Raw genomic sequence first — 40,787 nt, forward strand, 5'->3', positions numbered from 1 at the left:
TGGTGGTATTTCTTCTTCAGCTACAGGAGTTTCGCTGACTTCAACAGGCGCAGCAGCAGCACCTTGCTGTTTAGCTAATAATTGTTCACGATATTTAGCAGCCATTTCTTCTGCTTTATCGTAAACTAAATCGCGGTTCTTAATCATATCACCTGGTTCGGGTTCCAGTTGCTTTGTAGATAAAGATATCCGGCCTCGTTCTGCATCCAAGTCAATGATCATCACTTTCACTTCATCATTGACATTGAAGACACTGTGAGGTGTATCAATATGTTCGTGGGAAATTTCAGAAATGTGCAACAGGCCGCTGACGCCACCAATATCAATAAAGGCACCATAAGGCTTAATACCGCGCACAGTACCGATTACTACCTCACCGACTTCGAGGCGGTTCATCTTACGCTCAACCAAAGCGCGACGATGAGATAGAACCAAGCGGTTGCGTTCTTCGTCTACCTCTAAAAACTTCAGTGGTAGTTCTTCGCCGACTAAATCTTCTTTCGGTTTGCGAGTGCTGATGTGAGAACCAGGAATAAATCCCCTTAATCCTTCGATTCTAACTAAAGCTCCACCCCGGTTAGTAGCAAATACACCAGAACGAACAGTAGCATCTTCTGCTTGCAACTGCCGTACTCGCTCCCAGGCTCGCATATACTCTATACGACGAATAGAAAGAGTTAATTGTCCCTCTTCATTTTCATCGCTAAGTATATAAAATTCCCGTGTTTCGTTTGATTGTAAAACTTCCTCCGGGCTATCTACCCGGTTAATAGACATTTCTTGTATAGGTATGTATGCTGCGGTTTTAGCACCTATGTCAATCAGAGCGCCGCGTGGCTCTATACTGAAAACCGTACCGGGTACAATATCACCAGGGCTAAAATGATAATCGTATTTGTCCAGTAAAGCAGCGAATTCTTCGTGAGTAAACCCAATCTCGGTAATAGCGGTTGTTTTCTGATTGACCATGCTGATTGTTTCCTGGTTGTTCGTCTCCGTAAATGGTTTTGCCACAAGCGCGATGTATGTGCAAGCGTGACACAGGATGTCTACACCTACATCCCTAAATCATGCTAGCGCAGAAAAGCTGACTTAGCGCACATTATTTCACAGATAGTAAATTATATCAAAAATCAAATCTTTTTTATCTAAAAAGTTAATTGTCAATAGCACGCTAGTACAGCTAGCTGACCATGCGCTCTACCATTACGAGAATAAATAGCCGCAGTTACTGAATAAGCAAACTGCGGCTATTTATTTCTAAGGAACAATATCAAAAATTTGGCAACACAAAATTAATCTTCTTTCTTTTCAATGCGAGGAGGTTCGCGGAATGCGATCGCAAAGAAAAGAGTTCCAATTGCCAAAGTCAAAATCAAGATATATGCCACGCTTTCCATATCACAAGCCCCTGCATATCTGGAATTTTGACATTCTCAATGGGCATAATGCCAAATGAGATTCTTGCTTCACTGGGAGTCAATTGACTTTACCCTCTGCAAGCAGCCACCGTGTGTCTCACGGCAGTAACTGTATTATACCAATTTCAGGAATTAGGGATTAGGAAATAACATAGTCCCTAATCCCTAATCTATTAAGCTTTAGACAGCTTCCTTCTTACGAGTGGACAAGTCACCCACTTTCGCAAATACACCAAACTCAACTTGTTCTTCCAAATCTGGGTCAACACCAGCAAACACATCTCGGTAAATTGTCCGAGAACCATGCCAAATGTGACCGAAAAAGAACAACAACGCAAAGCAGGCGTGTCCAAAGGTAAACCAACCTCTAGGACTGGTGCGGAATACACCATCAGAGTTTAAAGTTTCCCTATCGAAGTCAAATACTTCGCCACCTTGAGCTTTACGCGCCCACTTCTTCACTTCTCCAGGGTCTGTAAAGCTTTGACCATTTAAGTCACCACCATAGAAGGCAACTTTGATCCCACTTTGTTCAAAGCTGTTCTGAGATTCTGCTCGACGGAAGGGAATGTCAGCACGGACAATACCATCTTTATCGGTCAGAATTACAGGGAAGGTTTCAAAGAAGTTGGGTAAACGACGTACTTGTAATTCCCTTCCTTCGGCATCCGTGAATACAGGATGACCAACCCAAGATTGGGCTATGCCATCACCTTTGACCATAGGGCCTGTACGGAATAGACCGCCCTTAGCGGGGCTATTGCCGACATAATCGTAGAATGCCAATTTTTCAGGAATTTGTGACCAAGCTTCTGAAGCAGTTTCGCCAGAAGCAATACTTGTCTGTACGCGACGCTGAATTTCTTGCTTAAAGTAGTTTTGATCCCACTGGTAGCGGGTAGGCCCAAACAGTTCAATTGGAGTGGTGGCGCTACCGTACCACATAGTACCAGCAACTACAAAAGCAGCAAAGAATACAGCAGCAATACTGCTAGAAAGTACGGTTTCAATATTACCCATCCGTAGGGCTTTGTAGAGCCTTTCGGGTGGTCTTACAGTTAGGTGGAATAAACCAGCAATAATGCCGACAACGCCTGCGGCGATGTGGTGAGCTACGACACCACCAGGGTTAAATGGGTTAAAGCCATCTGGTCCCCATTCTGGGGCTACTGGTGCTATGTGACCAGTTAAGCCGTAGGCGTCGGAAACCCACATTCCTGGTCCCCAAAGTCCGGTAAGGTGAAAAGCACCAAAGCCGAAGCACAGAAGACCAGATAAGAACAAGTGAATGCCAAACATTTTTGGCAAGTCAAGAGCAGGTTCACCAGTGCGGGGATCTTGAAATAGTTCCAAGTCCCAAAAAACCCAGTGCCAAACAGCAGCTAGGAATAATAGACCAGATAGAACAATATGAGCGGCGGCTACACCTTCAAATGACCAAAAACCGGGGTCGTAGTTGGTTTCGCCAGTAACGTTCCAACCGCCCCAAGAGCCTACAACACCCAAGCGTGCCATAAAGGGCAGCACAAACAGACCTTGACGCCACATGGGGTTGAGAACTGGATCACTGGGATCATAGATAGCCAGTTCGTATAAAGCCATTGAACCAGCCCAGCCGGCCACCAACGCTGTGTGCATCAAGTGTACAGAAATAAGTCGTCCTGGATCATTCAGAACGACTGTGTGTACTCGGTACCAAGGTAGTCCCATCGACTACGCTCCTCCTCGATGAGTTTGTTTACAAAACAATTTTTCTGTGTTTTTTTATTGCCAGAGCTTGAATTTTCCACAGCTTGGTCTTAAAAGTCAGACAGCGTGGCTACTTAAGCGACACACAGAACCTTCTGGGTGTTTTACCCCAAGGTCGCGATCGCTAAGTAAAAATGAGAATGTTTAAAAAAGTGTAACTATTGATGGAGCTGTTTGCAAGAGTATTAAGGCACTTAAGCTTAGTTACTAATCGTTAGATACTGGTTATTTGTTGGTTGTTGATTGTTAATTGTGATTTGTAACAAAAAATTAACAACCAACAGACTATAGAGATCAAAATATAAAGGGCAAAAGAGAAAATTCAATCTCTTTACCCTTTGAGCTTTTTTCCTGAAATGATTACTGCACGATAGATGCTATATTTTGTAGCTGACACCTAGCTGAGGCAGTCTCCAAGCGCTCTATAACTTGTTCCGCACTCATTAACCGTCTCAGTATGACTTGACCGATAACTTGAGTAGATCTATCTATTTGTGGTAATATAGCTGGCTTCACTTCTACGGTGATAATGGCATCTTCTACTCGGTAAAGCCACATTACTTCGCCTTGTTCTAATAAACAAATATTCATACGTTGAATATCTGGTTGGCGTCGCCATGCGGTTATTTGCCAAAGTCCTTCAGATGCCCAAACTCTGCCAACTGTCCATCCTTCAGATAAAAAGAAGTACTTCACACTTTTAGTCTCGCTGTTAGATTCTCTAGAATTAATTGCTAGCAATACCGTGAAAACCTCATTTATCTATGTATCAAATGAGATTTGTACATTATAGCTATGGGATCATAAACAGAGTGGGAACTACAAACAGAGACGGAGATTATGAATAGAGGTGAATTGAGTATAGAGCATCGAAAAAAGTTAACTCCCCGTCCCCATTTCCTCTCTACTTCTTAGTATCTTGCTTCCTCCTCAATGTTTTATATCTGGAAAATGCACGCTCAAGCTGTTTACTAAGACCTAACAAACCTCTTCTTCTATCAAATCCGAATTTACGACTAGTTTCTGTTATTTTGTAATCTTAATTAAACTAAACATTTTCGCATGTTAAAAAAATATTAAATTATGTATATTTTTGATAGTTTTAAAAACAAATGAACTGAATTCAAAAGTAGGTTAGCCGGAGTACTTCACGTAATACCAATTTGAAAAAAGAATGCGACAGATGAATTCTGTACCAGACGCGATAAATCGCGTCTCATATTCTGAATGTGTCGCAAACATTTTTTGAATCGGTATAACAAGCGAACCTGATATCAGTCCACTTGAGTGGACTTGAACTGTTAGCCCGGAAATTTATTTCTGGGCGGGATAACAGTCAATAAACTTTCCCAAAAAAAAGCTTGACAATTTCAAAGGTGTTAGGGATAATTAGAAAGTTGCAAATCAAGGGACTGTAGTTCAATTGGTTAGAGCACCGCCCTGTCACGGCGGAAGTTGCGGGTTCGAGCCCCGTCAGTCCCGTAGGAATTAAAGTTTACATACAAGAATAGATGAAGTGTTATCGACTTTATATATAAATGATATGAAGTCTTGAGAAACATAACACTATCTCCAGAATAACCTACAATGATCATGCTTTGCCATAATCAATAATTTGCAAATTTGCTGTGACTGTTAGAGTACGTATTGCCCCTAGTCCAACTGGAAATTTACATATTGGTACAGCAAGAACGGCTGTATTCAACTGGTTGTTTGCCCGTCACCACGACGGCAAGTTTATTTTACGAATTGAAGACACTGATTTAGAGCGATCGCGTCCCGAATATACAGAAAGTATTCTCCAAGGAATGCGCTGGCTGGGATTAAATTGGGATGAAGGGCCTTTCTTCCAAACCCAACGCCTAAATATTTATAAGCAAGCAGTACAAAGTCTCCTAGATCAAGGATTAGCTTATCGCTGCTACACCACCTCTGAGGAACTAGAAGCACTACGAGAAGCCCAAAAAGCTAGAAATGAGGCTCCTCGTTATGATAATCGTCATCGAAATTTGACACCAGAACAAGAAGCCGCATACAAAGCCGAAGGGCGTAGCTTTGTGATTCGTTTCCAAATAGATGATGACCGAGAAATTGTTTGGAATGACTTAGTAAGAGATCAGATGGTTTGGCGCGGTAGTGATTTGGGTGGTGATATGGTCATTGCTCGCGCCGCAGCTGATGGTATTGGTCAACCTCTGTATAACTTTGCAGTTGTAGTAGATGACATAGATATGCAAATTACCCATGTCATCCGGGGAGAAGACCACATTGCCAACACAGCCAAGCAAATTCTACTTTATGAAGCCTTCGCAGCAAAAGTACCAGAGTTTGCCCATACACCCTTGATCCTCAATCAAGAAGGACGCAAGCTTTCTAAACGAGATGGCGTCACCTCTATTTCTGACTTTCAACAAATGGGCTTTACTGCTGAAGCTTTAGTCAACTACATGACATTGTTGGGTTGGTCAGCTCCCGACTCGACAAAAGAAATTTTTACTCTACCAGAAGCAGCCCAACAGTTTAGCTTTGAGCGTGTGAATAAAGCAGGTGCAAAGTTTGACTGGGCAAAGTTAGATTGGATCAACAGTCAGTATATCCACGCCATGCCAGTAGATAAACTGACAGATTTACTCATTCCTTTCTGGAAAGAAGCTGGTTATAAATTGACTGGAGGACGAGAAGAACGTGCTTGGTTAGAACAACTAGTAGTTTTAATTCAACCTAGTTTGACTCGGCTTGTGGATGCTGTCGCCATGAGCAAACTGTTTTTTACCGATGCAGTGGAATTTAGTGAGGAAGCTGCTGTACAACTCAAACAAGAAGGTGTTGCTGCTGCGATTGAGGCGGTGAACACTGCATTACAGAACCAGCAAGAATTCAACGAAGCTAGCGCCCAAGACATTATCAAGCAAGTAGTCAAACAGCAAAATGTTAAGAAAGGTTTGATTATGCGTAGTCTGCGAGCAGCATTAACTGGAGACATGCATGGCCCGGATTTGATTCAATCATGGTTGCTACTACATCAGATTGGTTTAGATCAGCCTCGGTTAATTAAAGCAATAGCAGAATCTCAGTAAACCGACACAATTTGTCATTTGTGACAGCAGATTTCAACAAGCGTGAGGTACGGAAGAACCCCACCCGCGCTACGCGCACCCTAAGCGCAGGCCTACGGTGTACACACAAATCTAGGTTGAGCGCATCTGTACCGCCTCGGAATAAATTCCGAGTACAGATGCGCAAGTCCTCTGAAGAGGACTCAAAAAAAAGTTTGTTCCAGTCCACTTGAGTGGACTTTCGCTATGAGCCTGGAACTTTAGTTCTGGGCGGGATACAGTTTCAACATGAAAAATTTTGACTTGTGTGTACACCGTAGCCCTGCAAGCGGGGAGGGTGGGAAGGGTAGGGGTTTTTTATTTGGTCATTTTTTGACTCCAAGCGTATTGATCTAAAATTCGACAATTACTGGTGCATGGTCGCTGGGTTGGGTTAACTTTCTAGGAGTAATATCAATGGTGCAACTTTTTGCACGCTCGTACAAATTGGGTGTTAAATAATGATGGTCAATTCGCCAACCCAAATTGCGGCGAAATGATGCGGCGCGATAATCCCACCAACTGTAGTGTCCGCCTTCGGATGTGAATTTACGAAAAGCATCGGCAAACCCCAGTGTTAAGATATCCCGCAGTGCTTGGCGTTCGCCTTCAGATGCCATAATGTGATTTTCTGGATTCTCTTTTTCGTGGATATCTTTATTTTCCAAGGCGATATTAAAGTCACCACACATACAAATGTCTGGGTTTGATATTAGCAGAGTTTGCAAATACTCTTGTAGCATTGCCAACCAACGCAGTTTATATTCGTACTTTTCGCTACCAACTGCCGAGCCATTGGGTACGTAAAGATTAATAATTCTAATGTTGTTTAGTACACCTGTAAGTACCCGTTTTTGTTCGTCAAATTCTGGTGATATTTCTGGCAATATTGCTGCAAAACTGGCGCTGACATTTTGTAGAGGTTGCCGGCTGATAATAGCAACACCATTGTAAGATTTTTGACCAGAAAAATAGAGATGATAGCCTAATTCTTCAAATGGCGATCGCGGAAAATTATCATCAATAACTTTAGTTTCTTGGACACACAACACATCAATTGGATTTTGAATTAACCAATCAACAACATGCTGTAAACGAGTGCGAATAGAGTTAACATTCCAAGTAGCAATTTTCATCATTTCAAAGTTAATACTCAATAGTTAGACTTAAGGACGATTGATTAATAATTAGTTGTTGATGCTTGGTTGATTCCCTTCTATTGTTCTTTATTTCTCATTTTTTCTTCTGTTGTCTTAACTTTTCAAAATTGATCTTCTAACAGAATTCAGTATTTTTCCTTACAAAACTTTTTATTATCTATGATCCCCAAGATAGATGCAACCAAAATATTGCTGGTTTTAAATTGATTCAGTATAGTTACCTGATTGCTTGTGCTGATGATCTGCAATACCTACTAGATTGTGGCAAACATCATCAGAATATTAAGAATATATAAAAAGTTTCTTGTTTGAGCTTTTGATTTTCTTTCTTCTGTCTTGCTGCACTAGAGGCAATTGCAAAGTTAGGTTAACCAATATTGCACTATTGGGAGTCATTTAGGTTAATGTTAAAGTCAAATAGTTAGGTAAAAATGCTTTATCTACTTGTATGTAAGTCCTGTGAAATCAATAAGTACTAGCCAGTTATTAACTTAATAAATACCAGCTACTCCTAACACCAAATCTGGAGGATAATTATCCAAGCTGTAAAATCAATAACTGATAACTGATAACTAATAATTATTGATAGAGGACTATATCATCACCTGCTGAACCAAAACAATATATGAAGATCGCTCAAGTAGCCCCTTTATGGGAACGAGTTCCACCTCCAACCTACGGAGGAATTGAACTGGTAGTGAGTCGCTTGACCGATGAACTAGTTCGTCGTGGTCATGAGGTAACACTATTTGCTTCTGGAGATTCGCAAACTTTGGCTAAGTTAAAAGCAGTCTATCCGCGTGCATTGCGTTTAGACCCCAATGTCAAAGAGTATACAGCACACGAGATGTTGGAACTCAGCCAAGTTTATCAACAGGCGGCGGAATTCGATTTGATCCATTCTCATCTGGGGGTTTCGGCTTTACCTTTGGCCAGTTTGGTGTCAACACCTACAGTGCATACTTTGCATGGCAATTTTACACAAGATAATTGCAACGTCTACAGCCATCATCAAAAGCAACCATATATTAGTATTAGCGACGCGCAGAGACAGATAAACTTGAATTACGTTGGTACAGTTTACAACGGAATTAACCCAAGCGATTATCCTTTTGTAGAAAAACCCCAAGAACCACCATATTTGGCATTTGTAGGACGCTTTTCACCAGAAAAAGGGCCACATTATGCGATCGCTATTGCCAAAAAAACAGGTTGGTGCTTGAAAATGGCTGGAAAAGTAGATGTAGTAGATTCAGAATTTTTTGAAAAAGAAATTGCTCCCCAAATTGATGGTAAGCAAATTCAGTTTCTTGGAGAAATAAATCACGCCGAAAAAGCAGCACTTTTTGGTAATGCTGCAATTACTTTATTTCCCATAACTTGGCCAGAACCTTTTGGTTTGGTAATGATTGAATCCATGGCAACTGGTACGCCACTTATTGCGATGAATTTGGGTTCTGTACCTGAAGTTATTAATCACGGTGTCACAGGTTTTGTCTGTCAAAATGTTGACGAAATGGCGGCGATGATTCCTCAAACCTTAGAACTCAATCGTCGTAAGTGCAGAGAATACGTAGAAAACAAATTTAGCGTTATCCAAATGGTGAATGGATACGAGGCGGTTTATGAACAAGTTGTCAAAAACTGTGCAAGCTTAAATGGGCGCATTCATTCTGCAAAAATCATTTTTTAAATAACTTTTTCTGAGCGGATTCTAATCAATAATTTTTTTCAAAGAGGACATTAATATGAGTATGAGAAGCAACATATGTCCGTGTTGTGGAGATTCCCTTTTACGTCATGTCCGTCATGGTGAATTCTACTGGTTTTGTCAGACATGTCGGCAAGAAGTACCACTGTTAAGTACAAGTATCCATCTTCTTTCAAGTACTGAGAAATCAGTGTTGGAAACGCGTATCTAGGTTAAGTAATGGCTTTAGTCCTTATTCTGAGGACTAAAGTTCTCACTACTAATATTGACAAGCTTTTTATTTAAATTTTAATTATCAAGCTGCGATTTATAGAGCGATCGCTCACTTCATCAAATTATCATGTTGAGAAAGTAATCTTTCTACCTTTGCTTCATCTATCCTAGCTGTCAGCCTTCTAGATTCATGTAAATCCCTCATAGTTTTTGCTAAAGAGAAAGTAGAACCAATTGAAAAAGCCATACCCATACCCATAAAACCTTTCACCCAGTTATCCACGGGTAAGTTGGCAATACCAACAGTAGTCATAGAAAGAGAAAGTAGAAAAGCAGCCCATGTTTGAAAAATCCAAGCTGCACTCTCTTTTTGCTGTGGTGTTTGTGTTTGCATATTCCCAATCTCAGACAATACGAATTGATAGTTATTGTATTGATAGATATTGTGATGAGAATATATTCAAAAGACAGTTTGATAACTGGACTCAAATGATGTTAATAGTATAAGGTGAAAGGGCAAAGAGAAAGGACATTATCTTCATCCTTTAACCTTTTTTCTTTACCCTTTAGCCTTCATTTTGTTTGTCACACTTTGGCAACTGTCACAAAAAGCAACAAGATCAATTAATCCTTCTCTGCAAAAGTTTGTACTTTGCCATCAGGACTGTAAACGGCTCTAATGATCACAGACTGTCCATTGCGATTGGGAGAAATAAAACGTTCACCAATTAAAGGCATACCTGTGCGATCAATATATATTCTTGAAGCTTTCCCTAAAGGAAGGATACGTTCAATAGTGCCATCAACACCCACCATCAAACTATACTCTAGTGTTTGGTTCAAGCCAGAAGGTGGCTGCCAGCGCTTTGTTAAAAATTGTTTAGCTTCTGATAATTGAGTCGTTGCGTCCAATACAGCGTTGCTGTTTCCAGTAGCAACTTTGTTAGAATTACGGTCTTGGCGCAATCTCTCGATTAATTTGGAAGTATCTTCTGCCTCAATCGAGGAGGTAGTTGTTGATGATTGACTTTGTTGAGTACTACCACGGCTATTAGGTGCGGTAGCAATAGGTGGTGGAACAGTAGGAAGAGTAGAAGGAAGAGTAGAAGGTAGATTAGAAGGTAGACTAGTTGGTGTAGTGGGTGAATTTAATGAAATTTCCCCATTTTGGGCAACAACTCCATTTTTCTGAGTCACGGCGGTGCTGTTGTTTTGTGAGGGTTTGGGTTGAATCAGAACTTGCCGTTGCGAATTGGTTGATGTTAGGGGTGCGGTGAATACGTTTTTTCCTGGAGAAGGCGGGACGAAGGTGGCTGTAGGAGATGTTGTAGAAGCTGAAGGAGAACCACCTTGAGAAGGTGCATTAGCTATTAAGGGCGCATTTGGAAACCCCTGAGTTTGAGGAGAAGTTTGGTTAGGTGGTAGCGTTCCTGAACCAGGTACAGACAAATTATTAGAACCAAAAGGTAGTGCTGGTAGTTGATCGGTAGGGGTGAGTGCAGGTAGAGGTGTTGCCAAATCCGATGGAGGTGATGGTTCTAAGGCAAGTTTCTCTTTGGTGGTACTAGGTTTTTGCTTAGTCTGAATTGCATATTGGTAAGTAAAGGGTACTAAACCAATGGCTAACACCAGTACTGCTACCGCAGGAACCCAACCAGGAATAGCAAAACGCGATCTGTTTTGATAGAGACTGGGTAGGGCGAGCAAATCATCAGAGTATTGATCTAAGGCAGTTGCCAAATCAAATAACTGTAGCAAATTAAGTTGAACAACAGGCTGAGATGCTTGGTATCCTAAAGAACCGAGAAACAAATTATGAGTTAAACGGCTATTTGGTTTGATGTGTATTTCGGTTTCTGGTAGCTGATTATTAAAAGAATTTAATGTTTGAGTAGAAACAGAAGGTTGTAATTGTTCTTGTGATTCTAATTGATCTGGATCTGATGTTTTAGTTGAGTTCTCTAAATCTGAAAAGTTTGCCCAAAAAGTTTCAGGAGAGATTTGCAGGAATTCCTGCACATAGTTTGTTACTGCTGCACACAAAGCTTCTAGTTGGTCGCGATCGCCCCGAATAACGATCTTCTGTTCTTCGCTTAGTCGTGGATCGTCAATGCTTAACTCAAAGCGTAGATCCTTCAGAACAGATTTTCCCACCCAACGAGATAGAGATGAGCTTTGTGCCAAAACTTCTAGTGTGCAAGTGGGTGGTGTGTACCGACGGATGACAGAATTTGTTAGAGGCATGGCAGGAACTGCAAGCAGGATATTTTCAAAATTTAGTTGAACGGTCTATTAGTGCTAGCCAGAGGCGGCGATGTCCACCGGGTCCGCTATAAAAAAGTAAATCTATCAGCAGTTTTAAAGCCAGGTGGGTAAGTTCATCCGTGGAGATTGTCGAGTCTTCCTCCATCCGTTCTTGATAAGTGTTGCAGAAAGCATCAATATAATCTCCTAACAAAGCAGCTTGATGAGGTTCGCGGTTGTTTTCCGCCATCTGTTCTAACAAGCCAACAGCACGCCGAATTAGTTCTTGATGCTGCTTGGCAAGATAACAAATAATGAGAACAAGCGCTCGCGCTTCTTCAACATCGAGCTTTTTTCGCCCTCCTTGACCTTTGCGTAGCGGGTTTGACTGGCGTAGTCGCCATAGCGCTACACGGTCTGGCACTCTTGACTCTAAATTCAGATTAATAGCCGCTGAAAGCATGGCCTCGGAGCCAATGCCAGTCAATGTTTCTAATGCCAACAGCACCAAATCTAATTGGGTTTTAATGTTTTCCCATTGAGTTGTATTCGGGGCTGGAAGCTTAATTAAATCCTCCCACTGGGGGGTAGGAGTGGGTAAATTGGCGGCAGAGTGCATAACTTTTAGCATAGATGATCGGGCTGGTAGGGGCTGTTGCTGTTACCCATTTTGAAACCAGACTTTTACGAAAGAAGATTAGTTTCCTAAAGCTATGAACAGAAATTAGCCTACAGCAAGCTGCTGGGCGTTTTTCATCACTGAGATGGTTGGGTAAACAGCTGCGGTCTTTGTCTTACTCTATGACGAAAACCGATTTTATAAAAACTACAAGCACTATTTATTACGTCTTGTCTGCTAATTGCACCAACCTTGGATTTAACTATACTTTTTGCTTAAAATGATGCTTTCTACAAAATAAAGAAATCTTCCTTTAGATAGATATTTAGTCTTGGTTAATGGTTAATTGTTTATCCGGCTACTTCACTTACAACCAAAGAATACATAATCACCCATATTTCAACAAGCTGTTTCTCAGAAAAATTATTGTTTTGTTTACAAAACAATAAGAATTTTTGATGGTTATTGGAAATTGTTTGGTTAAAAAATTAGCATACTTTTGTTTTTGCTGTTACCTGTTTAATTTTTCATCAAACTTTACAGCAATATGTCATGGGGTATAGATAACAGACGTTGCTATTTTCGTTTCCCATCAGAAAATCTCGCTTCTGTCTAGGTAAAATTCCTGTCAAAGTAGTGATCCTAATTATATGTGTAATCGTAAATAGCGTGTAAAATAACCAAATTTACAATAATTTTGCCAATTGAATAAGAATCTCATGTCTAAAAGAAGACTTCTGGGCTTTAAGTATAACAGAAGCCAATTTTTGAGGTTTTTCTACCTCAACATACCTTTAGCGATAATCATAGTGTTGGTTTGGATGAAAGTTGCAATGGCGCAAGCTCCCAGCACACAACAAGAATTAAGCTCTCTGTGGTTATTAATTGCAGGTGCTTTAGTCTTTTTTATGAATGCTGGGTTTGCTCTTTTAGAAACTGGCTTCTGTAGACACAACAACGCCACTAATGTCTTAGCAAAAAACCTTGTTGTTTTTTGTTCAGCTACATTAGCTTATTGGCTCTTTGGTTTTGGATTGATGTATGGGGATGGATATTATGAATGTCCTGGAGAAGCTAATCCAAACTTATTTAGTTTTTTTGGTCGCATAGATTTTCCCTTTGAACTACAATTTCCCCAAACTTCTAATGATTTGGCTTTTCCTGAAGGATTTAGCTGTTTACAAACTGATTGGCCAAATCACTCCTTTGCAGCTTTATTTTTCTTTCAGTTAGTTTTTGCTGGAACTGCTGCCACAATTGTCTCTGGAGCAGTTGCTGAACGTGTTAAATTTTGGGCATTTTTTCTGTTCAGCTTTTTCTTGGTTGGACTTTTGTATCCTTTCACTGGTCATTGGATTTGGGGACATTATGGCTGGTTGAAAGAAGTTTTCAAGTTTAGAGATTTTGCTGGTTCAACGGTTGTTCACAGCGTGGGTGGAACAGCTGCTTTGGTGGGAGCTTGGTTACTTAAACCACGCTGGGGTCGTTTCAACTACGATCCGCGCCAAGATATTGAACTCAATCAAAATTCTCAAGAAAAAGCTCCACCAAATATTTCCCAAGAAGCTTTTACTCGCCCTAGTAACCTTGGTTATGCAACTCTGGCTTGTCTAATTTTGTGGATGGGATGGCTAGGTTTTAATGGTGGTTCAACAACCAATTTAGAATATGTACCTCACATTGTCGCCACAACTACAATTGCAGGTGCAACAGGTGGAACTATGGCGATTATCTGTAGTCCAGCTATTATTGGAAAACCAAGTCTGTCTTCCATCATCAATGGTATTCTAGGAGGTTTAGTAGGAGTTACAGCCTCTTCTGCTTATGTAGATATGACAAGAGGAGCTTTCATCGGTTTTATTAGTGGATTTGTTGTTGTTATAGGAGGAAAATTTTTAGAAAAACTGAAAATTGATGATCCAGCAGGTGCAATTCCTGTTCATCTTTTTTGTGGCGCTTGGGGAACTATTGCTGTTGGTCTTTTTAGTCAACCAGAATCTCTTGTATATAATACCCACCCTTTCTTTCACAATAATCCTTTTGTCCAGACAGGCTATCAATTACTCGGTTGGTTAATTGTTTGCAGCGTAACATTGATTTTAAGTTTAGCGATTTGGATAGCTATTGGTTTATTTTTATATGGTTGGGAAAATGCAGCTACACGCAACCAACCAGTCATAATTCGAGGAAATTGGTGGATAAAAATAATTACGTTAGCAAGAAAAGGAATTAGAGTATCAGCAAGGGAAGAAAAAGTAGGTAGCGATGGTTTTTTCTACAAACTGTAGAAGAGATTATATTGGGAAACAAGGGGGCAAGAAAGGGAGTATGCCCATTTTTTCAATATACCGCTAATACCAATTCTCTGTAAAGCTGCACATTATTTTAACCCCTCCCAACCTCCCACACCCCTTGGCAAGGGGGGATGAAAGGGGGGTTCTTTCTATGCATCTTCATATGGAATTTGATAATTTTAGGACTTAGGCAAGTGTCACAAAAAATGAAATTTTTTGCTTGTAGTAAGGGCTGAAGCCCTTATTTTGAGGACTAAAGTCCTCACTACGAACTTAAAATAATATGCCAGTTGCGTAAGTCCTAAATTTATTTTTTTGATTTCTCTTAATATTGAGCAGCAGGACAAGAAGATTTTACTTGATTGATTTTGTTTTGAATTCTACCTCCTCTTGTTGATTCCCAACGTTGAAATATACTTTTTAAATCATCCATATATTCATACTCATCGGTAATCTTACATAAAATATCTACTGCTTCTTCTAATTGATTAGCATCGATTTTGGTTTGTGCTTCTTGGCGTAAGACTTGATTCAATTTATTCTCTAGATCAGATGGAGTAATTCCTGCTTTTTCTAAGTTTTTCCTAAAGTCTTCACATTGTTCATTTAAACTAATACCTTGTTCTTGTCTCCACAATAAACCTTTTTTGATGATATTTAGTCTGTTTTGAGGTTTTTTCAAAGCTTCATCAAGTTCATAGGAAAATTTTTGACATGCATTTATAGTTCTAGCCGAGTTGGATAATGGTGAAGATTGGGAAGATTTCAAAATCAAAAACAATAATAAACTAATAAAGCTAATACCAAGTATGATAATAAACAAATATGCAAACACTCGTGCTACTTCTGAAGGTCTTCGATCATTATCTTGTATTGCATTATTTTGTGACGGTAATTCATCACCTCTATGAGGATTTGACAATTCCTGTTGATTTGTATGCAAATTTTTGTCAATCCAATTTTGATTAAATATTTGCTTATAAATGCGGTTAGCTACTCTCAGTTTTCCTGCTTCTATTGTTACCATCCCAGAGGCTAATAATTTCTGTTGTAGTGAATTATCATTAATAGAAACGTATTCTTCATGTAGAATTTTCTGATATAATTCCAATAAAATTCTAGGTTGTTTACTATTGAAAATTTCATTTTGAATCTGTCTGAAATGCGCTGATGCTTCTTGAAATTCCCAATCTTTAATTAATCGGTTATAAATGAGGTTGCTAATTATTTCGCTTTCTTTTCCATTAGAAATAAAAAATTCCGATGATTCGATAAGAAATTCAAAAATAATTTTAGTTAGATATTTCTGAAAATAAGTCCAAGCTAAAACTTCTTCAATCACAACATTTGGTCTATCCGCTTTTTCATCGAGTTCTGAAATAATACTTTTAATATAGTTATAAACATCTTCTTTATCTTGCTCATTTACCATAATTAATCCTTAAAAATTTGCTATAATACTCCAAGTAATAAAATCTCGTTCTTGTTCTGTTAATAATTGTTTATTTAAATCTGCCCAAATTTTAGTTTTTTCCAGTTCTTCTCCCACAAGCAATTGTGATTTTTCTTTGTGCCGAGAATCTAGCCAATCAATAAATTTTTGTGTATGATAGGGCCGTGAGATATTTGTTATGGATTGATCAACCCAGATAAGATTAAAAATCGCCTCATATGTCAAATTTGCAACTCTTAAACTACCATTAATTTTGCTTACTAGCTTGATTTTTAGCAGTTCTTCATCTTCTAGATGAATATCTTCTAGTACTACTTCGTTCTTTAGAATTTGCCGATACCGGATTAGTAGCCGAAATGGTTCGCAATTGGGGTTTTTAAGTAGGCGATCGCGTGTTTCTCTAATCGGTTGCGTATCTACTTGAGTTTCCCATTGACTAATCCACTGGTTTTGCACGAGTTGCTGGATGTATTCTGCTTCATGATTGAGGGGGATAGGACTTTGATCTTCACATATGAGCTGACAAAGTGTTTCCACAAGAACAGGATGAGGTTTTGTCCATAAAAGTATGACTTCGATGAGATGACTATAAAGACAGCTAGTTTTTTTCTCTAATTCTGGTATCCATTCTCTGAAAACTTCAGCAATATCTGAGTGATCGTTGACTGCAAGCATCTTTAATTTGCCTATGTAAACTAATAACAGCTGATTGTGGAATTCTGCAATAGAGTGATTTTTTACGTGGATTGGCCATTTATCTAAAATCTGCGATCGCACTAAGTTATCAACCCAGACTACTTCACTCCCCACAGATGGAAGCTGATTAAACTTAGCTAGATCAAAAATTAAGTCATTTAGCTTTTTTTGTCCTCTAGTCCATACAAAAACTGCTTTCACGACAGATTCATAATTATCAATACTGCATAGTCGTACTTTTGTGGTAGCGTCAAATAATTGACTTTTTAACAAAAAATCATGCTCTTGTTTATTTAAGTTTTTATATTTTGCCCATTTCCAAACTTTTTCTAATTCCTGTCCATATAAAAGTTGAGATTGATCTTGTTCTTGAGAAACTAACCAATTTGAAAATTTTTCTCTATAAAGTAGAGATACGTCTGCTAAATTCTTGATAACGAAATCTTCGTCAAAAATATATTGATAAATTCGATTTCCTATTCTCAAATTTTCTTGAGTTTTCACTATTAATCCCGCCATTGTTAATTCTATTAGTTCAGAAATCTGGTCTAAGTTATTGGTTTCTAAATCTTCCTGTTGTAAAACTTTTTGATACAAAGATAGCCGTCGAAATTTAGTTGAATTATTTTGAAGTAAATAAATTAGAATATTGTCTAAATGTCTACATGTATCTTTTGTTTTCCAATCTTCTATTACACGTGTTTTCACTAAATACTTAACTTTATCTACTTCTTCGCCTCTTTGAATATAGGATTTAGATTTAACAACCAGATCGCAAATTCTTTGGGTAAGATAGGGTTGACCATTAGTCCAATTTAAAATTTCTTTCAGAACATTTTTTGTGCGTTTAGCTTTTTTAGCTAACCATAAACCATAGGCTAAAGGTTTCGTCTCCGAAAGCTGAAAAGCAGTTAAATCAATTGTCCTAGCAATTATATTTAAGTTAGTCTTGAGTAGAGATAATTGTGCTACTCCAAATAAAGCAAAATTAAGATAGTTGTAAGCTGAATTTTCTGCACGACCTTGATAACAATATTGAATAAAAGCAAAAAAATCATCAACTATAAAATTTAATCTAAAAATAGCATCGATTTCATCAAACAAAATCACTATTCTAGTGTGATTTACATCAACTAATAAAAATTTTTCCACAAAAGCCAGTAGCTTAGTCAAAGGTGAAGTGTGTTGTTGTTTCCACCACTTTACACTGTTAAGCTTTTCCGAAAAATAGAAATTTTTTACTAAATCGTCAAATAATGCTTGATACCAATCATCAGGATGACTACAATCTTGACTCAGACTTTTTAGACTAATAGCAGCGCAAGCAAATCCCTCTTGTTCTAGCTTCTTTTTTGTGCGAATCATTAAGCTAGATTTACCCATCTCAATAGCATTCAACACATAACAATATTCTCCTAGTTTCAATCTATCTAAGAGTTCTTTATCTGCTGTTCGCTCAACATAGCTAGGTGCATCAACCTTCAGACAACCTCCCCATTGATAATAGTTGTTTAGATCTATTTTCATTCTGCTACCTACAGGCGATCGCGCAAATAATTTGATACCAAATTCAACATTAGTGCCAAAAATATATTATCAGTATTCATTATTGCTGCAAATCTATTAATTTTAAGTTTGAAGAAAAAAGAGTATATTTATGACACTCAAATATCAAGCCGCTAATAAATAATGTAAAGATACGCTTAATAATTAACTTAATATCCTTAGTATTCTTCCTTGCAAACAAAACAAAATTAAGCCTTGTTATATAGAAAAATCGTATATTTTATAACTTTTTTGATAGTTTTTCTCTTAGGTTATTCAGTAGTATTATTAATATCTAGATACTTAGACTTTACATATAAGAAATAAATTGTGTTGAAGCGATCGCATTTTCGGAGATTTAAATATATAAAACTACACAAAATTTTGTGTTTTGCTTCAATAAGTTAGATTTTTTGAAGTTCATTAGACATCTGGTGAAAAAGAATGTAGAGACGCGTAGCAAGATCCCCCAGGGTAATTTCGCGTCTCTACAAGGATTTCAGGTAACGCATAATTAATTTCTGGAGATGTCTATTTAACATCAACCTTATTTTTCAACTTAGAACCCCATCGATTCTCTCGCACACAACGAGAGAATCAAAAATCAACAACTCATACATAACACATGGATCACGCCTTTGCTGCTAAATTAATCCCCAATCCCCTACTACTTCAGATTCCAAGCAGCAAAAGCCAAAGCACACCAACCAGCGATAAAAGCTGCTCCTCCTAGCGGTGTGATTGCTCCTAAATACTTAACACCTGTTAAACTCAGGGCATATAAACTGCCGGAAAAAATTGCAATGCCAATAACAAACAACCACCCACTTGCTATTAAACTAGGTGGAGGAGATTTGATATTAAGTAATAATATTGCTACAGCTAATAATGCCAAAGCATGATACATTTGGTAGCGAGCGCCTGTTTCAAAAATTAAAAGCGATCGCTCACTAAGTCTTTCTCGTAGAGCATGAGAAGCAAAAGCCCCCGCAGCTACAGATAAACCACCTAAAATAGCTGCCAAACTTAAAAATATTTGCGTCATGTAGTTTCCCAATCAATTCTCTAAAGGTCAAAATGATAGGAAATTCCCCCCTCTTCACTAATTTTATAATTAGCATTAAAAACTTTGGCTTGTTCATCAAGATATTGTCTTGCGACTGGTGCAGGTAGCTGAGATTGCATCGCAAATTTTAAAAGAGTTATCTGTCCATTATTTTGTTGTAACATCTGATAAAAAGTTGATTGCAAATGTTCACTAACCTGTTGTTCCAAAGCTTTTTTATCTCGCCGACTTTGACGAAATAATCCTATTGCTAACCATCCACCTAAAGCAAGCGTAGGAACACCAAATATTAAACCTTGTTTCGCAGTCACATCAAGTGCAGCCAAAGCTTCTCTATTCCTAATATCTATTGCTTGATCATCAGAAGCTGGAGATATAGGTTTGAGCATATTATATTTATCTATTGCTGCTGATACTGATAAAGTTAAAAACATAAATCCCAGAGTTAGCAACCAGCCCGCAGCCAATTTTTCACCAGTTTTCATAATTACTCCTAAGCAAAATAACAGCAATTTTTAAGTAGTCGTACAAAATAAATTATCTAGTTAGAAATATTTCACCACTAAGACACTAAAACACCAAGAAAAATACATTACACTTTGAAAGAGCTAGTCCTAAAGATAATAGGAAAATTGTACTGCCATTTTCTTCGAGCAGATGATAAAAGGTAGATTGGAGGCGATCGCTTAATAACTTTTGGTGTTGTTTACGCAAACTCCATACCAGTCATTTCCCATATGCTACAGCTGGTAAGCTAAAAACTAAACTGCCAATAATCACGCGACAAGATATGACTACATCTTGTCGCGATCTTAGCGTTACTTACGATTAGCTTCCAGTAGGCGGGAGAAATAAAAACGAGTACGTGTCATTGACTCTCGTTGCACAACAAAGCCGTTTTTCTCAAGGATCTTTAGAACGTCAGCTTCGCGGTGTAAATAAGCACGAGTCGCTTTACTTGGCCCCGGAAAGAAACTCCCAATTTTCTTGAGGATAGTCAAAGCACAGGTTTTGGGAGCAAAACTGAGAATTACTCGCGACTGTGCTAAAGAACAAAGATGAGAAATCATTGCATCTGCTTTTTCTTGGGGATAGTGGATCAGAACATCCAAGCAAATCACCGTATGGTAGTTACCACTGAGAGTTTCTAGATCTTGAACTGCAAAAGTCAGATTTTCTGGATTTGCTAAGGTTTGAGAAGCTCTTTGTTTGCCTTCTTCTACCATTTTCTCAGAAATGTCACTGGCATATATTTTTGCGCCTGCTTCTGCTAAAGGAATGCTGAGACTACCCACACCGCACCCAGCATCACAGATAGATAATCCTGCTAAATTATCATCTGCTTTTAGCCAGCCGATTACCTTATCTACGGTTTGCTGATGTCCATTGCGGATATCTAGCTGGACTTTGTTGACTTCGCCATCGCCATATATACGTCTCCAGCGATCAAAGCCTGTGGAATTGAAATATTCTTTAACAATGGTTTTATCGTCGGCTGCGTTCATGAAATTCAGTTATCGAAGAGTACCCAATCGTTAAAAGTAACATCTATCAGTTATCAGTTATTCAGTTATCTGTTATCATTTGACGAACTAATTGCTGAGTAATCTTTTCCAAGTTAGTTTTTTAGTTGCTTGATCAAATTGCCAGCGCAATAATTGGGTAGCAGAAGCACCAATTATACTTGCTGATAGACCGATCGCTTTTCTGGGTGCATCCGTAGCAAGGGCGATCGCCACTTCCATATCACATATTCCCCACTTCACCAAGTTTTGCACTCCGAGCAGCAAAGGTAAAGTTGTCCCTGATAAAGTCCCATCTGGTAGTCGTGCTGTACCGTCTTTCACTTCTATTTGTCGAGTATCCCAAGGATAAATCCCATCGGGTAAGCCCAAAGGTGACAAAGCATCGCTGACTAGAAAAAGTCCTTGATCATAATGACTAGCACGCAGTAATATATCGAGCATTGTAGGTGTAACATGTTGTCCATCAGCAATAAAACCACACATCACTTCAGGATGAGTAATTGCTGCACCTAATAATCCTGGTTCACGATGGTGTAATGGTGGCATAGCATTAAAAGCATGAGTCACCATCGTTGCACCCAATTTAAAAGCTTGTTGTGCTTTTGTTGCTGTCGCTTGTGAATGTCCTAAACTGACAGTGATGCCATTTGAACATAAATAAGGAATTACTTCACCCGTTGTATCTAACTCTGGCGCCAGAGTAATAACTTTGACAATATCAGCATAATCTCCTAACACCCGTTTGACTTCATCGATTGTCAAAGACAACAAGTACTCAGCTGGGTGTGCGCCGCGCTTGTTAAAATTTAAAAATGGCCCCTCTAGATGGACTCCGAAAATTGGAGATACGGGGAAAGTTGCCATAAACTCAGCAATAACCGCTAGCGATCGCTGAATATTTTCTACTGAAGTAGTCACCAAAGTTGGCAAAAAAGCATCTACTCCTGCATTCCACAAAAATTCGCATATTTTTGGCAATAAATCAGAATTTTCTGTTTTTAACTCCGGAAATGCTAAACCTAACGCCCCGTTAATTTGTAAATCAACACCACCGAGCGAAACCCAATCACCTGCAATATCCAACACTTGCAAATCGGGTGGTGGAAGTCTTTTAAAGACTATACCCATTGGCAAGATTTGTACAATTACGCCTTGGTAATTTACAACAATCATCTGCAAATCTTTGTAACCAGGCACTCGTGCGTTAATAATATCTATAGGACGGGGATCGGGAATCGGAGATTGAGGATTGGGCATCGGAATTTACAATTATTTCTGAGTTAGATTTTAGGGTGAATCACAAATTACGTAGATCAATGAGATGATAATCTCTACCAAAGAAAGCAGAGACTAAAGGCTAAAGGTTAGAGAAGATAAAAGTCAAAACAAAAATCCCCAATCCCCAATCCCATGACTCAATCTCTTGTCGGTATTATTATGGGCAGTGATTCCGATTTGCCTACCATGCAAGGTGCGATCGCTGTTTGTGAAGATTTTGGTGTTGCGGTTGAAGTTGCGATCGTCAGCGCTCATCGTACCCCAGAACGAATGGTGGAATATGCCCAGTCTGCTCATGAACGGGGTATTAAGGTAATTATTGCTGGTGCAGGTGGTGCGGCTCATCTCCCTGGTATGGTTGCATCTTTAACTGTGCTACCTGTGATTGGTGTTCCTGTACCTAGCCGTCATTTACAAGGAGTCGATTCTTTGTATTCTATTGTACAAATGCCTGCGGGAATTCCTGTCGCGACAGTAGCAATTGGTAATGCTACAAATGCTGGACTTTTAGCAGTACAAATTCTTGCTACTCAACAGCCGAAATTGCAAGAAAAAATCCAAAAATATCGTCAAAATTTGTCCGATTCGGTAATGACAAAGCAAGCTAAACTTGAGCAAATTGGATATCAGCAGTATTTAAAACAGATGTAATTATTTTTTATACTAAGTTTGAATTGATACGTTGCGTCAAAAAATAAAATCGGAAGCTCTTATCTTGCATCAGCTTTTCATCCCGCCAATCAATAAATTTATTGGCTAATAGCTAAAGTCAGATAAATCTGACTAAGAAAGTCTTTGAGCCTCAGAATTGATTCTGAGGCGGGATACGGGGTTGGTGCAAGATATCAGTTAAGAAAAATATTCATTTTCATAAACAGGTTAAAATTTTTTTATATTTCTTCAAGCTTTTGGTCTAGCTTAAGATCAAGATTGATACAGCTAAATAATCCAAGCTCTAAGACGGAAATTGACATATGTAGCGGTGGAGCAATCAAAATAAATTGTATTTAATGTTACAGATTTTTAGAAACTTAAGTTTAAAAATACACTATCTAACGAAATAATTGATTTCGTAATATCCACACAAATGTTTTATAGCTTTGATTTTATGCCATCTGTAAATATACTGTGTAGCTATAGTTCATAGCATTTTTTTTACAAGTTATAAGTGTAAGTTCTGTTAAAAAAATGACAAAAATGACAGGTATCAGAATCAGTCTCTTGATTTTATTTGGGTTAATTGTTGAGGCAAATATTTAAACTTCTTTAAAGTTTGGTGAGCTAAAGTTTACGGTAGATTGAGTAAATTTAACAAAAATATTGTTCATTGTTACTGTCATTTTAAATGAAATTTTTTGACAAAATTATGCTTATATAAACAAATTCTATTTTCTTTGAACACAAAAAATAAAGAGTCAGTGAAGGATACTTGACTATTGATGAAACTACATAATAATACTTTCTTAAGAATGTTCGTAGTATGACCAAAGTTTAGTTGCTACCTCTTGAATATAAATTCGGTTATTTGATTCTCATATTTATCAAAGACAGCTGGTAAAGCATTGAGAATCTGCAAGTTTTAAGAGAAACTTGTGTAATAACCAAAATATAAAAAAGCACTTGTTTAGCTTTGGGAGAGCGCTCTTTCTGCTTAACGTATTTTTCTCAGTTAACGACGGTTTAGAGCATGATGTTGAAGAACAAAAAAAAATCGACAGCAAAACATAGGCGACAGTCAACAAACTGGAACGTCAACAAAGCACAATCAAACTCAATTTTCAGTCAATTTTTATGGGTAATCAAGCGCTTGTCTCCCAGTTGGCAAGCTTGTATTCCCTTAGCTTGTTTAATTGTATTGGGTTGGGGTTATGTAGCAGTTGCCCAAGAAACACCTGCTGCTGCTGGCCCTACCACAGCCGAATTAAAGGTTGCAATTGACACTTTATGGGTAGCGATCGCAGCTTTTTTAGTGTTTTTCATGAACGCTGGTTTCGGTATGTTAGAAACTGGCTTTTGCCGTCAGAAAAACGCTGTGAATGTTCTCGCCAAAAATCTCATTGTATTTGCTCTTGCCACCGTTGCTTTTTGGGCAATTGGTTTTGGTTTGATGTTTGGCAATGGGAATGACTTTATTGGCTTGAATGGATTTTTCTTGCAAGGGGCTGATAACAGTCCTGCAACAGGAGACGCTTACAAAGGAGTATTTAACGCTCTCAGTTGGACTGGTGTTCCCCTAGCTGCTAAATTTTTATTCCAGCTAGTCTTTGCCGGAACCGCAGCAACAATTGTGTCTGGTGCTGTAGCTGAACGCATTAAGTTTGTTGACTTTCTCATTTTCAGCCTCTTACTTGTCGGTGTTTCCTACGCGATCACCGGACACTGGATTTGGGGTGCTGGCTGGTTAGCAGACAGAGGTTTTTGGGATTTTGCTGGTTCGACAGTGGTTCACTCCGTTGGTGGTTGGGCTGCTTTAATGGGAGCCGCATTGCTTGGGCCTCGTCTTGGTAAATATCAAGATGGACAAACTGTAGCCATTCCTGGTCACAACATGAGTATAGCCACCTTGGGCTGTTTGATTTTGTGGTTGGGCTGGTTTGGATTTAACCCTGGTTCCGTAATGGCTGCTGATCCCGGTGCGATCACCCACATTGCCTTGACTACTAACATGGCAGGTGCTGTCGGTGGTATTGCTGCTACAATCACAGCTTGGCTATACCTGGGTAAGCCAGACTTGTCAATGATTATCAATGGTGTTTTGGCTGGCTTGGTTGCTGTTACTGCACCTTGTGCTTACGTCACCATAGGCTACTCTTTCTTCATTGGTTTAATTGCTGGAGTGATCGTTGTTTTCGCTGTCACCTTTTTTGACAAAATCAAAATCGATGACCCTGTGGGAGCTATATCGGTACACCTAGTCTGCGGTATTTGGGGAACTCTAGCAGTTGGTCTGTTTGCTGTTGGTCCTGGTGTTTATTCCTGGTATGGTGAGGGACTTGGCCCAGCTAAAGGTCTATTTGCAGGTGGTGGCTTAGGTCAGTTCTTCACCCAGCTACTTGGTGTTGTTTCCGTAGGCGGTATGACCGTTCTTCTTAGTACAATCTTCTTCTTGGTACTTAAGGCTACTTTAGGTATCAGAGTCACTCGTGAAGAAGAGATAGAAGGTCTAGACATCGGCGAACACGGAATGGAAGCCTACAGTGGATTTGTGAAAGAGGCAGATGCTGGCAGATTTGGTGAGCCAAGTAGCCACAGAGGAGTTTCGCCATCAGGAGATTTACCTACAACCTTGTAGTTGTAAATTTAGGTGAGTTTGACGAAATTTCAACCCAACCCCCAGTAAATTTGCTGTTCACAAAGGGGTTGGTTTTTTATTTGGGTGATGTAGAGACACGAAATTTCGCGTCTCTACAAATTTATATGTATCGTAATTAACGTGAAATGGTATTAGCGGTAGAAAAATTTGGTAGATTACTGCTGATCCAAACGCAGCACCGCCATAAAAGCTTCTTGCGGAACATCAACTGTACCCACAGCTTTCATCCGTTTTTTACCTTTAGCTTGCTTCTGTAACAGTTTTTTCTTCCGACTGATGTCACCACCATAGCACTTAGCAAGTACGTCTTTTCGTAAGGCGGGAATGTGTTCGCTGGCGATAACTTTACTACCAATAGAAGCTTGAATTGGTACTTTGAATTGATGACGAGGGATGAGTTCTTTTAACTTCTCAGCCATCGATCGCCCAACACCATAAGCTTTATCACGGTGGACAATCATTGCTAAAGAATCAACTGGCTCGCCGTTGATCATGATATCCAACTTCACCAAAGGATTTTCACGGTAGCCAATCAGGTTATATTCCATACTCGCATAACCACGCGATCGCGATTTCATCTGATCAAAAAAGTCAGTGACGACTTCTGCTAAAGGTAATTCGTAAGTCAGCGTTGTACGTCCTTGGGTGAGATACTTCATATCTTTAAATACACCACGTCGGTTTTGTGATAACTCCATCAGAGTACCGACATAAATTTCTGGTGTAATCATTTCTACTTTGACGTAGGGTTCTTCTATTTTTTCCCGTTCGTTGGGAGAGGGTAAATGACTAGGGTTATCGATGTAGAGTACTTCGCCTTTAATGGTGGTAACTCGGTAAACTACTGAGGGGGCAGTAATAATTAAGTCTAGATTGTATTCTCGTTCTAGGCGTTCTTGCACAATTTCCATGTGCAGCAATCCCAGAAAACCGCAACGGAAACCAAAACCCATGGCGCTGGAAGTTTCTGGTTCGTAGTGCAGCGCTGCGTCATTGAGTTTCAGCTTCTCTAATGCTTCCCGCAAATCTTCAAATTGATCTGCATCAATGGGAAACATGCCACAGAATACCATCGGATTTGCTTCTTTGTACCCAGATAAAGGATCAACAGCCTTAGCGTTTGTTAGGGTAATAGTATCACCGACACGGGCATCAGCCACAGCTTTAATCGCAGCTGCCAAGTAACCTACCTCTCCGGCGTGTAAGTCAGCAACTTGCTTTTGGGTGGGAGAAAGTACACCTAACTCATCAATTTCGTATTCCTTACCAGACGCCATTAAGTAGATGCGATCGCCTTTCTTCAAATTTCCATCCATCACCCGGAAATATACAATCACACCCCGGTAGCTATCATAGTAGCTATCAAAAATCAATGCCCTTAAAGATTCATTTACTGTATTTCGTGGTGGTGGAACACGCTCTACGATCGCTTCTAAAATTTCATCAACACCAATTCCCTCTTTGGCAGAAGCCAGAATCGCACCACTACAATCCAAGCCGATAATTTCTTCGATTTCTCCAATTACTCTATCTGGTTCTGCTCCCGGTAAGTCAATTTTATTCAACACCGGGATAATTTCTAGGTTATGTTCTAGTGCCAAATAAACATTTGCCAAGGTTTGTGCTTCTACACCTTGGGAAGCATCTACTACCAACAATGCGCCTTCGCAAGCTGCTAGACTTCGAGACACTTCATAAGAAAAATCCACATGGCCGGGGGTATCAATTAAATTCAATACGTACTGCTCACCATCTTTGGCCGTGTAGTTCATCCGAGCTGCTTGCAGCTTGATGGTAATGCCGCGCTCCCGTTCCAGATCCATATTGTCGAGGAACTGTTCTTTCATGAGTCGGTTGTCCACCGTGCCAGTGACTTGCAGCAAGCGGTCAGCAAGCGTAGATTTGCCGTGATCAATGTGAGCAATAATACAAAAATTCCGAATACGAGCTGCGGGAACGTCAGTCATAATACTTTTTTGCTTTAGCAGCAACCAAGGTTAAACAGCAATATACTTAACGTATTTTAATGGTTTCTTCGCTCAGACGGTGCGAGACAAAACAATTCAAAATTCAAAATACCCTTCGGGAACGCCAAGGGCGTACAAAATTCACGCATTGGGAAGACAGACAAGGGGGAATCTCTGTTTCCTGTTCCCCAATCCCCAACCACTAACATTGACAAAATATGAAGGTCTATCTATAGCATCTGGTATTGATCGGTTGGGAGCGTACAATAAACATCTAGAACTGCAAAATGCAGACAACAAAAGCTAGATTGTAAATCACAATCGTCCGGAGCCGAAAAAAGCTTTTCACAAAGCCTTTGACAAACGAATTGAGAGTATATTAACTATGAATATGAAAGATAAAATTACCGATGCGGAAGAATCTCCAACCGATAAGGTAGAAATAGCAGTTCGTCTAGACTCCGAGTTGGTGGAGCAAATTCGCCATTTAACCAACGACCCCAGTAAAGTAATTGAAGTGGCAATTCGTCAGTGGTTGCGAGGTGAAGTTCCCAGAGATGATGAACTCACACGCACTCCCCGGCGGATGCCAGTACCACCACGAGGCGAATGGAATGATTAGTAGAATTAGGCAGTCCCAATGAAGTGATATTCACCGCCAACTACGAAAAAAATTTTTCTTACACCCTTACACCCTTTTTCAAGCTAAAAGGCTAGAAAGCTGAATACGTGAGCTTTTTAACCTTTTAAATTAGATAATTATTTATACCTAACAAAATTAGGTAATGAAAATAACTGTTTAGCGAGGATTAAAAGGTGTAGATTTTCTTAAATTGTCTGTTCTCAGCCAAAAAATTACTAATCAAAAGTGCTAAAGCTGTAAAAATTTATGCCAAGCTATAAGCAGCTTCAGCAAAAAAAATTTTTGGGTTGCCATTTGTCTATCCAACTCGAGTCATGAGTATTGCTGCTAATTCCCAACAGCCGAATTCTGTGTCTGAGCATCTGGAAACGATTACCAGTAACACTAATGGCTCATCAGCCAATTTAAGAGCAGAGTTAGTGTACACGCAAGATGGCACAGGGCGGTATCTTTCCTTTGATTGGCAATATTGCCAAAGGTTCGGTATTGATCCTCAGCAAATAGTTGTTGATGCCAAAGTCGATGTGGTTTTTGTTCCAGTAGATAGAGTTGCTTACTTAGAACAGTTGCAGCGCATACTCACAACTTTGGTGCCAGAAAAATGTCAATGCTGGTTTCGCTATCAAGAGCATTTGATTGAGTTGGAGTTAATCATTAGTCCAATTTTGCCGACATTGGGTAATCCCGCGATCGCTGTTTTGGTCATGGGACGACTACTACAAGCCACAGTCAGCGAAACAGCAATTGACGTGAGAAAACAAAGCGCCACAGAATTAGAATTAGTCTTACGTTCGCGACAACATCAACAATTAGTCACCCAAATTACCAGAAATATTCGCCGCACTCTTAACTTAGATGTGATTTGGCAACAAACTGTTGACAGTTTAGGTGAACTGCTACAACTAAAGCGTTCGATTATCTGTCCATATAAACCATCAAATAACAAGCTCAAGGTCATAGCAGAGTATCACCAGCCAGCATTAAACTCTGTATTGGGATTAGAAGTGGATATCGCTTGCGAGCCAGCATTTGCTAGAGCTTTGACAACCTTAGAACCAATTTTAGAACAGAATCCGAAACATCCACTCTTTGAGCAGGAAACAATGTTGGTAGTAGCAACCTGCTATCAAAATCAGCCGAACGGATTGATTGCTGTGACTGTGTGTGATAAATGTTACGGTATGACAGCCACAGAATTTGAACTAGCAAAAGAAGTGGCAGATCAGTTAGGTACAGCGATCGCTCATGCAACTTTGTATCAAGAATTAGCAGCCGCAAGCCAAGAAGCAGAAGAAGCTTCTCGCCTCAAAAGTGAGTTTCTCGCTAATGTTTCCCATGAAATTAGAACGCCACTCAATGGTATAATTGGCTTTTTGAAATTGATTTTGGACGGAATGGCTGACGATCCAGAGGAACAAAAGCAATTTATTCTGGAGGCTCATAAATCATCACTACACCTGCTTGATGTTATCAGTGACATCTTAGACTTTGCCAAAATCGAAGCAGGCAGAATGGAACTGGAATTAGTACCAGTAAGTCTTGCAGAACTCTTCAGTGACGTAGGTAACTTTATGCGCCTGCAAGCAGAACAAAGAAAGTTGAGCTTCCAGATGTATTTGCCAGATACATCAGATGATATTCTTGTTCATGGTGACTATCAACGCCTCAAACAAGTAATGCTGAACTTAGTTGGCAATGCCATTAAATTTACCCAAGAAGGTGGTGTCACCGTCAACGCCGATGTAGTTCGTAAAAAAGTCATATTTCAAGACCAAGAATTCCCCGGCATGGTAAAAGTGCGAGTGGCAGATACTGGTATTGGCGTTTCTCTAGATCAACAAGACAAACTGTTTCAACTATTTTCACAAGTAGATGGTTCTCGTACTCGTCAATATGGTGGTACAGGTCTAGGACTAGTTATCTCTCAAAAACTTGTAGAGGCTATGGGTGGAGAAGTCCATTTTTATAGTTTGGGTGAAGGACTTGGCTCCACAGTAACTTTCAATGTGCCACTATATCAACAACCTGTCATGGTTTCCTCAAGTGAAAGTAGTTCACAAGAATAGTTATTTAGTCACTGGTCACTGGTCACTGGTCATTAGTAAAAAACTTTTCACAAATGACAAATGACAAATGACAAATGACAAATGACTAATCACACTAGATTAAACTGAGAAAAGTGAAGTCAATGTGGTGGTATGACAGCTCCAAACAAAGCCCGCGAGTTATTCCAGACTGCTTACGAAAGCCGTTACACTTGGGACACAAATTTTCCTGGTTATAGTGCAGATGTAAAAGTAGTGCAGGGTGCGGAGATTTATACAGGTCAGATTCACATTAACCACGACATGAGTATAGAGGTTACGGGAGTCACTGATCAGCAAGTGGCAGAAGGTATTTACACCCAATTACAGGATATGGTCACTCACCGCCAACGTAATCCTTTTGAAGAATCTCACGGCAATAACGAGTTTGTTTTAGGTGAAACAGACAATACCAATGCAGTAGAAATTCTGGTCAAAGGTGAGTCGATGGATTCTATTTATAAAATCCAGAACAAGCAAGTTTGTCAAGTCAACCGGGTCATGGGTCGTATGGCTTTTGTAATTGATACTTATAAAAGTTTGGATACAGGTGAAGGCTATATTCCCACTTGCTATGATGCCACTTTCCGCAACACCCAAACCAACACAGTCACCAGCATTTTGAAGTTTGAAGATACCTATGAGAAAATAGGCAACTACTACATCATGACCAAGCAAGTTGTGCAAGAGTATATAGATAACAAAAATACTACCAACACTGAATTTAATTACTCAAATATTGTTCTTGGTTAGTAGTTGGTCAATGGGGATTGGGGATTGGGGAAGGTAGGGGTCCCCTGGAGGGGATAAGGGGTAATGGGGATTGGGGATTAGTTATTATTCTCCGCGCGTCCTCCCTGCTCCTTTGTTCCCCGTTCCCTTGTCCCCGATCCCTGATCCCCAATCCCTCTTCTGACTTCCCACACCCTCCTTGTACTAGGATGTAGTTAACAAATATAGAAAATAAATATTTTCTGTTCATAAAAGAGGTCTGAAAAAATGGAACTGACTCCTGACAACGTAGAAACTGTATTGGATGAAATGCGTCCTTATCTGATATCTGATGGTGGTAACGTAGAACTTGTAGAACTCGACGGTCCCATTGTGAAACTGCGTTTACAAGGCGCTTGTGGTTCTTGCCCAAGTTCCACAATGACCTTGAGAATGGGTATTGAACGTCGTCTCAAAGAAATGATTCCCGAAATTGCAGAAGTAGAACAAATTATTTAGGAATGGGTAATGGGTAATGGGTAATTGAGATACTGATAATTTTCCCATGCCCAATCCCCATTACCCCTTATCCCCTCCAGGGGACCCCTACCTTCCCCAATCCCCGATGTCCGATGCCTGATCCCTGATCCCTGATCCCCGATCCCCGATCCCCAACTAAGCCTATGTCTCATCCCCTGTACATCGCTTTTATCTGGCATCAACATCAGCCACTGTATAAATCTCGCAGCAGTGTTTCGCTTTCTTTCTCCCAGCATTACCGCTTGCCTTGGGTGCGTCTGCACGGTACAAAAGATTATCTGGATTTAGTACTGTTGTTAGAAAAGTATCCTAAATTACATCAAGCGGTGAATTTAGTACCATCGCTGATCTTGCAGTTAGAAGATTATATCTCAGGTACAGCTTTTGATCCTTACCTAGAAGCTAGTCTGACACCCACAGAACAACTAACTCAGCAACAACAAGAATTTATCATCCAGCACTTTTTTGACGCCAATCATCATACGATGATTGATCCTCATCCCCGCTACAGTGAGTTGTATAGCCAAAAGCAAGAAAAAGGAGAAGCTTGGTGTTTAGCAAATTGGCAAACACAAGATTATAGTGATTTATTAGCTTGGCACAATCTGGCTTGGATTGATCCTTTGTTTTGGGAAGATCCAGAAATTGATGCTTGGTTAAAACAAGGTCGAAATTTTACTTTAAGCGATCGCCAGCGCATTTATTCCAAACAACGAGATATTATTGCTCGCATTATCCCACAGCACCGGAAAATGCAAGAAACAGGGCAAATTGAAGTATTAACTTCGCCCTATACTCATCCGATTTTACCCTTACTTGCCGATACAGATTCCGGAAGAGTTGCTGTACCAAATATGACTCTGCCCCACTATAGATTTCAGTGGGCAGAAGATATTCCCCGACATTTACAAAAAGCTTGGGATTTATATATAGATAGGTTTGGACAAGAACCTCGTGGTTTATGGCCATCGGAACAATCAGTTAGTCCCGAAGTTTTACCGTATATTAGCAAACAAGGTTTTAAGTGGATTTGCTCAGATGAAGCTGTCTTGGGATGGACACTGCGGCACTTTTTCCACCGTGACGGCGCGGGAAATGTCCAACAACCAGATTTATTGTATCGACCATATCGCCTAGAAACTCCTGCGGGTGATTTGGCGATCGTCTTTCGTGACCACAGATTATCAGATTTAATTGGCTTTACCTATGGTTCCATGACACCTAAGCAAGCAGCAGCTGACTTGGTGGGACACCTGCAAGCGATCGCCAGAATGCAAAGAGAACACCAAAGTGAACAACCTTGGTTAGTCACCATTGCTTTGGACGGTGAAAACTGCTGGGAATTTTATTCCCAAGATGGTAAACCTTTCTTAGAATCTTTGTATGCAAACTTAGAACGAGAACCACATCTCAAACTCGTCACTGTCTCAGAATTTCTCGAACAGTATCCACCAACAGCAACTATTCCCGCAAACAAACTACACAGTGGTTCTTGGGTAGATGGTAGTTTTACTACTTGGATCGGCGATCCTGCCAAAAATCGTGCTTGGGACTACTTGACTCACGCACGGGCTACTTTAGCAAATCATCCAGAAGCAACCGAAGAAAATAACCCAGTAGCTTGGGAAGCATTGTACGCAGCAGAAGGTTCTGATTGGTTTTGGTGGTTTGGTGAAGGCCATTCTTCTAACCAAGATGCCATTTTCGATCAATTATTTCGAGAACATCTGTGCAGCATTTACCAAGCTTTAAATGAACCCATACCTGCTTACTTACGTCACCCCGTAGAAGTCCACGCCGCACGCATGGATCATCGCCCAGAAAGCTTTATTCATCCCAGCATCGATGGTAAGGGAGATGAACAAGACTGGGATAAAGCTGGACGTATCGAAATCGGTGGTTCACGCGGAACTATGCACAACAGCAGCGTTGTTCAACGCCTGTGGTATGGAGTGGATCACTTGAATTTTTATCTGAGGCTAGACTTAAAAACAGGAACTCAACCAGGACAGGATTTACCACCAGAATTGAATTTGCTGTGGTTTTATCCTGACAGAACAATGCACAATAGCCCTGTTCCCTTAGCGGAAGTTCCAGATGTCGCGCCAGTTAATTATCTTTTTCATCATCATTTAGAAATCAATTTGTTGACCCAATCGCTTCAATTTCAAGAAGCAGGGGAAGATTATCAATGGTATTCTCGTACTAGCCGGGGTCAAGTTGCTTTAGACCGTTGTTTAGAAATTGCAGTACCTTGGGCTGATTTGCAAGTCCCACCAGATTATACACTGCACCTAATTTTAGCGTTTGCAGATGAAGGTCGTTTTTGCAATTATCTACCGGAGAATACTTTGATTTCGATTGAAGTACCTTAATCAGTTATCAGTTACTCAGTTATCAGTGATCAAATGAAACTGGTCACTGTTAACATATAAATTGAAATTTGATAAAGATACTATTATTTGAATGTTGTTTTTTCTGGCTTCTCTTTTATAGATAAAAGTTTTATTGATTTTTGATTAAACTTTGTATCGAATTTTTCAATCAATCTTATCACTGATTCTTGTCGATTAACTGTTAATCGAGATATTTCATAGTAATTTTTCAAAAGATTGCGATTCAAAAGTTGATTATTATACAAATAACCAGATAAATAATATTTGGCTACATATTTTTTTACTCTTGGATTATAAGCACCAAAAGGATAGGCAAAATGCGAAGCTACTTTTTGCTCTGGGTCTAAATCATGGGTGCATTTTCTCAGTTCATTCTGAGATTGCAATAATTCCTGAATCAATTTTTTATCGCTCAGTTTTGTTAAGTCTTTATGATTTAACCCATGAGATTGAATATCGTAGAAACCTTGTTGTAAGCCTTCTCTTAATTCTTCACATCCTAAATTAGGAGAATTAATACTATTTTTATTCGCTAAAGTCCCTGGATTTATAAATAAAACTACTTTTACTTTCTTACTATATTTTTTTTCTAGTCGTTTTAAGATAGGCAGCAAATTTGTATATACTGTTTTATATCCATCATCAAAAGAAAGCATGATGGGCTTTCTTTTTTTTAATATCTGAGAAATATTTGGATTTTGACTTGATAAAATATTATATAAATCTTGTGAACTTAAAAACCAGTAATCATTAATAATTAAATATTCTAAAATTTTTTCTAAGTCTTTTCGTGAATAATGTATTCTATCTTGAACAATGTGAGTAACAGAGTTTTGATTAGTAATTACTCCATGAAATCCTAATATCGGAATCAGACTCGCAGTATCCTGAGAAATAAAAATTAATATTATAAGTATAAATATTATAGATAAACTGAGAGGGAAATTTCTATTTTTGGGAGGATTAAACACTTGATAATTTTTGCCGTCACTCATGTTGTCTATTATATTTTTATATCTGTATTACCTTACTAATATCAAGGCTCAAATTCTATCGATCATTTCTAATTTGACCAATAATTCTTCCCAGGCTACAATCTCGCAGATGACATAAATGGAGTCAATCCCATTTTTCATAGAGGCGATCGCGACTTCAAGGAAAAGTAATCTAAAATCTCAAATTGTCTGATCAAGCATCAGGGACTTGGAAACAAAGATGTTCTATAACATTTGTCAAAAGTAATCAATTAACCTTATCTTTTTGTAACTAAACAAATTAATATAGTTTATTGACTTCCATACTGAAGTCGTATTCGGTTTATTCTATACCAAAATAAATTAAAATTTATTAGTATGTCCCTATTACAATCTCCTCTAGCAAGCAATCATAAACAATCACGTACCGTTGGACGAGGTATCCAGTCTATATTTTTGATTGTGTTTACCTTGTTGTTGACAAAAGGTATTCTGGCGCGGTTAGTGTATTTGCAAATTGTTCAAGGCCCTTCTCTGCGAGAACGAGCCGAGTCTAATCGAATTCGGCTTTTACACAAACAACCAGAAAGAGGTAATATTTTTGACCGAAATGGCAAGCTTTTAGCTACTACGCGCTATCCTCATTCTGTATATTTGTGGCCGATGGCTCACAAGAAAAATGATTCTTGGTCAAAAATAGGAACGCGTTTATCTGAGATTCTTAACATTCCGCTAAATGAAATAGAAAAGAAACTCGAAGAAGCAGAGAAAGACCCTAATTATTCAGGACTAGTACGGATTAAACGCGATTTAAGCTTAGATGAAATTACTGCCTTAAAAGAGTATGAAAGCGAACTAAGTAAAGTAGAAATACATACGGATGCAGTTCGTTATTATCCACATGGCAAAGAATTTGCTCATGTATTGGGTTATACTCGTGAACTGACTCGTGAACAATTAGAACAAAAGAGAGACGAAGGCTACCGTCTCAGAGATGTAATTGGTCAAATGGGAGTAGAAAAAGCTTATGAGAACTTGCTTCGGGGTGAATGGGGTGGTCAGCAATTGGAAGTAGATGGTAGTGGTCGTCCATTGCGGATTATAGGACAAAAACAGGTAAAAGCTGGTGAGGATCTGCGTTTGACCTTAGATGCGGATTTGCAAATAGCAGCAGAAAAAGCTTTAGGCGATCGCAATGGTACTATCATCGCCATGAATCCTCACAACGGCGCTGTCTTAGCAATGGTGTCTCATCCCACCTTTGACCCCAATGTTTTCTCTAAACCAAAAGCTTCTCAAAAAGAATTACAACAAATCTTGTTAGGTGCAGACCATCCCTTACTCAATCGCGCTTTGAGAGCCTACCCTCCAGCAAGTACATTTAAAATTGTCACCACTACTGCGGGATTAGAGTCGGGTGAATTTTCTCCAGGTACGGTGCTAGCAACCTATGGTTCTCTCAACTTTGGCGGTACTCGCTTTAATGAGTGGAATCATGCGGGATTTGGATCAGTAGGATTTGCACGAGCGATCGCCATGAGTAGCGATACCTTTTTCTACCAAATTGGTGCGAGACTTGGTGGCCCTACTTTAATTGAATGGACACGTAAATATGGTTTTGGCAAAAAAACCGGATTTGAATTCACCTCAGAGGAATCAAAAGGTTTTGTTCCAGATGAAACGTGGAAACAGAAAACCTGGAAAATGCCTTGGACTGTAGGCGATTCTGTAAATATGTCAATTGGTCAAGGAGCGCTACTCGCCACACCTCTGCAAGTCGGTGTCATGTTTGCTGTACCTGCTAATGGTGGTTATAGAGTTCAACCGCATTTACTTGAAGACAACAAGCAAGCAAAAAGTTGGCGTGAACCAGTCAATATAAAACCCTCCACAGTCCAAGTTCTTCAAGATGGACTACGTCAGGTAGTAAGTGAAGGTACAGGGAAAGCGCTAAATGTTCCAACTCTTCCTCCTGTCGCTGGTAAAACAGGAACTGCTGAAGCTTGGTTACGTCATGGTGTCAAAGCCAATCATGCATGGTTTGGTGGTTATGCTCCAGCAGATAAACCAGAAATTTTGGTTGTCACATTTGCAGAACATTCCGGTGGTGGTGGTGGTAGTGTGGCAGGGCCGATGGCATTACAAGTGATGGAAAATTATTTTCACAAGAAATATCCAGGTAAATACAATAAGTCTGAGGTCAAGAAATTAGAAAATAATTAAAAAGTCGAATCCTAAAACTTTGTAACTTCCGAATTCCGAATTGATTTAAGAATATCTCTCTGAGCCACTAGAATTAGCGTATAATATCTCATGCAGGAGGTAAACTATGGCGAGATTAAAATTAGAAGACGGCAAAGTATATACTGACCTCAAAAATATTTCTCGCGAATTAGCATCCCTTAATATTCAACTCGATTATTGGTCTGTAGGAGAAGATCCCCAATTACACGAACTATTAACAAAAGATAGTCTTAACGAAGACGAAAAAGAACAAGTATTAGTCGCTTTAGATCAATATTTTGACGAGTTGCAACAAACAGCAGGCTATCAATCCCGTGACTTAATTGTTCTTCATCCAGAAACTCCCAACTTGAATGAACTGCTAGCAACGTTTGACAAGATTCATACTCATGCAGATGATGAAGTGCGTTACGTAGTGGCGGGAGAAGGTATTTTTGGCTTTGTCCGTCCCGATGGTAGTCAGGTAGAATTGACGGTACAACCACAAGAATATATCAATGTGCCTGCTGGGACAGAACACTGGTTTTATCTCACATCAGAGCGGCGAGTGAAAGCAGTACGTTATTTCACCAACACAGAAGGTTGGGTTCCTCAGTATACAGGTACACCAATTCACAAGCGTCAGGTCGTTGCTTAGAAAATGAAACGTATCGTTTTTTGCGACTTTGACGGTACTATTACGGTATCAGAAACCTTTGTGGCAGTGCTGAAGCATTTTTCGCCTCAGCTTTCTGCCCAATTGATACCAGAAATGTACGCACAGCGATTAACATTACGGGAAGGAGTCAAGCGGATTTTAGAATCAATTCCTGCTTCCCGTTACCCCGAAATTTTGGAATTTACTCGTAAACAACCTATTCGTTCGGGGTTTACAGAATTACTAGATTTTTTGGATACACAGGAAGTACCTTTGGTCGTAGTTTCTGGCGGACTGCGGGGTATGGTGGAAGTTGTTTTAGAAGAACTATTACCACGAATTCATGCGATCCACGCGGTTGATATTGATATAACTAGTGAGTACTTGCAGGTAAATTCTGAGTTTGAAGGCGGGACAGAATTAGTTGCAAAAGTGCAAGTGATGGAAAAGTATCCAGCAGATGAGAAAATAGCTATTGGTGATTCGATTACTGATTTAAATATGGCGTTAGCAACACCGATAATTTTTGCTCGCGATCGCCTAGCCTATTATTTAGAAAAAAATCAAAAACCCTACATTCTCTGGCAAGACTTTATAGAAGTGCGCGACAAACTAGCACAATTATGGAATTCTGTCTAGGACAATGAACAGCCCAACCCTAAATGATGCTCGTCTGGAGTTAATTAACGCCGCCCGTCACTTTTACCAACAGGGTTGGATGCTGGGAACAGCAGGTAATCTCTCAGCACGTCTATCTGATAGTAGCTTCTGGATTACCGCTAGCGGCAAGTCGAAAGGAGAATTAGTCATCGATGACTTTGTACGGATTTATCCAGATGGGAGGGTAGAACAACCCACAGAAGACTCTAAACCTAGTGCTGAGACTGCTATTCACCAGGTTATTTATGATCTTTTTCCGGAATCCAAAAGTTGCTATCATATCCACTCGATAGAAGCAAATCTGGTTTCTCGGTTTGTAAAGACAGATTCTTTACCTTTACCACCACTAGAAATGCTCAAAGGACTTGGGGTATGGAAAGAAAACCCTGATTGCGTTATACCTATATTTGCTAATCATTTACACGTACAACAGATTGCGAATGAAATCAAAGCAAGATTTAGCAAGACAACCCCACAATTACCAACCCTACTTATCCGTGATCACGGTGTCACAGTCTGGGGTTCTTCCTCAGTAGAAGCTCGTAACTATATTGAGTTGGTAGAATACATCTTCCGTTATATGGTTGCAGTGCGGCAGGTTTTTGATTGAGAGTTAGCCATTGACTTGACAAAGCACAAAAAACTAGAGTGAATGTGATATCGGCAGTCTCAAATCAGGTGTAACTCAACGCGTGAAGCTATTCATTTACCATACTCCGGAATCGACTCCAGTGGATAAAGTGCCAGAATGTGCGATCGCAGTTGACGTACTGCGAGCCACTACTACAATGGCAACAGTTTTGGCTGCTGGTGGTGAAGCAGTCCAGGTGTTCAGCGATTTAGATCAACTTATACAAGTTAGTGAATCTTGGCCAATCGAAAAACGACTACGAGCTGGAGAACGTGGCGGAGCCAAAGTTCCTGACTTCGATTTGGGTAATTCTCCTCTTGATTGTACTCCACACACAGTAGAAGGAAAGCGCTTATTTATCAGTACTACTAATGGTACTAGGACTTTACAACGAATCCAAGACGCTAAAACTGTGATTGCAGCAGCATTTATCAACCGTGGTGCAGTGGTGAAATTTGTTTTAGAAAAGCAACCAGAAACAGTTTGGATTGTTGGTTCTGGTTGGGAAGGTAGTTTTTCTCTAGAAGATACTGCCTGTGCAGGTGCGATCGCTCATGCTATCTTACAAACAACTAACTTATCAGCTGATGAAATTGCAGGTAATGATGAAGTTATCAATGCGATCGCCCTTTATTCTCAGTGGCAAGATAATTTATTAGAATTATTCCATCATGCCAGTCATGGCAAACGTTTATTACGTCTGGAGTGTCATGAAGACTTAAAATATTGTTCTCAATCTGATACTTTAGATGTCTTGCCTATACAGAAAGAACCAGGCGTTTTAAAAAAATACTAAATATTCAGTTATCAGTTATCAAATGATGACTGATGACTGAACCTAACTTGAAAATACTTGGTGACTTTGTGCCTTGGTGGTAAGAAACTATTAAACCACTAAGATACCAAGACACAAAGAATTTTGGTATTGCTGATTTCATGTATGAAAATGATTTTGCATAATGCCAAAATCTTTGTAGAGACACGATATATCGTGTCTCTACATTCAGATTCATACCGCATTCAGCAACGCCAGAATTTTTATATGTTATTGCGTACGTAGTTCATGTTGGCTACTTTGAGTTAAGATTTTGGTTTTAGCAAGGGATACACACCAACAGCAAGACTGATAAATCCAATTACAATCCACCATGTGTCATTTTGCTCGACCTGCAAAGATGACTGTTCGCTGTTTCTGACAAAGTTATTGATTTGGGATGCGATCGCTCGCTGCTGATTTTCATTAGCGTAACTTGTAAAGGAAGAAAATGACACTTCGCTGTTACTAGTATTGATCACGACTTTAGATGATTCGTCGTTCTTGGGGCTATAAAATTTAGCACCTCGTAATTTATTCACTGGCAATTCTTTTTCTTCCGACCATAAAAAACCGGAACGTACTAACTTACATGATCCCTGCTTTTCAGTACGAGTACAAGTAAGTTTATTTGATTGTGCAAAGGAAATTAAAATAATCCCTAGTATGATAAAGCCGAGCCTCAGTTTCAATTTTCCCTCCCAACTAACATTTAAGTCAGTGATACCTATACTTAGAGAACACTGTAGTTTATCGGTGATAAACTAAAAATTCCATACCAAGTTTCTGGATAAAAATTAGTAATTTTTATCCTAGGAAATATTATTCAGTGGTCAAGAATAACCACTGATAAAGTTTGTAATGAGATAGCTTATGAGCTATATTCTATGTTTTTGAAACTTCGTTGTCAGCCCGAAATTATACAATTTTGGTTATGAATTGTAGATGATTATTGTTTATCCTTTTTTTGCAAAATAATACAAGGGGTAGCAGACAGAAACTATACGCTGCAAAGAAAATAAACTTTCGTTCTACATTGCCAATTTTACAACCCACATTCCGCACTTCAAAATGTAGCGCAAGAGATTACATGGTGATTCCTG

At 39.4% G+C, this 40,787-nt stretch carries 32 protein-coding genes and 1 tRNA gene; 16 read left to right on the forward strand and 17 right to left on the reverse strand.

What is annotated here, in order from left to right; all coding sequences use genetic code 11:
- The 4 genes from AC5JMK_RS07550 to AC5JMK_RS07565 form a co-directional block, all read right to left on the reverse strand.
- On the reverse strand, positions 1-969 hold a 969-nt coding region (locus tag AC5JMK_RS07550), incomplete at its 3' end, for a 30S ribosomal protein S1 (RefSeq protein WP_495909783.1).
- A gap of 326 nt (positions 970-1,295) precedes the next feature.
- Positions 1,296-1,400 (reverse strand): photosystem II reaction center protein T, encoded by a 105-nt coding sequence (locus tag AC5JMK_RS07555; RefSeq protein WP_009459487.1) that lies wholly within the window; start codon positions 1,398-1,400, stop codon positions 1,296-1,298.
- A 201-nt stretch (positions 1,401-1,601) separates the two neighbouring features.
- Entirely contained in the window at positions 1,602-3,131 is a 1,530-nt protein-coding gene (gene psbB / locus AC5JMK_RS07560; protein ID WP_096675354.1) for a photosystem II chlorophyll-binding protein CP47, read from the reverse strand.
- 399 nt (positions 3,132-3,530) lie between these two features.
- Complete coding sequence (locus tag AC5JMK_RS07565; protein ID WP_096675353.1) at positions 3,531-3,866, reverse strand: hypothetical protein; 336 nt, start codon at positions 3,864-3,866, stop codon at positions 3,531-3,533.
- Between the two features lie 712 nt (positions 3,867-4,578).
- Here AC5JMK_RS07565 and AC5JMK_RS07570 point away from each other — a divergent pair.
- Positions 4,579-4,652: transfer RNA gene (locus AC5JMK_RS07570), tRNA-Asp, on the forward strand.
- A gap of 146 nt (positions 4,653-4,798) precedes the next feature.
- Positions 4,799-6,247, forward strand: a complete 1,449-nt coding sequence (gene gltX / locus AC5JMK_RS07575; RefSeq protein WP_096675352.1) for a glutamate--tRNA ligase — start codon at positions 4,799-4,801, stop codon at positions 6,245-6,247.
- 371 nt (positions 6,248-6,618) lie between these two features.
- Here gltX and xth read toward each other — a convergent pair whose 3' ends face one another.
- Positions 6,619-7,401, reverse strand: a complete 783-nt coding sequence (gene xth, locus AC5JMK_RS07580; RefSeq protein WP_096675351.1) for an exodeoxyribonuclease III — start codon at positions 7,399-7,401, stop codon at positions 6,619-6,621.
- A gap of 649 nt (positions 7,402-8,050) precedes the next feature.
- Between xth and AC5JMK_RS07585 the strand changes: the two genes are divergently transcribed.
- Complete coding sequence (locus tag AC5JMK_RS07585) at positions 8,051-9,118, forward strand: glycosyltransferase family 4 protein (protein ID WP_096675350.1); 1,068 nt, start codon at positions 8,051-8,053, stop codon at positions 9,116-9,118.
- 340 nt (positions 9,119-9,458) lie between these two features.
- On the opposite strand, the gene AC5JMK_RS07590 is transcribed toward AC5JMK_RS07585, so the two are convergent.
- From AC5JMK_RS07590 to AC5JMK_RS07600, 3 genes are all read right to left on the reverse strand, one after another.
- The gene (locus AC5JMK_RS07590) at positions 9,459-9,743 is read right to left on the reverse strand and encodes a YiaA/YiaB family inner membrane protein (RefSeq protein WP_096675349.1); all 285 of its coding nucleotides are present in this window, start codon (positions 9,741-9,743) and stop codon (positions 9,459-9,461) included.
- 230 nt (positions 9,744-9,973) lie between these two features.
- Complete coding sequence (locus tag AC5JMK_RS07595; protein WP_495909784.1) at positions 9,974-11,593, reverse strand: DUF4335 domain-containing protein; 1,620 nt, start codon at positions 11,591-11,593, stop codon at positions 9,974-9,976.
- 25 nt (positions 11,594-11,618) lie between these two features.
- Positions 11,619-12,224: a DUF3038 domain-containing protein gene (locus AC5JMK_RS07600; RefSeq protein WP_016859562.1), complete on the reverse strand. Its 606-nt coding sequence runs from the start codon at positions 12,222-12,224 to the stop codon at positions 11,619-11,621.
- Between the two features lie 707 nt (positions 12,225-12,931).
- On the opposite strand from AC5JMK_RS07600, the gene AC5JMK_RS07605 reads away from it, so the two are divergent.
- Entirely contained in the window at positions 12,932-14,500 is a 1,569-nt protein-coding gene (locus AC5JMK_RS07605) for an ammonium transporter (protein ID WP_495909785.1), read from the forward strand.
- A 331-nt stretch (positions 14,501-14,831) separates the two neighbouring features.
- On the opposite strand, the gene AC5JMK_RS07610 is transcribed toward AC5JMK_RS07605, so the two are convergent.
- The 6 genes from AC5JMK_RS07610 to nagA form a co-directional block, all read right to left on the reverse strand.
- Positions 14,832-15,938 (reverse strand): hypothetical protein, encoded by a 1,107-nt coding sequence (locus AC5JMK_RS07610; protein ID WP_495909786.1) that lies wholly within the window; start codon positions 15,936-15,938, stop codon positions 14,832-14,834.
- A 9-nt stretch (positions 15,939-15,947) separates the two neighbouring features.
- Positions 15,948-18,182: an AAA-like domain-containing protein gene (locus AC5JMK_RS07615; RefSeq protein WP_096675345.1), complete on the reverse strand. Its 2,235-nt coding sequence runs from the start codon at positions 18,180-18,182 to the stop codon at positions 15,948-15,950.
- 685 nt (positions 18,183-18,867) lie between these two features.
- The gene (locus AC5JMK_RS07620) at positions 18,868-19,245 is read right to left on the reverse strand and encodes a DUF423 domain-containing protein (RefSeq protein ID WP_096675344.1); all 378 of its coding nucleotides are present in this window, start codon (positions 19,243-19,245) and stop codon (positions 18,868-18,870) included.
- Between the two features lie 20 nt (positions 19,246-19,265).
- Positions 19,266-19,751 carry a hypothetical protein gene (locus tag AC5JMK_RS07625; protein WP_096675343.1) on the reverse strand — a complete coding sequence of 162 codons (486 nt, stop codon included), beginning with the start codon at positions 19,749-19,751 and terminating at the stop codon, positions 19,266-19,268.
- A gap of 333 nt (positions 19,752-20,084) precedes the next feature.
- Positions 20,085-20,771: a magnesium protoporphyrin IX methyltransferase gene (gene bchM, locus AC5JMK_RS07630; RefSeq protein WP_096675342.1), complete on the reverse strand. Its 687-nt coding sequence runs from the start codon at positions 20,769-20,771 to the stop codon at positions 20,085-20,087.
- A gap of 87 nt (positions 20,772-20,858) precedes the next feature.
- Positions 20,859-22,049, reverse strand: a complete 1,191-nt coding sequence (nagA, locus tag AC5JMK_RS07635; RefSeq protein ID WP_096675341.1) for an N-acetylglucosamine-6-phosphate deacetylase — start codon at positions 22,047-22,049, stop codon at positions 20,859-20,861.
- A gap of 153 nt (positions 22,050-22,202) precedes the next feature.
- Here nagA and purE point away from each other — a divergent pair, with 153 nt between their 5' ends.
- Both purE and AC5JMK_RS07645 read left to right on the forward strand, forming a co-directional pair.
- The gene (purE, locus tag AC5JMK_RS07640; protein ID WP_495909787.1) at positions 22,203-22,721 is read left to right on the forward strand and encodes a 5-(carboxyamino)imidazole ribonucleotide mutase; all 519 of its coding nucleotides are present in this window, start codon (positions 22,203-22,205) and stop codon (positions 22,719-22,721) included.
- A gap of 1,039 nt (positions 22,722-23,760) precedes the next feature.
- Positions 23,761-25,362 carry an ammonium transporter gene (locus tag AC5JMK_RS07645; protein WP_096675339.1) on the forward strand — a complete coding sequence of 534 codons (1,602 nt, stop codon included), beginning with the start codon at positions 23,761-23,763 and terminating at the stop codon, positions 25,360-25,362.
- A 176-nt stretch (positions 25,363-25,538) separates the two neighbouring features.
- On the opposite strand, the gene lepA is transcribed toward AC5JMK_RS07645, so the two are convergent.
- Positions 25,539-27,350, reverse strand: coding sequence for a translation elongation factor 4 (gene lepA / locus AC5JMK_RS07650; RefSeq protein WP_096675338.1), 1,812 nt, complete (start codon positions 27,348-27,350; stop codon positions 25,539-25,541).
- Positions 27,351-27,735: 385 nt separating this feature from the next.
- On the opposite strand from lepA, the gene AC5JMK_RS07655 reads away from it, so the two are divergent.
- The 5 genes from AC5JMK_RS07655 (at position 27,736) to AC5JMK_RS07675 (ending at position 33,703) form a co-directional block, all read left to right on the forward strand.
- The gene (locus tag AC5JMK_RS07655) at positions 27,736-27,972 is read left to right on the forward strand and encodes a hypothetical protein (RefSeq protein ID WP_016858707.1); all 237 of its coding nucleotides are present in this window, start codon (positions 27,736-27,738) and stop codon (positions 27,970-27,972) included.
- A 335-nt stretch (positions 27,973-28,307) separates the two neighbouring features.
- On the forward strand, positions 28,308-30,059 hold the full coding sequence (locus AC5JMK_RS07660) for an ATP-binding protein (RefSeq protein ID WP_096675337.1): 1,752 nt from the start codon (positions 28,308-28,310) through the stop codon (positions 30,057-30,059).
- 132 nt (positions 30,060-30,191) lie between these two features.
- A complete protein-coding gene (locus AC5JMK_RS07665; RefSeq protein ID WP_495909788.1) occupies positions 30,192-30,830 on the forward strand; it encodes a DUF3386 domain-containing protein in 639 nt (212 codons plus the stop codon).
- A 246-nt stretch (positions 30,831-31,076) separates the two neighbouring features.
- On the forward strand, positions 31,077-31,307 hold the full coding sequence (locus AC5JMK_RS07670; protein WP_096675335.1) for a NifU family protein: 231 nt from the start codon (positions 31,077-31,079) through the stop codon (positions 31,305-31,307).
- A 164-nt stretch (positions 31,308-31,471) separates the two neighbouring features.
- Positions 31,472-33,703, forward strand: a complete 2,232-nt coding sequence (locus AC5JMK_RS07675) for a glycoside hydrolase family 57 protein (RefSeq protein ID WP_096675334.1) — start codon at positions 31,472-31,474, stop codon at positions 33,701-33,703.
- Between the two features lie 83 nt (positions 33,704-33,786).
- On the opposite strand, the gene AC5JMK_RS07680 is transcribed toward AC5JMK_RS07675, so the two are convergent.
- Positions 33,787-34,719, reverse strand: coding sequence for a polysaccharide deacetylase family protein (locus AC5JMK_RS07680; protein ID WP_495909789.1), 933 nt, complete (start codon positions 34,717-34,719; stop codon positions 33,787-33,789).
- Positions 34,720-35,076: 357 nt separating this feature from the next.
- Here AC5JMK_RS07680 and mrdA point away from each other — a divergent pair, with 357 nt between their 5' ends.
- The 5 genes from mrdA (at position 35,077) to AC5JMK_RS07705 (ending at position 39,666) form a co-directional block, all read left to right on the forward strand.
- The gene (gene mrdA / locus AC5JMK_RS07685) at positions 35,077-36,921 is read left to right on the forward strand and encodes a penicillin-binding protein 2 (protein ID WP_096675332.1); all 1,845 of its coding nucleotides are present in this window, start codon (positions 35,077-35,079) and stop codon (positions 36,919-36,921) included.
- Positions 36,922-37,027: 106 nt separating this feature from the next.
- Positions 37,028-37,579, forward strand: a complete 552-nt coding sequence (locus AC5JMK_RS07690) for a 1,2-dihydroxy-3-keto-5-methylthiopentene dioxygenase (RefSeq protein WP_096675331.1) — start codon at positions 37,028-37,030, stop codon at positions 37,577-37,579.
- A gap of 3 nt (positions 37,580-37,582) precedes the next feature.
- Positions 37,583-38,218, forward strand: coding sequence for an HAD-IB family phosphatase (locus AC5JMK_RS07695; RefSeq protein ID WP_096675330.1), 636 nt, complete (start codon positions 37,583-37,585; stop codon positions 38,216-38,218).
- Between the two features lie 4 nt (positions 38,219-38,222).
- Entirely contained in the window at positions 38,223-38,849 is a 627-nt protein-coding gene (gene mtnB, locus AC5JMK_RS07700; protein WP_096675329.1) for a methylthioribulose 1-phosphate dehydratase, read from the forward strand.
- Between the two features lie 82 nt (positions 38,850-38,931).
- Positions 38,932-39,666, forward strand: coding sequence for a 2-phosphosulfolactate phosphatase family protein (locus AC5JMK_RS07705; RefSeq protein WP_096675328.1), 735 nt, complete (start codon positions 38,932-38,934; stop codon positions 39,664-39,666).
- Between the two features lie 284 nt (positions 39,667-39,950).
- On the opposite strand, the gene AC5JMK_RS07710 is transcribed toward AC5JMK_RS07705, so the two are convergent.
- Positions 39,951-40,376 (reverse strand): hypothetical protein, encoded by a 426-nt coding sequence (locus AC5JMK_RS07710; RefSeq protein ID WP_096675327.1) that lies wholly within the window; start codon positions 40,374-40,376, stop codon positions 39,951-39,953.
- Positions 40,377-40,787: the final 411 nt, after the last annotated feature.

This window comes from Pelatocladus sp. (assembly GCF_059505505.1).

Excerpts from the sequence above, each read along its gene's own strand:
- AC5JMK_RS07605 (WP_495909785.1), top strand. The coding sequence starts at position 12,932 with ATGTCTAAAAGAAGACTTCTGGGCTTTAAGTATAACAGAAGCCAATTT.
- AC5JMK_RS07625 (WP_096675343.1), bottom strand. The coding sequence starts at position 19,751 with ATGAAAACTGGTGAAAAATTGGCTGCGGGCTGGTTGCTAACTCTGGGA.
- AC5JMK_RS07590 (WP_096675349.1), bottom strand. The coding sequence starts at position 9,743 with ATGCAAACACAAACACCACAGCAAAAAGAGAGTGCAGCTTGGATTTTT.
- AC5JMK_RS07655 (WP_016858707.1), top strand. The coding sequence starts at position 27,736 with ATGAATATGAAAGATAAAATTACCGATGCGGAAGAATCTCCAACCGAT.
- purE (WP_495909787.1), top strand. The coding sequence starts at position 22,203 with ATGACTCAATCTCTTGTCGGTATTATTATGGGCAGTGATTCCGATTTG.
- psbB (WP_096675354.1), bottom strand. The coding sequence starts at position 3,131 with ATGGGACTACCTTGGTACCGAGTACACACAGTCGTTCTGAATGATCCA.
- AC5JMK_RS07645 (WP_096675339.1), top strand. The coding sequence starts at position 23,761 with ATGTTGAAGAACAAAAAAAAATCGACAGCAAAACATAGGCGACAGTCA.
- AC5JMK_RS07680 (WP_495909789.1), bottom strand. The coding sequence starts at position 34,719 with ATGAGTGACGGCAAAAATTATCAAGTGTTTAATCCTCCCAAAAATAGA.
- AC5JMK_RS07660 (WP_096675337.1), top strand. The coding sequence starts at position 28,308 with ATGAGTATTGCTGCTAATTCCCAACAGCCGAATTCTGTGTCTGAGCAT.
- AC5JMK_RS07585 (WP_096675350.1), top strand. The coding sequence starts at position 8,051 with ATGAAGATCGCTCAAGTAGCCCCTTTATGGGAACGAGTTCCACCTCCA.
- AC5JMK_RS07670 (WP_096675335.1), top strand. The coding sequence starts at position 31,077 with ATGGAACTGACTCCTGACAACGTAGAAACTGTATTGGATGAAATGCGT.
- mrdA (WP_096675332.1), top strand. The coding sequence starts at position 35,077 with ATGTCCCTATTACAATCTCCTCTAGCAAGCAATCATAAACAATCACGT.
- mtnB (WP_096675329.1), top strand. The coding sequence starts at position 38,223 with ATGAACAGCCCAACCCTAAATGATGCTCGTCTGGAGTTAATTAACGCC.
- AC5JMK_RS07600 (WP_016859562.1), bottom strand. The coding sequence starts at position 12,224 with ATGCTAAAAGTTATGCACTCTGCCGCCAATTTACCCACTCCTACCCCC.
- AC5JMK_RS07665 (WP_495909788.1), top strand. The coding sequence starts at position 30,192 with ATGACAGCTCCAAACAAAGCCCGCGAGTTATTCCAGACTGCTTACGAA.
- xth (WP_096675351.1), bottom strand. The coding sequence starts at position 7,401 with ATGAAAATTGCTACTTGGAATGTTAACTCTATTCGCACTCGTTTACAG.
- AC5JMK_RS07615 (WP_096675345.1), bottom strand. The coding sequence starts at position 18,182 with ATGAAAATAGATCTAAACAACTATTATCAATGGGGAGGTTGTCTGAAG.
- nagA (WP_096675341.1), bottom strand. The coding sequence starts at position 22,049 with ATGCCCAATCCTCAATCTCCGATTCCCGATCCCCGTCCTATAGATATT.
- lepA (WP_096675338.1), bottom strand. The coding sequence starts at position 27,350 with ATGACTGACGTTCCCGCAGCTCGTATTCGGAATTTTTGTATTATTGCT.
- AC5JMK_RS07595 (WP_495909784.1), bottom strand. The coding sequence starts at position 11,593 with ATGCCTCTAACAAATTCTGTCATCCGTCGGTACACACCACCCACTTGC.
- AC5JMK_RS07690 (WP_096675331.1), top strand. The coding sequence starts at position 37,028 with ATGGCGAGATTAAAATTAGAAGACGGCAAAGTATATACTGACCTCAAA.
- bchM (WP_096675342.1), bottom strand. The coding sequence starts at position 20,771 with ATGAACGCAGCCGACGATAAAACCATTGTTAAAGAATATTTCAATTCC.
- AC5JMK_RS07555 (WP_009459487.1), bottom strand. The coding sequence starts at position 1,400 with ATGGAAAGCGTGGCATATATCTTGATTTTGACTTTGGCAATTGGAACT.
- AC5JMK_RS07620 (WP_096675344.1), bottom strand. The coding sequence starts at position 19,245 with ATGACGCAAATATTTTTAAGTTTGGCAGCTATTTTAGGTGGTTTATCT.
- AC5JMK_RS07610 (WP_495909786.1), bottom strand. The coding sequence starts at position 15,938 with ATGGTAAATGAGCAAGATAAAGAAGATGTTTATAACTATATTAAAAGT.
- AC5JMK_RS07675 (WP_096675334.1), top strand. The coding sequence starts at position 31,472 with ATGTCTCATCCCCTGTACATCGCTTTTATCTGGCATCAACATCAGCCA.
- AC5JMK_RS07695 (WP_096675330.1), top strand. The coding sequence starts at position 37,583 with ATGAAACGTATCGTTTTTTGCGACTTTGACGGTACTATTACGGTATCA.